The sequence below is a fragment of the Paenibacillus sp. P4_A9 genome, assembly GCF_056402415.1.
The window spans coordinates 1-57,671 of the sequence record NZ_JBFUHL010000012.1 but is presented as its reverse complement, the minus strand read 5'-3'; the positions used below and the strand labels follow the sequence as shown (position 1 = coordinate 57,671).

Annotated in this window: 52 protein-coding genes and 1 pseudogene (1 of these 53 running past the window's edge); 15 read left to right on the top strand and 38 right to left on the bottom strand. The window is 45.5% G+C overall.

What is annotated here, in order from left to right; genetic code table 11:
* Positions 1–1,254, top strand: partial view of an LTA synthase family protein gene (locus AC1DVJ_RS11555; protein WP_477590812.1) — the 3' portion only. 840 nt of this gene lie to the left of the window's left edge; the window shows 1,254 of its 2,094 coding nt (coding positions 841–2,094); the start codon falls outside the window, past its left edge; it ends in the stop codon at positions 1,252–1,254.
* A 60-nt stretch (positions 1,255–1,314) separates the two neighbouring features.
* Complete coding sequence (locus AC1DVJ_RS11550) at positions 1,315–1,692, top strand: YmaF family protein (protein WP_477590810.1); 378 nt, start codon at positions 1,315–1,317, stop codon at positions 1,690–1,692.
* 1 nt (position 1,693) lies between these two features.
* Here the strand turns inward: AC1DVJ_RS11550 and AC1DVJ_RS11545 are convergent, their stop codons facing one another.
* Both AC1DVJ_RS11545 and AC1DVJ_RS11540 read right to left on the bottom strand, forming a co-directional pair.
* Positions 1,694–2,572, bottom strand: coding sequence for an aldose epimerase family protein (locus tag AC1DVJ_RS11545; RefSeq protein ID WP_477590920.1), 879 nt, complete (start codon positions 2,570–2,572; stop codon positions 1,694–1,696).
* A 111-nt stretch (positions 2,573–2,683) separates the two neighbouring features.
* Positions 2,684–3,607 carry a lysostaphin resistance A-like protein gene (locus AC1DVJ_RS11540; RefSeq protein ID WP_477590809.1) on the bottom strand — a complete coding sequence of 308 codons (924 nt, stop codon included), beginning with the start codon at positions 3,605–3,607 and terminating at the stop codon, positions 2,684–2,686.
* 147 nt (positions 3,608–3,754) lie between these two features.
* Here AC1DVJ_RS11540 and AC1DVJ_RS11535 point away from each other — a divergent pair, with 147 nt between their 5' ends.
* Complete coding sequence (locus AC1DVJ_RS11535) at positions 3,755–5,098, top strand: ATP-binding protein (RefSeq protein ID WP_477590807.1); 1,344 nt, start codon at positions 3,755–3,757, stop codon at positions 5,096–5,098.
* A gap of 32 nt (positions 5,099–5,130) precedes the next feature.
* Positions 5,131–5,841, top strand: a complete 711-nt coding sequence (locus AC1DVJ_RS11530) for a LuxR C-terminal-related transcriptional regulator (RefSeq protein WP_477590805.1) — start codon at positions 5,131–5,133, stop codon at positions 5,839–5,841.
* Here the strand turns inward: AC1DVJ_RS11530 and AC1DVJ_RS11525 are convergent.
* A complete protein-coding gene (locus AC1DVJ_RS11525) occupies positions 5,838–6,704 on the bottom strand; it encodes a YitT family protein (protein WP_477590919.1) in 867 nt (288 codons plus the stop codon). The genes AC1DVJ_RS11530 and AC1DVJ_RS11525 overlap by 4 nt on opposite strands.
* A gap of 207 nt (positions 6,705–6,911) precedes the next feature.
* On the opposite strand from AC1DVJ_RS11525, the gene AC1DVJ_RS11520 reads away from it, so the two are divergent.
* Positions 6,912–9,029 (top strand): LTA synthase family protein, encoded by a 2,118-nt coding sequence (locus tag AC1DVJ_RS11520; RefSeq protein ID WP_477590803.1) that lies wholly within the window; start codon positions 6,912–6,914, stop codon positions 9,027–9,029.
* Between the two features lie 136 nt (positions 9,030–9,165).
* Here AC1DVJ_RS11520 and AC1DVJ_RS11515 read toward each other — a convergent pair whose 3' ends face one another.
* Both AC1DVJ_RS11515 and AC1DVJ_RS11510 read right to left on the bottom strand, forming a co-directional pair.
* Positions 9,166–10,185: a Gfo/Idh/MocA family protein gene (locus AC1DVJ_RS11515; protein WP_477590801.1), complete on the bottom strand. Its 1,020-nt coding sequence runs from the start codon at positions 10,183–10,185 to the stop codon at positions 9,166–9,168.
* Between the two features lie 35 nt (positions 10,186–10,220).
* Positions 10,221–10,991 (bottom strand): sugar phosphate isomerase/epimerase family protein, encoded by a 771-nt coding sequence (locus AC1DVJ_RS11510; RefSeq protein ID WP_477590799.1) that lies wholly within the window; start codon positions 10,989–10,991, stop codon positions 10,221–10,223.
* 131 nt (positions 10,992–11,122) lie between these two features.
* Between AC1DVJ_RS11510 and AC1DVJ_RS11505 the strand changes: the two genes are divergently transcribed.
* Both AC1DVJ_RS11505 and AC1DVJ_RS11500 read left to right on the top strand, forming a co-directional pair.
* Complete coding sequence (locus AC1DVJ_RS11505) at positions 11,123–11,923, top strand: helix-turn-helix domain-containing protein (protein WP_477590797.1); 801 nt, start codon at positions 11,123–11,125, stop codon at positions 11,921–11,923.
* 204 nt (positions 11,924–12,127) lie between these two features.
* Positions 12,128–12,355, top strand: coding sequence for a hypothetical protein (locus AC1DVJ_RS11500; RefSeq protein ID WP_028554145.1), 228 nt, complete (start codon positions 12,128–12,130; stop codon positions 12,353–12,355).
* A 46-nt stretch (positions 12,356–12,401) separates the two neighbouring features.
* Here AC1DVJ_RS11500 and AC1DVJ_RS11495 read toward each other — a convergent pair whose 3' ends face one another.
* From AC1DVJ_RS11495 to AC1DVJ_RS11455, 9 genes and pseudogenes are all read right to left on the bottom strand, one after another.
* Positions 12,402–12,914 carry a DinB family protein gene (locus tag AC1DVJ_RS11495; RefSeq protein WP_477590796.1) on the bottom strand — a complete coding sequence of 171 codons (513 nt, stop codon included), beginning with the start codon at positions 12,912–12,914 and terminating at the stop codon, positions 12,402–12,404.
* Between the two features lie 343 nt (positions 12,915–13,257).
* A pseudogene (locus AC1DVJ_RS11490) lies at positions 13,258–14,527 on the bottom strand (alpha-galactosidase).
* A 151-nt stretch (positions 14,528–14,678) separates the two neighbouring features.
* Positions 14,679–14,966 carry a ferredoxin family protein gene (locus AC1DVJ_RS11485; protein ID WP_028554142.1) on the bottom strand — a complete coding sequence of 96 codons (288 nt, stop codon included), beginning with the start codon at positions 14,964–14,966 and terminating at the stop codon, positions 14,679–14,681.
* Entirely contained in the window at positions 14,963–16,273 is a 1,311-nt protein-coding gene (locus AC1DVJ_RS11480) for an FAD-dependent oxidoreductase (protein ID WP_477590794.1), read from the bottom strand. Before AC1DVJ_RS11480 ends, AC1DVJ_RS11485 begins: the two co-directional genes overlap by 4 nt.
* Entirely contained in the window at positions 16,270–17,412 is a 1,143-nt protein-coding gene (locus AC1DVJ_RS11475) for an electron transfer flavoprotein subunit alpha/FixB family protein (RefSeq protein WP_477590792.1), read from the bottom strand. Before AC1DVJ_RS11475 ends, AC1DVJ_RS11480 begins: the two co-directional genes overlap by 4 nt.
* A gap of 24 nt (positions 17,413–17,436) precedes the next feature.
* Positions 17,437–18,270 (bottom strand): electron transfer flavoprotein subunit beta/FixA family protein, encoded by an 834-nt coding sequence (locus tag AC1DVJ_RS11470; protein WP_477590790.1) that lies wholly within the window; start codon positions 18,268–18,270, stop codon positions 17,437–17,439.
* Positions 18,271–19,164: 894 nt separating this feature from the next.
* Positions 19,165–20,430: a DUF4091 domain-containing protein gene (locus tag AC1DVJ_RS11465; RefSeq protein WP_477590789.1), complete on the bottom strand. Its 1,266-nt coding sequence runs from the start codon at positions 20,428–20,430 to the stop codon at positions 19,165–19,167.
* 57 nt (positions 20,431–20,487) lie between these two features.
* The gene (locus AC1DVJ_RS11460; RefSeq protein ID WP_477590788.1) at positions 20,488–20,835 is read right to left on the bottom strand and encodes a hypothetical protein; all 348 of its coding nucleotides are present in this window, start codon (positions 20,833–20,835) and stop codon (positions 20,488–20,490) included.
* 36 nt (positions 20,836–20,871) lie between these two features.
* Positions 20,872–22,002, bottom strand: a complete 1,131-nt coding sequence (locus AC1DVJ_RS11455) for a Gfo/Idh/MocA family protein (RefSeq protein WP_477590786.1) — start codon at positions 22,000–22,002, stop codon at positions 20,872–20,874.
* Between the two features lie 146 nt (positions 22,003–22,148).
* On the opposite strand from AC1DVJ_RS11455, the gene AC1DVJ_RS11450 reads away from it, so the two are divergent.
* Positions 22,149–23,045 (top strand): AraC family transcriptional regulator, encoded by an 897-nt coding sequence (locus AC1DVJ_RS11450; RefSeq protein WP_477590784.1) that lies wholly within the window; start codon positions 22,149–22,151, stop codon positions 23,043–23,045.
* A 69-nt stretch (positions 23,046–23,114) separates the two neighbouring features.
* Here the strand turns inward: AC1DVJ_RS11450 and AC1DVJ_RS11445 are convergent, their stop codons facing one another.
* Both AC1DVJ_RS11445 and AC1DVJ_RS11440 read right to left on the bottom strand, forming a co-directional pair.
* The gene (locus AC1DVJ_RS11445) at positions 23,115–23,549 is read right to left on the bottom strand and encodes a GNAT family N-acetyltransferase (RefSeq protein WP_477590782.1); all 435 of its coding nucleotides are present in this window, start codon (positions 23,547–23,549) and stop codon (positions 23,115–23,117) included.
* A gap of 96 nt (positions 23,550–23,645) precedes the next feature.
* Positions 23,646–24,971: an MFS transporter gene (locus AC1DVJ_RS11440; protein WP_477590780.1), complete on the bottom strand. Its 1,326-nt coding sequence runs from the start codon at positions 24,969–24,971 to the stop codon at positions 23,646–23,648.
* 184 nt (positions 24,972–25,155) lie between these two features.
* On the opposite strand from AC1DVJ_RS11440, the gene AC1DVJ_RS11435 reads away from it, so the two are divergent.
* The 4 genes from AC1DVJ_RS11435 to AC1DVJ_RS11420 all read left to right on the top strand — a co-directional run bounded on the left by AC1DVJ_RS11435 (position 25,156) and on the right by AC1DVJ_RS11420 (position 28,542).
* On the top strand, positions 25,156–25,920 hold the full coding sequence (locus tag AC1DVJ_RS11435; protein ID WP_477590779.1) for a sulfite exporter TauE/SafE family protein: 765 nt from the start codon (positions 25,156–25,158) through the stop codon (positions 25,918–25,920).
* Between the two features lie 205 nt (positions 25,921–26,125).
* Complete coding sequence (gene panD, locus AC1DVJ_RS11430; RefSeq protein ID WP_477590777.1) at positions 26,126–26,527, top strand: aspartate 1-decarboxylase; 402 nt, start codon at positions 26,126–26,128, stop codon at positions 26,525–26,527.
* Complete coding sequence (locus AC1DVJ_RS11425) at positions 26,484–27,266, top strand: YheC/YheD family protein (protein ID WP_477590776.1); 783 nt, start codon at positions 26,484–26,486, stop codon at positions 27,264–27,266. Before panD ends, AC1DVJ_RS11425 begins: the two co-directional genes overlap by 44 nt.
* 34 nt (positions 27,267–27,300) lie before the next feature.
* On the top strand, positions 27,301–28,542 hold the full coding sequence (locus AC1DVJ_RS11420) for a threonine synthase (RefSeq protein WP_477590774.1): 1,242 nt from the start codon (positions 27,301–27,303) through the stop codon (positions 28,540–28,542).
* 347 nt (positions 28,543–28,889) lie between these two features.
* Here the strand turns inward: AC1DVJ_RS11420 and AC1DVJ_RS11415 are convergent, their stop codons facing one another.
* The 5 genes from AC1DVJ_RS11415 to AC1DVJ_RS11395 all read right to left on the bottom strand — a co-directional run bounded on the left by AC1DVJ_RS11415 (position 28,890) and on the right by AC1DVJ_RS11395 (position 36,453).
* Positions 28,890–29,531 (bottom strand): hypothetical protein, encoded by a 642-nt coding sequence (locus AC1DVJ_RS11415; RefSeq protein ID WP_477590772.1) that lies wholly within the window; start codon positions 29,529–29,531, stop codon positions 28,890–28,892.
* A 109-nt stretch (positions 29,532–29,640) separates the two neighbouring features.
* Positions 29,641–30,519 carry an EamA family transporter gene (locus tag AC1DVJ_RS11410; protein WP_477590770.1) on the bottom strand — a complete coding sequence of 293 codons (879 nt, stop codon included), beginning with the start codon at positions 30,517–30,519 and terminating at the stop codon, positions 29,641–29,643.
* A gap of 36 nt (positions 30,520–30,555) precedes the next feature.
* Entirely contained in the window at positions 30,556–32,769 is a 2,214-nt protein-coding gene (locus tag AC1DVJ_RS11405) for a GDYXXLXY domain-containing protein (RefSeq protein ID WP_477590768.1), read from the bottom strand.
* An 89-nt stretch (positions 32,770–32,858) separates the two neighbouring features.
* Entirely contained in the window at positions 32,859–34,679 is a 1,821-nt protein-coding gene (locus tag AC1DVJ_RS11400; RefSeq protein WP_477590767.1) for an ABC transporter ATP-binding protein, read from the bottom strand.
* Positions 34,663–36,453 (bottom strand): ABC transporter ATP-binding protein, encoded by a 1,791-nt coding sequence (locus AC1DVJ_RS11395; protein WP_477590765.1) that lies wholly within the window; start codon positions 36,451–36,453, stop codon positions 34,663–34,665. Before AC1DVJ_RS11395 ends, AC1DVJ_RS11400 begins: the two co-directional genes overlap by 17 nt.
* Positions 36,454–36,602: 149 nt before the next feature.
* On the opposite strand from AC1DVJ_RS11395, the gene AC1DVJ_RS11390 reads away from it, so the two are divergent.
* Together AC1DVJ_RS11390 and AC1DVJ_RS11385 are read left to right on the top strand one after the other, a co-directional pair.
* Complete coding sequence (locus AC1DVJ_RS11390) at positions 36,603–36,809, top strand: YrzA family protein (protein WP_477590763.1); 207 nt, start codon at positions 36,603–36,605, stop codon at positions 36,807–36,809.
* A 1-nt stretch (position 36,810) separates the two neighbouring features.
* Complete coding sequence (locus AC1DVJ_RS11385) at positions 36,811–37,728, top strand: helix-turn-helix domain-containing protein (protein WP_477590762.1); 918 nt, start codon at positions 36,811–36,813, stop codon at positions 37,726–37,728.
* 17 nt (positions 37,729–37,745) lie between these two features.
* Here AC1DVJ_RS11385 and AC1DVJ_RS11380 read toward each other — a convergent pair whose 3' ends face one another.
* Both AC1DVJ_RS11380 and AC1DVJ_RS11375 read right to left on the bottom strand, forming a co-directional pair.
* A complete protein-coding gene (locus tag AC1DVJ_RS11380; protein WP_477590761.1) occupies positions 37,746–38,705 on the bottom strand; it encodes an acetylxylan esterase in 960 nt (319 codons plus the stop codon).
* A gap of 24 nt (positions 38,706–38,729) precedes the next feature.
* Positions 38,730–40,376, bottom strand: coding sequence for a hypothetical protein (locus AC1DVJ_RS11375; protein ID WP_477590760.1), 1,647 nt, complete (start codon positions 40,374–40,376; stop codon positions 38,730–38,732).
* Positions 40,377–40,550: 174 nt separating this feature from the next.
* Here AC1DVJ_RS11375 and AC1DVJ_RS11370 point away from each other — a divergent pair, with 174 nt between their 5' ends.
* Positions 40,551–40,724, top strand: a complete 174-nt coding sequence (locus tag AC1DVJ_RS11370; protein ID WP_477590759.1) for a hypothetical protein — start codon at positions 40,551–40,553, stop codon at positions 40,722–40,724.
* A gap of 395 nt (positions 40,725–41,119) precedes the next feature.
* Here the strand turns inward: AC1DVJ_RS11370 and ald are convergent, their stop codons facing one another.
* The 15 genes from ald to AC1DVJ_RS11295 form a co-directional block, all read right to left on the bottom strand.
* Positions 41,120–42,235 (bottom strand): alanine dehydrogenase, encoded by a 1,116-nt coding sequence (gene ald, locus AC1DVJ_RS11365; RefSeq protein ID WP_477590758.1) that lies wholly within the window; start codon positions 42,233–42,235, stop codon positions 41,120–41,122.
* A gap of 122 nt (positions 42,236–42,357) precedes the next feature.
* Positions 42,358–44,004: a PucR family transcriptional regulator gene (locus AC1DVJ_RS11360; protein WP_477590756.1), complete on the bottom strand. Its 1,647-nt coding sequence runs from the start codon at positions 44,002–44,004 to the stop codon at positions 42,358–42,360.
* Between the two features lie 185 nt (positions 44,005–44,189).
* Positions 44,190–45,347 (bottom strand): DUF2264 domain-containing protein, encoded by a 1,158-nt coding sequence (locus AC1DVJ_RS11355; protein ID WP_477590754.1) that lies wholly within the window; start codon positions 45,345–45,347, stop codon positions 44,190–44,192.
* Positions 45,340–46,461 carry a glycoside hydrolase family 88 protein gene (locus AC1DVJ_RS11350; protein ID WP_477590753.1) on the bottom strand — a complete coding sequence of 374 codons (1,122 nt, stop codon included), beginning with the start codon at positions 46,459–46,461 and terminating at the stop codon, positions 45,340–45,342. Before AC1DVJ_RS11350 ends, AC1DVJ_RS11355 begins: the two co-directional genes overlap by 8 nt.
* A gap of 555 nt (positions 46,462–47,016) precedes the next feature.
* Positions 47,017–47,799 (bottom strand): SDR family NAD(P)-dependent oxidoreductase, encoded by a 783-nt coding sequence (locus tag AC1DVJ_RS11345; protein ID WP_477590751.1) that lies wholly within the window; start codon positions 47,797–47,799, stop codon positions 47,017–47,019.
* A gap of 170 nt (positions 47,800–47,969) precedes the next feature.
* Positions 47,970–49,055 carry a Gfo/Idh/MocA family protein gene (locus tag AC1DVJ_RS11340; protein WP_477590749.1) on the bottom strand — a complete coding sequence of 362 codons (1,086 nt, stop codon included), beginning with the start codon at positions 49,053–49,055 and terminating at the stop codon, positions 47,970–47,972.
* Positions 49,056–49,233: 178 nt separating this feature from the next.
* Entirely contained in the window at positions 49,234–49,899 is a 666-nt protein-coding gene (locus AC1DVJ_RS11335; protein WP_477590748.1) for a hypothetical protein, read from the bottom strand.
* A 97-nt stretch (positions 49,900–49,996) separates the two neighbouring features.
* Positions 49,997–50,962, bottom strand: coding sequence for a class II fructose-bisphosphatase (gene glpX / locus AC1DVJ_RS11330; protein ID WP_477590746.1), 966 nt, complete (start codon positions 50,960–50,962; stop codon positions 49,997–49,999).
* Positions 50,963–51,008: 46 nt separating this feature from the next.
* Positions 51,009–51,812, bottom strand: coding sequence for a pyruvate, water dikinase regulatory protein (locus AC1DVJ_RS11325; RefSeq protein ID WP_477590745.1), 804 nt, complete (start codon positions 51,810–51,812; stop codon positions 51,009–51,011).
* A gap of 16 nt (positions 51,813–51,828) precedes the next feature.
* The gene (locus AC1DVJ_RS11320) at positions 51,829–52,434 is read right to left on the bottom strand and encodes a helix-turn-helix transcriptional regulator (RefSeq protein WP_477590917.1); all 606 of its coding nucleotides are present in this window, start codon (positions 52,432–52,434) and stop codon (positions 51,829–51,831) included.
* A 187-nt stretch (positions 52,435–52,621) separates the two neighbouring features.
* A complete protein-coding gene (locus AC1DVJ_RS11315) occupies positions 52,622–53,530 on the bottom strand; it encodes a DMT family transporter (RefSeq protein WP_477590744.1) in 909 nt (302 codons plus the stop codon).
* 204 nt (positions 53,531–53,734) lie between these two features.
* Complete coding sequence (locus AC1DVJ_RS11310) at positions 53,735–54,238, bottom strand: hypothetical protein (RefSeq protein ID WP_477590743.1); 504 nt, start codon at positions 54,236–54,238, stop codon at positions 53,735–53,737.
* Positions 54,239–54,442: 204 nt separating this feature from the next.
* Positions 54,443–55,993 (bottom strand): ABC transporter substrate-binding protein, encoded by a 1,551-nt coding sequence (locus AC1DVJ_RS11305; protein WP_477590741.1) that lies wholly within the window; start codon positions 55,991–55,993, stop codon positions 54,443–54,445.
* An 87-nt stretch (positions 55,994–56,080) separates the two neighbouring features.
* Positions 56,081–56,989: a carbohydrate ABC transporter permease gene (locus AC1DVJ_RS11300; RefSeq protein WP_477590739.1), complete on the bottom strand. Its 909-nt coding sequence runs from the start codon at positions 56,987–56,989 to the stop codon at positions 56,081–56,083.
* Between the two features lie 14 nt (positions 56,990–57,003).
* Positions 57,004–57,671, bottom strand: a 668-nt coding sequence (locus AC1DVJ_RS11295; RefSeq protein WP_477590738.1) for an ABC transporter permease subunit, incomplete at its 5' end; no start/stop codon positions are given.

Below are 57,671 nucleotides of genomic sequence, written 5' to 3'. Positions count from 1 at the left end.
AGCGGAAAGATGTTATCTCCCCAATTCGGAGGAAGCACGGCCAATGTTGAGTTTGAAGTACTGTCGGGGAACTCGATGCGTTTTTTTGGGAAATCACCTGATAAAATCATTCCCTATATTGAATATATGAATCACGGTGTAGACTCCTTAGCGAGCATTACGACTAGACAAGGATACACAGCAACTGCGATTAATCCGTTTTTTAGCTATTTCTTTGATAGTAGAAAGGTATATAAGCATTTCGGTTTTTCGAGATTTATTGCGAGTGAGTATTTCCCAAATGATTTCTCAGGACCAAACTATGCTGATCATGCTGTTGTGAACAAAATTATTGAGGAAACCGAAAAAAGTACAGGACCTGATTTTGTATTTGCCAATACGATGGAAAATCATCATCCTTACCCTCCTGATAAGTTTAGCAAGAATACGATTAAAGTAACTGGTGATATTTCGACTGAATCAAAAAGCATTCTCGAAACGTATGCACAAGGTATCACAGCAACGGATCAGGCTCTTCAATCTCTTGTTGATTACTATTCAAAAAAGTCCGAGCCGACGATCATCTTATTTTTCGGAGACCACTTCCCCTTTTTTGAGGAAGATTATAAAGTCTATCGCGATGCTAAGTATGTGTTACCTGATGATCCTGATTTGTATACGAAGACACATTATACGCCTTTTGTAATCTGGAATAACTTCATTCCTGCCGATCAAGAGAAGCTGAATCTGACCTCCAGTCCATCTTTCTTAGGTCCGATGTTATTGCATTTGGCTAGTGTAAAAGGTAGTTACTACACGGATTATTTATATGAATTGTCAAAGAAAATACCAGTAATCCCGCCTCAAGATATGTGGTCGAAATTTAACATTCAGGAAAGCGATCTCGCTGATTATAAGAAGATGCAGTATGATAATCTCTTTGGAGGCCGTTATGGCTATCAAGCCAAAGGCTACAAAGATACGATCGTTCAGCCATCGTACACACTGGGTTACGGTGATCCTGTGATTTCGAAGGTCACGGTGACTGACGATAAAATTTTGGTAACAGGATCTCCTTTCTTCTCCTCCTGTAATGTCTATATTGATGGGACGGAAGTCAAATCTAATTTCGATGGAAAAGATACACTTTATGTGGATATAGCATCTAATCCAGCACTAGAAACAAGTACACCCCATCAAGTTGAAGTACGTGTGTATGATGATAAAAAGATGAAAATCGGTCAATCCAACCTTTATCCGTTGCCATCGTCATGACAAAAGCCCCCAATGAATAGGATGAAGCATATCCTACTCTTAGGGGGCTTTTGTGTGGTGATGACCATTCCACCAGCTCATGTTCATTTCTTCACGACAGTAACTTCGGAAGAATTAGGGCACCATCAGCTTTTACGTCTGTACACATTCAGTGTGAATGGGACATCTTATGATCAGCATGTCCACCAATACCAAGGCATTTCTGGGATTAAGTATGGTCATTATCATGCTTTTTATGGCGTTACTGGACCACCTATTGCATTAGCTAATGGTGCACACATTCATTTTCTTCAAGGTGTTGTGGATCTTAACTTATACAACACGGGAAGAAGAGGTGCTCTGGCTAAATCTGCTGAGATTGAAGGCATTATTCTACAACTGCATCAGCATAGTTATCAAGGTTATTCATCGGTTGGCTTTGGTTATGAACCTTGGTAACTTAAATTTTTTCAATATGAATGGCCCAATTGAATGTAAAGGTCGCGCCCGGCTCTAAACCTTGAGCACCTGAGATTTCAGCTGGAAATGATTCATTGAATACGTTCATGATACTTGTATAAGGTTCAAGCGAAACTGCTTGCGTCCATGGCGCTGTGAAAAGCACATGGATCGGAAACTGATCTCCCATGTCATAAATAAGCTTTGCACCCCGAGCTTCGTATGCTAGCTCGCATACTTGCGGTCCTGGCGCGATGCTCAGCATCTGTGAGCCGCCAGGGTAGCCAGGCAGCGATGAAACAGTCGCGCCCTTCTGTAAGGCCGCTGTGAGCGCTGTCGGCACAGGTTCACCTGCCGCATACCCACCCGCGGTAAGCGGCCATTCTGCCGCCGCGGGAATGGTTACCCGCACGCGGTCAGCTTCGCCCTCCGCGAACGCGAAGTACGGGTGAAAGCCAAGAGACAGCGGCATGGCATCGCCGCCTCGATTGGCTATTTCACCGCTGAGCGACAGCGTACCGTCCTTCAGACGGTACGTGAAGCGGAAGCATGCGGCGTGTGGGAAATACGCCAGCATGTCCGGGGTCTCCGCGATGTCAAACTCCGCGGAGACATAAGCCCCGCCAGCTGCGTCCGCGCCGCTGGCAACGACCTTCCACGGCCGCTCGCGCAGCTGGCCGTGGGCGTGATCAGGCTCCCGATTAGCCGGGAGCCGGTATTCGCGGCCACCGAAGGTGAATGCCGCATTTTGGACTCGCCCCGGCGGGAACAGAATGGGCACGCCGTAGCGTGAAGAATTGACGCGAAGCTCCGACAAGTCGTCAGGCTTCGCGATGTAGCTGTGGTTCCGCACATCGAAGCGGAACAGGTGCAGTCCCACGGCCGGAATAATTTCGGCAACGGCTTCTGCTTGGTGGTCGACGAGTCTTAGCGTCGACTCCCCTTCCCATTCACTATGTATTAGTTCATACTGGCTCACTGATGAATCCTCCTAGTTTTTGCTTTGATTAATAAAAACATAACCTGTTTGGTTAAAACGATAACGGGTTTGATAATAGTTATAAATCATTATGATGCCGAGCACAAGAATAATGCTCGTAATTAGACTTCCCTCTGCTCCAAAGGCTCCTCCAGAAATAACGATTGCGCCATTTGTTTCTGTCGTTATAAGTGATGACATTGGGATACCTGAAACATCAAAACCAAATAGACACCCTTGCATGAAATTCCATGATAAGTGCAATCCAACAGGCATCCATAGACTACCCGTGTACTCACGGCACAAGCCCATCAAAAGTCCTGCCAAAAGAATATTGATAAAGGGAAACGGCGTATGCCACATTCCCGGATTAAAGCTATGCATCAAAGTGAAAACAATCGTCGACACCCCAACGGCTATTTTAGGCCCAAATCGATTTCTTACCAAGCCTTGTAAATACCCTCGTGTAAAAAGTTCTTCGTTGAGCGCTACGCCAATAAAGAGAAGAAAACTTCCTCCAATCGCATACCCCTTCGACAGACTCCATTCCACATTAACAATGTCGATGCCTCCGAATAACCATATCCCAGCGCTGCTGATGGTTATTAGTACGACTCCCCAGGCGAAGCCTTCTCCGAAACGACGGCCAAATTGAACGGTATTCAGCCCTAAAGCCCATCCTTTTTTTCTCTCGAATATAAAGAAACCCAAATAAACACCACTGATGAAGCCTGCAATTTGTGCCCATAACGACGCTTTAATAAACAAGGAATCACTCGTAACAGCCTCCATGCTTACAATGAGTTCAGGTTTTAACTTGACTACAATGACAGCTGCAGCAATAGATAAAATTACTGTAATGACGATGATGAAAATGAGGGTTAACAATACTTTGCCCACGATCTGGAGGATTGGGAAGGTTCTTTTCTTCTTCACTTCGATATCTCTTCACTCCTTTCATAAACAAAATATTCGAGAAGAATTGACCAAATCCTGCCATTTTTAAAAAAGGAAACTCTTGTGCAAACGATTACGCCATGCCACAATAAGACTAACATTACGACTCGATTGACGGAGGAGCACATGCTTTTTGTCCTATTTGCACTTTGGTTCATCGCATCAGGTCTTCTTATAGTAGACCCCAGTTCGCGGACGATGCGCTGGATGAGCGCAGTCGCTTTTACTGGTGGTAGTGGCGCTTTAGCGGCCGTTATATCCGCAGATGTTATCCCATATTTCCAACAAACAGTGCCAAATCCTTCGCTGAGTTCCATACTTTATCGTGTAATGAGCATCTGCTCATTACTTTCCTATTATGGCTTACCCTACTCTTTTGCGATGCTATCACTGGCTTATCATTCAGCTTGGCAAAAGCCTCTCTTGCGAACTTGGTTACCTCTTGGACTACTAATACCGCCAATCGCTTGTCTAATTTTATTACCAGGGTACACCGAAGAAATGCCAATTGATTTCCGCGTCGTCGCAACATGGGCGTTCCCGTACATCCTTATTGGATCCGTGCTGATTGTACTCAAAAAAGAACATCTCCCTGCCATGAAGCGAACTCATTTGTTCACATGTCTTGCACTGCTCCCGCCAATTCTTTGTGTTGGCATTCTCAATTATGTTATGCCTAGCTTTGGCTTCTATCGATTGTGGATCTATCACGTGTGGATTTTGGCTTTTGTGGTGCCTTTTTTTGTATTTACGTTTTTCAAATACGGATTTCTCGGCATCCGGCTGCTCATTGAGCGGCGCAAGCTGGATTCCACGCTCCGCGCGATTACATCCGGTACGGCCATTCTCAACCATGCGATTAAAAATGATGTCGGCAAAATGCGTTTATTTTTGGAGAAAATGAATCAACACGCCATAGACACTGGGCAAACTGAGCTCACCCAGGACATTCATGTCGTAATGAACGCATCTAGACACATTCAAGATATGATTAGTCGCGTACATGAACAAACACAAGAGCTTCCTCTGCGTGTTTCACAGGTGGACGTCCGTCAGCTGATTCTTGATGTCATGGAGCCCCTCGAGGCTTCCCTAGGCACGATTCAAGTGCAGCTAGAGCTACCCGATAGCCTTGAGCTTCCGCTTGATCAAATCCAAGTCGCAGAAACATTAACGAACATCCTAATGAATGCCATCGAAGCAATGAGCAGCGGCGGAGTACTATCAATTAAAGCTTTTTCAAGCAAAAAAAAGTTCATTCTTGAAATCAAAGATACAGGGATGGGGATGGACAAATCCGTCCTCAAGCAGGCTGTTGAACCTTTCTATACGACCAAGAGCGGCAAGCGGAATAACTTTGGTCTCGGTCTCGCCTATTGCTACAGTGTCATGAAAAAACACGGAGGAAGCTTGGAAATTAGCAGTGAACCTGGTAAAGGTACAAGTGTTTATTTAACATTTCCGGGATAGAGAAAGAGAAACAGAAAAGGGGAAGTTACGGTATGGAAACGATTCGCATACTCATCGTGGAAGATGATCTTGATTGGCTGCGCGGTCTCACCAATTATTTAAATCGTCAGGGGGATATGACTGTCGTGGAGAGCCGATCTACAGCAGAAGATGCACAGTCTTTATTTATACAGTCAGCACCTTCTGCCGATGTCGTACTCATGGATATTATGCTGCAAAATGAACCTGCTGGCATCGGACTAGCGGAGCAAGCCTTTCTGTCATGGGGCGCTAAAGTTATCATGCTCACCTCGATGGAGGAAAAGGATTTTATTTTCCGTTCCTTCCAAGCAGGCGCAATCGACTATCAAATTAAGTCGCGTTTCGAGGAGCTCCCAGGTATTATTCGAGCGGCACATGCACGCCAATCCACGATTAATGCCGCAGTTGCTGAACAGATGCGTGAGGAATTCCGCAGACTCAAACGGCTGGAGCAGCAATTCAAGATCAAAGAGGTGCGGGATCTGATCACGCCAACAGAGCTTCAAGTCCTTGATATGATAGATCAAGGACATACCCAGACGGAAATTGCGAATAGATTCTTCATTTCGTTACGAACCGTGAAAATTCATGTGGGTCATATTTTGAAAAAGCTAGGAAGTCCGAGCAGCAAGGAAGCCGCTCAGCAGCTAAGAAATTTAGGTTTTTTTGAGCGAGGTCATTCTAATAAGGAAAAGGGAAATGAGAACGAGAAATCCGACTAGTGGATATCTCGTTTCTTAAATCTTCCACCTTTGACATCATGGATATTGCCTACAGCAAGAAATGCTTTGGGATCCAGTCCATCCACGATGGATTTCAGCTTGGCTTCTTCCAAACGTGTAATCACACAGAAGATGACCTTCTTGTTATCCCCAGAGAAACCTCCCTCTCCTTCTAAATAAGTAACGCCGCGCCCCAATCGATCCAGGATCGCTTCTCCAATTTCTCTAAAGTTGTCGCTTATTATCCACACGGACTTCGACTCATCGAAACCTTCGATCGTGACATCAATCATTTTATAAGCAATAAAATAGGCAATTAACGAGTACATCGCGCGGTCCCACGTGTAGACAAACCCTGCACTTCCAAGAATAAATAAGTTGAAGAACATGACGATCTCGCCGACGGAAAAAGGTATTTTCTTCGAAACGAGAATTGCGATGATTTCGGTTCCGTCCAAAGAGCCTCCGAAGCGAATCACCATCCCCACACCAATGCCAAGAATAATCCCGCCAAATACCGCGGCTAACAGCGGATCGTTCGTCAGCTCTTTCACAGGATGCAGCAAGGCCGTGCCTGTCGACATCACCAAAATAGCGAAGAGCGTAGATAATGCGAAGGTTTTACCAATCAATTTATACCCGATGAATAGGAAAGGAATATTTAATAATGTCAAGAACACCCCGATTGGCCCTTGCGTCAAGTAAGATAAAATAATTGAAACCCCCGTAATGCCCCCATCAATAATTCGATTTGGTATTAAGAAAATTTCTAACCCTACTGACATCAACACTGCTCCTATGAATAAGAACAATCCGCGTCGAAAAAACGCACTTTTTGTCATTTTCCGATGTTGAAGGTGCATAGCAGCTTCTCTCTTTAGTTGCATTTGTTCTTTTGCCATAATCGAGTCCCCTCCTATCTTGTCTTCTCTTTATAAGTATTCTTGATATAACCACCTTTTTCCTGCCTTCTATCATTATTTCATAGAGATACCATCGAATAATGTCGAAATGCATGGTATAATATCATTTGTTCCAATGCCTTTTAATTTATTCGTACAGGAGAATCTATGAAACCATACATTGAACGTTTTTTAATGGTCATTCGACCAAGACTGCCACTTTTACTTCTTGCAGTCATCCCTGTTCTGATCATGGAAATTTTGAGCCGCGGGAACTATATTGAAATGATGACATGGAGCTTCAAGCATGTTCTCGAGCTTCTTTTCAATGAATGGATCGTTGTAAGCCTGCTGTTGGTATTCATTGCAATCATTGGGCGTACTCGAATCGCTTATTGGGTGATTTCCGGGTTTCTCATTATCTTAGCCCTCATTAGCGGCGTAAAGCTCAAAATCTTAGGCGTGCCTTTAACGCCTTGGGACTTAGTTGTAGCGGGCGAAGCCTCCGATATGGTGAAATATTTATCCAACATTTTGACACTCAATGTGTTATCAGTGATTCTCCTATTCCTTGTCGGCAGTTACTTCATCCTTTACCGTACAACCATGTTTATTAAAAAAGTAGCTTTAAAAGAACGAGGAATTCTAGCTGGTATTGGTTTAGTGATGTTTTTGGCCGTTTACACGGACCTTCCTTTACCAGTTCAAAAGTGGTTCGGGATTGAAGCTGCTGTTTGGAATCAAGTTCAGAACACCAAAACCAATGGGTATGCGCTAGCAACCGTATTGAATACAAAAGCAATGTTCTCTGATAGCCACGAAGGATATGATGATAAAGCGGTTGATGCCATCGTAAATGCTTCTCCTACGCCGCCTATCAAAGCCGGTGATTCAACAACACCGCAGATTAAACCAAATGTCATTGTCGTTTTAAGCGAAGCTTTCTGGGATCCGACCATTATCCCGGGTGCGAAGTTCAGCAAAGATCCGATCCCATTCTTCCACAAGCTACAGAAGGAAGGAACGAGCGGAACGATGCTTTCACCACAATATGGCGGTGGAACAGCCAATGTTGAATTCGAGGTCCTTACTGGGAACACAATGCGTTTCTTACCGCAAGGATCCATTGCTTATAATCAATATATTTCAAATGAAGTCGATTCATTAGCAAGTATTTATGCTCGTCAGGGTTATACGTCAACAGCCATTAGTCCTTTTTATAATTGGTATTTCAACAGTAATAAAATCTATCAAGACTTCGGGTTTTCCAAATATATTCCGATTGAATATTTCAAACCGACGTATTCGGGCCCCTATATCGCAGATAGCGAAGTTGCTGCTAACATTATTCATGCGACTGAGCAAAGTGCAGGCTCTGATTTCGTCTTTGCGAATACGATGGAAAATCACTTCCATTTCTACCCTGGTAAGTTCCCGAAAAACACCTTTGATGTAACGGGCAACTTCTCCCCATCTTCGATTGGGATGCTTGAGACACTTGCACAAGGTATTAATGGCTCGGATAATATGTTGAAGGAATTAGTGGAATACTACGAGAAAAAAGGCGAGCCAACGATTATTGCCTTCTGGGGAGATCACCTTCCAGCGCTAGGTGATGATTATGCAACTTATATTGATACGAAGTATATTAGCGGCAAAGACGACCCTGATTTCTTGAAAAAAATGTACAGCGTTCCGCTGGTCGTGTGGAACAATTTCGACACAGTGCGCAAAGACAATTTGAATATTAGCCCTTCCTTCTTGGGACCCTATCTGATCGAATTATCGAAACAGCAAGGCAATTATTATACAAACTTCTTAACTGATCTAGCTAAAAAGTATCCTGTTATCCCTCCAAAAGATCATTTTGCTGAAATGAACATTAAGGAAGAGGATTTGAAGGATTACGAAACATTGCAATATGATATTCTTTTCGGAGATCGACATGCTTACAAGAATTATCTAACACCGATCATTGATCCTAAATACATGCTCGGCTTCGGGCCTATTAGCTTAGATAAAGTAGAAGCAGATTCGCAAGATATTTCAGGACGTGACAAAGTAACATTAACGGTAACAGGTAGTAATCTACCACCACTTGGCTATGTAAGCTTGAACGGGAAAGCGATTCCTACTACGTGGAAAGATGAGCATACGGTTACGGCCTTGGTTGAAGGTCCATTACTCAAAACAGGCCTTTGGGACATCCAAGTAAACGTGAAGGACTCCAAAGAAACGATTGTAGGCAAGTCCAATTCCATATCCATTGATATTGGCGGACGTTAAACAGTATACTGAAGCCCTTTATTCTCGTTCCGAGGATAGGGGGCTTTTCCATTTCACAGCTATGTCGCGGAAAATCGCACAATAAAAAAGCTCACCCCACGTGGGATGAGCTTTTCCTGTATTTAACCTACATAGATTACAAATTAATGATCTTTCCTGTAGCTTCGGATTCGAACGCTGCAAGGATAACTATCAATGCACGGTAGCCCTCTTCGCCTGAAATGCGAGGCGCTTGATTATTAAGAATGCATGTTACGAACTCGTCGATAACACCGCTAGATGTTTGTTTCTCATTCGTTGCTACTCGACCGACTTTATAACGCTCAACTGTGCCGTCACGAAGCTCAACGATTACTTGATCGTTAGGATCTGTGTCGATTTTGATAACGCCATTCTCACACCACAGAACTGTGGAATTATCTTGGCCCTTGTAGTACGTCCAGCTAGCTACTAGGGAACCCGTTGCGCCGCTTTTCATACGCAGCAAGCAAGTAGCATTATCGTCAACGTCTGTACCATCTTTGTGGAGCGTACCAACGAAAGCAGCTACCTGAGCAACCTCGTCATCTAGCAACCAACGGATCAGGTCGGACTTGTGAACGCCAAGATCGCCCATTGCGCCCATAATGGCTTCTTCCTTACGGAAGAACCAACTCTCACGACCATCAACGCTCCAGCCTTCAGGACCTGGATGACCAAAGGATGTACGGAATGTAAGAACCTTCCCGAGCTTACCTGTTTCCAAAACTTCTTTTGCTTTCACGTGCGGAGGCATCAGGCGTTGGTTGTGACCAACCATCAAGAATACGCCATTTTTCTTCGCAGCATCAATCATCGCCTCGGATTCAGCAGCTGTTGTAGCCATTGGCTTCTCAACAAGCACATGCGCGCCTGCGTTTGCCGCAGCGATTGAAATTTCAGCGTGAAGGTAATTCGGTGTGCATACGCTAACCGCGTCAACTTTCTCTGCTTTCAACATGTCAACGTAGTTACTATAAGCTTTACCGCCATGAAGCTGTGCATAGTGCTCTGCTCTTTCAATGATCGGATCTACGAATGCAACTAGCTCCACATTTGAATTTGATGCGTATTCTGGAATATGTCTATGTTTGGATATAGAACCACAGCCAATAACGGCTACTTTAATTTTACTCATATGATAAATGCTCCTTCGACTATAAAAATAATGAATTAGTTATGAACGTTCAGGTAATGCTCTTTCACCCAGTTAAAGCTGTTCTCGATGCTAGTTAAAGGTGCCTTCTGGCAGTTGTCTTGTTCAACAATAAGCCATTCTACACCTGCTTGCTCTGCAGCAACGATCACTTTATCAAGAGGAACATCGCCAAGGCCTAGCTCCAAAGTAACTAGTTTACCTTCAGAATCCTTCGTGAAATCTTTGAAATGAACTAAAGGAAGACGTCCTGCATATTTAGCGATGTAAGCAAGTGGGTCTTGACCAGCGAATTGAACCCAACAAACGTCCATTTCGACTTTAATCGCATCATTATTCGCATACATCGCGTCGAAAACAAACTCATCTTCTACTTTGTAATGGAATTCAAAGTCATGGTTGTGATAGAGGAATTGCAAGCCTTGTTTTTGCGTCTCAACAGCTAGTGCCTGACACTCAGCAATTAGCGCTTTCCATTGATCAACGGACTCACGCTCTTCAGCGTTAACATAAGGGCAAATCGCATATGTAGCACCAATCGTTTTCAAGTAATCGATCTCACCTTGAAAATCATCACGGAATTTTTGCAAGCTTACATGGCTTCCGAAAGCTTTCAATCCAAGCTCATCAAGCAGCCCTTTCAACTTGTCAGCAGGCATGTCATAATAGCCAGCAAACTCAACGCCTTCATATCCTAACTTCGCAACGTGGCGAAGTGTACCTTCCATATCACGTGCCATATCATCTCTCAATGTGTACAATTGAAGACCAATTCCTAAACGTCCCATTTGTTCTCCTCTTTTCTCTTAGTAAAATCGATAATGTTAACCATGGCTTAAGTATAATTGAGATTGGCCTATTATGACCATTCACGATATAATTAAAACATCTCTTATTTGGCTACGAAAGGCGATAATTCATGAAAGCTGAACTATTAACTTGTGGTTATTCTTTTCACATGGATCCGTTTTACAACAGTGCGAAATCCGGACTTCAATCTTATCTTTTTCGATTGCAAACAGAAGGAACCTGCGAAGCGCTTGTCGACGGACGCATGACAACCATAGAAGCCGGTCACTTACTCCTATTTAAGCCGGGTGATCCTTATGAACTGCGTATTGAGAATGCGCTCACGCATACGGACAGCAAAATCGCCAGTGGTGATTACTATTTATTTTGTAAAGGAGACTGGATTGATGCCTGGTGGAAGCGCAATACCAAACCAACCTGTATGCGGATTGACCTCGACCCTCGATTGATCTCGCTATGGCGTCAATTAAGTCTGGAGAAGCGCAGAATGGAGGACGAGAATGCCGAGCTCAGCGGTTATTTACTCCAAGCCCTATGCCTGTATCTCGAACGTGCGGCTACAGAAACCGTCTCCTTGCAAGGTCGTCCTTTCACAGGCACACGGATGAAACGATTTATTGAAGCACATGCTACAGCTGTATTCAAAATCGAAGATGTCGCAGACCACGTAGGACTTAGTATCTCCCGTGCTGTTCATTTATTCAAAGAATATTTTGGTAAAACCATGATCCAATACGCTACAGAAGTACGCTTATCTAGCGCGGTGGAGCGCATGCATGATAGCTCAATGTCCTTGGAACAAATAGCGCTGAGCTGCGGTTTTGGCTCTTATCCGTATTTTCATCGTGCATTTAAACAACGCTTCGGGACTTCTCCCAAAGCCTATCGACAAAACATGCAGCATTCCTAGCCTATGTGTTTAGATTAAATTCACACAATATTCAATATTCCCAGCAATAGTATGAAACAATTTCACCCGCTAAATCGTATTATCTATATACGAAAATACATAGCAATCTCTTATTTGTCTTAGAATTGTAAAACAATTTTAAGGTTCTATTAATAATAATCCGATATGCTAGTACTATATCCAATTCTTAGGATGGTGGAAATCATGAAAATGTTTATAACGATTCATAACAAACCAGTACCCGTATACTCCGATGAGAAAAATAAAAAGAAATTCAATCTACTGAAGTCTGCCCTTGAGGCCAAAGTAACCAAAGGAAGAGCTACCCTCAAGAAATGCCTGGACTCCATCATTAGCATCGAGATTGTCGGGTGCGAAGCGATCCTTCATTCATTGAATGAACGAGATTCGCTGGCACTTTCACTTTATTAGAAAAAAAGCCTGAAATCCGTCATCAGTGGATTTCAGGCTTTTTTTATCATAAGTACTTTTGCTCCGCTATGTTAAGGTGATGCTGTGCATGCCCAGCGATCACATACGCAATGGCGCGGGCTGAAATAGCGAACGTATTCGCAGTTCCTGAACGTGTCCAGGCTGTGTCTGAGATCGTCGGCAAGAGCGCCAAAGTAGCCTGTCGTACCGCTTGGAAATCCTTAACCAAATCCGTTACTGACACTTCGTCGAAAGTCGTATTGGCAATGAAAATATCCTGATCAAAACCAGGTAAATCCGTCGTATCTCCGCGGGCTATACGAAGCAGCCTATAGCTCATGATGCGTTCCGTATCCGTAATATGAGCCAAAACTTCCTTCAGACTCCACTTTCCAGGTGCATAGCGGGTTAATAGTTGATCCTCACTAAGACTTGAGAATAAGGCTACGAGGGCTTTTTCCTGAGTGTTTAAAATGGAAACATAATCTCCATCGGGTACCAGCCCGATATACCCCGTGTAGAATGATGAATATTCGTCGTGACTTGGACGTTGCAGCATGTTGATTCGTCTCCCTTCCCCACTTACGAAAATGATTTGAATCTCACTATCATATCGCAATTGGCTCCAAAAATGAATATGCTTATGGGATTCCCTTTGCGAATTTTCAAGCTTCGCCTACCATCGCGTATATCGCTTAAATCGATTTTCTGTGGTATGTACAAGTATTCTGTTTGCAAATAACAAAGAAGCTTAATCGTCCTACGCTTTTTTTCCATGAGTCGGTTGTTGTAGATACCACAGAATATATGTTTCGTCGGAACACGATGCCAATAAATAGGTGCAATTTCAACTTCAAAACCCCCACTCTTCTACAAAGGAAAGTGGGGGTTTTGAAGTTGGATTACTGCTGTTTGGCCTCAAGCAGCCAGATTTTGCTCTGGAAGTCGCCATGGAGTCCAGCGACAGGAAGACCGGCGTATAACAAATGATCGCCGGGGAAAAGCCCTTCCGACCCTTCGATTTGATAATCGAAGTCAGGGTTAAGACCCTTGAGACGCAAAGTCTTCAGCGGCGCATAAGGCTCAGCAAGCACACGGACGAAAACGACCATTGCTTGTGTCTTGTCCTCGGAGACAATCATCCACGCGGTGTCGTTCCCCTCGAACGGGCTCAACAAGCGATACATATAGCCAAATTGGACAAGAGGTCGAATTTGTTTGTAATCAGCAACTTGGCGTTTGACGAGTTCCTTTTCTTCATCCGTGAACTTCGTCAGATCCAACTCGTAGCCGAAATTACCAGACATAGCCACATGGCCGCGGGTTTCCAAGGACGTTATGCGATGCACTTGATGATTGGGCACTGCTGATACATGTGAGCCCATGGAGCTAACTGGGTACACGATGCTAGTCCCATATTGGATTTTCAAACGGCAAACAGCATCCGTGTTATCGCTCGTCCAAGTTTGCGGCATGTAATGCAGAATACCTGGGTCGAAACGGCCGCCGCCGCCAGAGCAGCGTTCAAACAAGATATGCGGATATTCGCTTGTAATAGCTTCCATTACGCGATACAGGCCAAGCATGTAACGATGTGCCGTCATCCGCATGAGAATAATCAACGCTCATACTTAACGCACGCAGCAGCTTGAGATCAGCTCTACCTTCGTTAACGAAACGGACGGAACGCGTAATTGCCGCATGATTGACGAAAATCGTATAGGACAGAATCGCACGCAAACCAGCTACTATGTCAACTAGCTCAATTTCTAGTGTTTCTGCTTCATGATCATCTTCTACATACGTTGATGGTAAGCCCTCTAGTACAGGCTTTCCTTGCACAATACGATAGCTGTCATAGACAAGCTCAGTTATTGTAGACCCATTTGGAAGCGCCACTTGATAGGCGGGCTCGCGGAAATCGCTTGTCCCATATGCCGGATATTCTTGAGGTAGTGTATCGAAAGAGATCATTCTATCTTCTTTAACAGGATTCGGACTAAATGAAGCACGTTCCGTATATTGAATAACGGTGCCGAGTTGACCAGATCTAATAGGGCGGCCCCAGTAAACATCAGCTGGGTACGAATTGTTAATAAGCTGAATCACATAGCTCATATGCTTATTGTGTATATGGAATATACCTTGTGCAGGTTCAAAAGTAATCGACATTATAAATCCCTCCTATCGTCTATTATCGTATCCTAAGGGAAACAAAACTATGGAGAATTACACCTACATATGGAGGAATGTCGTTTTTTCCACACAAAATAGAGCCCTGACTATGTGCAGTCAAGGCTCTATTTCCGTGCATTCCACTAGATTAGCCGTATTTATATGTCATGCCATGCCCGCCCTTAGGGTACACCCAGTCAATATTGTACGAAGGACATGCTATACGACACGTACCGCATTCAATACAATTTTCAAATGCAACCGTCGTTATTTTGAGCTTCTTTTCCCACTCATACACATCCGAAGGACAGAAATAATTGCAGTCTTTGGTTACACAATTCAAGCAAGTTTGTTTGTCCTTGATCACGAGGTGCGATTTATCATCGCATTTGTAACGAATGGTAAACAGTTTATCTGAAATATCACTTTGGCTCATCCGTTCATCGCCCTCCATCCCTTGTAGCCCAGCTTCATCAAGTTTACTGTACCGCCTGCGGCATTTTTGATAAGCTTCATGGCCATTTTTTGCTTCTCAGCTTTCGTAATTCCATCCACGAGGAACATGTTATAGGCGGCTTCATTGACGGCACGAGGCAACCTATCAAACAATAATTCTGGATCCTGTTCTTTCAAAAATTGGTGCATACCTTTGTACTTCTGCAAATCCTTGTGGACAAAAGAAGCTCGAATTTTGTTATCGTAGAGATGCATAGTAGGGGCTGAGAAATCCCCGCGTGCTTTCGCTTCGATAATCGCTTCCCCAGCAAGACGACCTGAGGTCATTGCCAGATTCGTCCCCTCGCGGTGGACAAAGTTGATTAATTGCGCGGCATCGCCGCAAACACACCAACCATCACCGGATAAGGTAGGAATCGAGTGAAACCCGCCCTCGGGAATCAGATGACCGGAGTATTCCTTGGTCTCCCCGCCTTGAATGAGTTTCCGAATCATCGGATGCTGTTTGACGGCATCGAGCACAGCGTAAGGCTTCACCTTTTTATCCCGCAAATGGTTCACCATAACACCGACCCCTAACGAGATCGTTTCTTTATTCGTGTACAGGAAGCCCATGCCCGCCATGCCGAGCGAGGTTTCGCCCATAAATTCAATGGTGACCCCTTCGTCACCCTCAAGACCAAAGCGGTCCTCAATTTTCTCCCGTGGCAGCGCAATTACTTCTTTTACCGCCAAAGACACCTCATCCGGCATCCATTCCTTATGAATCCCCATCGCTTTACCGAGCAAAGAGTTAACGCCATCGGCAATGACGACCACGTCCGCATACAAATCACCATCATCCCGGTCCGTTCTGACGCCTACAACCTTGTTACCTTCACGAATGACGTCCAGCGCCACGGTTTCGTATATCGGAATGGCACCCGCCGCTACGGCTTTTTCAGCGAACCACTGATCGAATTTGACCCTCAAACCTGTGAAGCAGTTATACGGTTCCTTATAGGCTTCATTCCGATGGCCGAAGGTGACCATGGACTCTTTGCCCATCATCCAGAGCCGCTGCTCAACAATGTAGCGCTCCATCGGAAAGTTCTTCTCTGTCCAAAACTCAGGAACAAGCTCTTCAATTTGCTTCCGATAGAGGACGCCTCCGAAAATGTTCTTGGCCCCTGGAAACTCACCTCTTTCGAGAAGTACAACAGATAAACCAGCTCGCGCCATGGTCAGGGCTGCTGCTGCTCCAGCTGGACCTCCGCCTACGACGATTGCGTCGAATTTTTCGTTCATTTCGCTTCACTCCTCTCTCGGTCTTCGATTGCCTCTGACTGCGTCTGTGTGGTGGATATCGAGGCATCAACCGATGGCGGGTGAATGCCGAAAAGCGTACGACGTTTCCTGAATTCCTCCGTGATGGCGGGGACAATTTTAAACAGATCGCCAACAAGGCCATAATGGGCAAATTGGAAAATTGGCGCCTTCTCATCCTTGTTGATCGCGACGACCACATCGGCATGGCTCATGCCGACCGTATGCTGCACCGCGCCGGAGATGCCGATGGCGAAGTATAGCTTTGGCCGCACCGTGGCGCCCGTCTGCCCCACCTGATGCTCATGGCTGATCCAGCCCGCATCAACGGCAGCGCGCGATGCGCCAACGACACCGCCGAGCGCATCCGCTAGCTCGGCGAGCAGCTTGAAGGCATCGGGCCCGCCTAGTCCGCGGCCTCCAGCTACAATAATCTCGCAGTCTTCGAGATTCAGCTTGCCAGTTTCGCGCAGGAAGTCGAGCACTTGCGCGTCAATCTCTTCCTCGCGCATCGTCGCTTGGATTCGCACGATCTCGCCTTCGCGCTCCACGTCTTTCGGCAGCGCCTGAAACACGCCGGCGCGCGCTGTCGCCATCTGCGGCCGGTACTGCTTGCAGAGGATGGTGGCCATCATCTTCTCGGAGAAAGCCGGCCGGCTGGCCAGCAGCAGCCGCGACGGCGGCGGCTCCACGTCGAGCTGCGTCGTGTCGGCCGTCAGCCCCGTTGGCAGGTGCGTTGCGATCGCACCTGCCAGGTCGCGGCCCGTCGCTGTCGCGCCGAACAGCACGATCTCGGGCTTCGCATCCTCGATCAGCTTCAAGCAGACCCGGCTGTACGGTCGGGTCCTGTAATCGCGAAGCTCGGGGGCTTCGCAGAGGTAAACCCGATCGGCGCCGTAGTGCACGGCTTCATCGGCGAGATGTGCGACATTCTCGCCGATGACGAGCGCCATGAGCGGCGCCTCAAGCTTCGCAGCAAGCTTCTTGCCTTCGCCAAGCAGCTGCCAAGACACCTTTTTCGCGATACCCTCGCGCTGCTCAACAACGATTAAAACACCTCGATATGCTGACCAATCCGGCATCGCCGGATCTACCTGTTCGGTTGATTGTTCCTTTGCCATCGTGTCATCCTCCGTTCCTATCTATCAAGCCCAATCTAACACGGTCTGCATGTCCTTCGTCAGCAGCTGATCGGCGAGCTGTGCAGCCCCAGACTCTACGCTATCAAACGTAATCATTTTCGTTTTCACTGCTTTAATTTCGGGCACCCATGTTTTGGCAACAATCGTTGGCGAGCCTTTGAGCCCAATCTTTGCCCGCTCCAAATCTGGAAAATCAGCTGTTGTCCATACAGTAGGCTTATATCTAGCCGCTCGAATCATGCCCGGCAGCGAAGCGCGTCTCACTTTATTCAGTTCCTTCAATGCGGTAATCAGAACTGGCATGCTTGTCTCAACGACCTCAATGCCATCCTCCAACAGCCTGTGAACGCGCACTTTACGATTTTCTTCATCGACTTTAACGACTTTGTTGACGTAGGTAAGTTGTTCCAAATCTAAGCGGCACGCTACCCCCGGACCAACTTGTCCCGTATCGCCATCTAATGTTTGTTTTCCGCAAAAAACGATATCCACAGGCCCCCACGTCTCCGCAATTTTGCGAATCGTTCGAGCGACAACGTACGACGTAGCCAGCGTGTCCGCACCTGCAAAACCACGATCGGTCACCAAAACAGCATCATCGGCGCCTAGTGAGATACATTCTTTCAGACCTTTTTCGGCTGGTGGCGGTCCCATAGTGACGACCGTAATGCGCGCACCTTGTTCATCCTTAATGCGCAGTGCCTCTTCCAAGCCATGCATATCATAGAAATTCACAATGCTGGGAACACCTTGACGAATGAGCGTATTATTCTTGGGATCAATGCGAATTTCTCTAGAATCCGGAACTTGTTTAATACAAACGACAATATGCAGCATCTCTGCACCCTCCTATTTCTGCGGGGAACTGGCTTGCATCTTTTGACCACTGGCTGAGAAAGCCTGTCATCATTGTGAATTTTGTCACGTAAATGTCGATGAGGAATCGCTTTCAACGCTTCAGATGACATTACGAACAAGCACAAAAAGATAAGAATCTAACACAGTATATGCTCGAACGTGAGGAACTTGACTAAACAATGAAAAAATTCTGATAGATACTCTCACTGTGAACGGTGTTACTAAGCTCTGTATCCCACCCATTACGAATGCGTTTAGAGGGTAATTGTTGCTGTTGGACGTCTGAGCCTACCATTTTGGTAGGCTCACATCGTAATATATCTGCCCCCCGTTCGACTGACTATTTCGCAAAAAGTCATTTTCTGTGATATCTACAAGAAATTTGAAGGGTAATTCAAGAGATTCGCCAATGAACTTTCCAACTCATCGATCCCCTGCAGATTTACCCAGAATTGAACACGATAAAGTAATACAGTTTTATTCCACGAAATTATTGTAGATACAACAGAAGGATAGCTCTGTCCTCCATTCGACTGACTATCTCGCAAGAAATCATTTTCTGTGGTATCTACAAGAAATTTGAAGGGTAATTCAAGAGATTCGCCAATGAACTTTCCAACTCATCGATCCCCTGCAGATTTACCCGAAATGAACACTTTAAAGCAATTCAGTTTTTCCGCGAAATTATTGTAGATACAACAGAATATATGTTTAACCAGATGAGTTGGGTTGGGTTGCGTTGAGGTGCGGTGGGTTGCGTTGAGGTGCGTTGCGTTGGGTCGGATTGCGTTGCGTTCAGTCATACCTACGTACCAAAAAAGCTGTCTTCCCCATTTCATGTGGAAGCAGCTCTTTTTCGGGTTTTTACCCTTTTTAACTATAGGTTGCAATCGCCTGATTAATTCGCTCTCGCACCTCGAGCATCCATTCCGTGCTATGTGGATAGACAGAGAATGTAAGCGGTTCTGATAAGCCATCTTCGATTAATGCAACTGTACGCTCTTTGCCAATCAACGTCTCGAGGAGTTCTAAGGCACGCAAATCCTGCAGCGCTTCGTAGAATACTTCCAAACGAATCGACTCAATAGGTCCCGTTTCACCTGGGTAAACGAGGAAGCTGTCTCCGGAAGGAAAGGCATGCAAAGCATCCGTCACTTTAAACGGATCCAACGGTTTGATGGAGTATTGGGAATAATAGAAGTTATATCCCCAATGCAGAAAGCCCTGAATACCGAATTTATACAACTGCAAGCCAATGATTCGGTTGCGGGCGGAAGGCATGTTATAGAAGCGATTTGATACTTGTTTGTATTGAACACAACAGTAATATGTCCATAAATCAGGTATACCCGCTTCTAAGAAAGGGGCGATATGATCGTTCGATGGGATCGGCTTCTGAACGATACCCTGTTCATAGAACGAGATTTCGGTCAAAGCATCGATAATCGGATATTCCGGTGGAAGGAGTCTCTGAACGAGCTCACTCGCTTTCTTGTACGTTTCCAAATGGGCCTGCACTGGCTCATCCGACACGTGGAAATAACTGCAGGAAGCGATTCCAAGTCTTTGGAGGACGCGACCCAGGTCAGGAAGGAGTTGACCCAGAAAATGCGCATAAGCTTCTCCAGAGGCATCCGCATCCCAGCCGAAGATACGTTGTTCTTCGCCATTTAGGGTAGCGACAATTTTAGGTGTATGTTTGGCGCCCCACTGGGTAAATAAATGCGAGATTTCGAAATACTCGACTCCCTTGCTCTGGCAGAGCTTCACCCAACGCTCTAGCTTTGTATAGTCAAAGGAATACTTCGTGTTGCCATCAATTCTTCCGTCATCAACATTGACTCCAATCAATTGCACGGTTGGCCGTTCTCCACCAATAGCGGTATCTAATGGCGGTGTAAAGATCGGTGTCAGTATCATGTTGATACCATGCTTGACGGCTGTATCGATAAAATCTCCAATGAGCCTCCAGTGCTCCTCGCTAAATACAGCTACCTTGTAATGTGTAGCTAAGCAGTCCGCGTGAAACCATTCCGTATGGATCAATTTCTGCCTCGGAAGCGTTGCTGCGATAACGGTGAGCTTCAGCTCTTCCTCACCCAGCTTCTCACCCTCGGAAGATAAGAACCTTACATTCACTGTATACGTGCCAGCAGGAAAATCAGTATCTAGTTCAACATTGATCCAAACGGAACGTCATTGGCCTGGTAGAGCTGTTACATTTAGATCATCAAGCGGATACAGCGGATCGGGATACAACCCCGGTTCCACGCGTAGCACATTGTCATCATGGTCTAGATGACAGGGCATTTCCGAAGGCACGAGGCCAACTGCTCGGATTGTAAAAGGAAGTCCCAGGGTCGTATAGACTCCAACACCTATGTTTTTTAAAAGCTCATTCGATGTATAAGCAACCTGGAAAGCGAAGTTCTCGCCTCTTAGAGCTGTCGCTTGCTTATAGGTAGCTTCACGTGGAGCTTCATCGGCAAAAACCTTGGATAATGAGCTCAAGCTCATGGTTTGAAAATGCACCTTTTTCTCCATACGATCCCACTCCCTTCTGCATGTTCGCATGAAGTCTTACCAATTTAAAGCTTGGAAAGTCCCCGTACGTGCAGATTCTTGTGCTTTCATACACATTAGAGCACTCATCAAACCATCGTCAAGCGTCGAAATGGAACTCGCTTTCCCCTTCATGATCGCTGCAAAATTACGTGCCAGCTTCTCATCGCCTCCGAAATGATTGCTTCCTGCTTCAAGCTCATAGGTTTCAACACGACCCGTATGATGCATAAACACCTTGACTTGACCGCTATAGAAATCAAAATCGACCGTCCCCTTATATCCCATGAATCGTGCACCACGAGCAGCGGCACCTCTGCGGATAAAGAAGTTTTGTGAGTATGACATATGCATACCGCTTTCATATCGGAACAATGCGCTTCCTGAATCTTCATTTCCTGTATCTTCCGCATAACAGCAATATTGCCATGTAGGATCTAACTCTTCTGCTGTCGTAACGGTACTCTCTAAGCAGGTGCGATTATCTTCACAATCCACACACTTTAGTCCCTTAGATTTATTACCTTTAAAAATTTGCTTGGAGGTCATCGCACATACACTGACTGGCACTTGACCCAGTATTGCTTGGATATAGTCAAAATCATGGGTCGCTTTTTGCAAGAAGAGTCCACCGGTCTCTTCCTCATTGCGGTACCAGCTTTGGAAATAGACACGACCATAAGGCACATTATTAATGGCCTGCACGTGTTCAACTGTGCCTATTTTGCCAGATTGAACGATCTCCTTAACCAGCTCCACGATAGAGGTTGTACGCAATGGGAATGAGACCACAACAGGTGATGTCGATGCTTCGTAACTTTCTTTTAATCTCAGCAGATCTTCATAGTTTGTAGCTACTGGCTTTTCTATATAGAGGGGAAGATTATGGTTTAACACCTTCAACCCCATTGTCGCATGTAGATTACAACGTGTGCCAATCATGGCTCCATCTAGTTGTTCGGATTCCAGCATTTGTTCTGCCGTATCGAAATACTTAACATGATGCCAACCTTGTGCATCTAGCTTTGCTTTAATCGTGTCTTTACGTACATCTACAATTGCCGCAATTTGACAGTCCGCATCTGCCCTCAATACTTCCTTAATGACACCTTCAATTCTATTTCCATATCCAATTACACCTATCTTCATGTCCCATGCCCCCTCAAACTTTACGATACCTTGATTATAAGAGATGACCTCCGCCTTTTCTTTGTCTTGAAAGCCGATTTTTTTGTTATTTCCGCTGTGATATGATAGAGATACACACTTTGTATTGAATATCAGGAGTGACACCCATGGCGCGTATCGAAACGAACCCCACCGAGTATCAGCGGACCCATTTGAAAATGAGTCTAGTTATCCATAAAGTGATTACGATGCATTACTTCGARTTTGGTAAAGATTATTCATTCAATGGTGAGAAGCATGACTTCTGGGAATTTCTCTACGTCGATCGCGGCGAGGTGGAAGTTCATGCCGATGAGAATATTTACTTGCTTAAGCAAGGGTCTATCATTTTCCATAAACCTAATGAATTTCATAGCTTCTATGCAACCAAAGGAAAAGCGCCCAATTTAATCGTCATGACGTTCGATTGTCATTCGAAATCAATGCAATTTTTTGAGCAAAAGGTATTTTATTTGGAGGATGAGGAACGCAATTTACTTGCCCAGATCGTGCGCGAAGGCCAGCAAGCCTTTCAATTTCCATTCGGCCACCCCCTCGTTCGCAGGCTGGATGCACCCGTTGGTAGTGAGCAAATGATGCAGAGTTATTTGGAGATTCTCTTGTTACGTTTACTTCGAAAAACAGCTCCAACAGAAGCTGACACTTCCCTCTCTACGGTAGCCAAGGAGAAGTCTGTCCACGATTTGACAAGCAAAGTCATAAGCTATATGGCGGAACATATCGATACCCATCTCACGCTGAACGAGATCAGCCAAGTATTCTGTGTCGGCAAAACACAGCTCAAGGATCTTTTCAAAAAACATACGAGCTATACACTTATGGAGTACTTCGCCAAATTGAAAATCGATCAGGCGAAAATCATGATTCGCGAAGAAACCTATAATTTCACTGAGATTTCCAGGCAATTAGGATTTAGTTCTGTCCACTATTTTTCCAAAGCTTTTAAGAAAGCAACTTTAATGAGTCCCTCCGAGTATGCTAGAACTGTTAAATCGCGCATGTAAGCAATCATCATCTTCCCTAATGCGAAAAAAATCCCGAAAGCTGCATAGCTGCAGTCCTTCGGGATTTTTTTATTCTTCTTCGTCTTCCTCGACCTCATACGTACACTGGAATCGCTCTACACCCGGATATTTCTCCCCAAGACTGAGAATCACGAATCCGACATTCCGGTAAAATTGCACAGCATCTTCATCGGTTTCCACTGTGATCCGAGTTGGTTGCATGTCCTCGATGATTTCAAGCAGCATGCCTCTTCCGAAGCCCTCCCCTCTGCTCTCAGGTTCAACTGCGAGATGGCGAAGTATCATTTCCTGCTTCTCATTCAGCTCAAAGCCGATAATTCCAACAGGTAAGCCTTCCGACTCATAGGCAAATAACCATGTATTTTCATTATTTTCATAATAGCTGAGGGCTTTTTGTAGAGAATCTGGATCTGGAAACACGCTGTAGCCAAGTAATTGTTGAATTTCACCTTCATGAATACGGGACTTCACATTCAGTAGCACGAACACTCACTTCTTTCTTATTCATATATCTCTAATATTCTACTAAAGGGAGCAGGCTGTCAACTTACATCAATTATGCTTCTGACTCGTCGACAATTATCCCGACAAGGGCTCTTTTCTCACCGATTGAATCGCTAAAGGCACGGCGAAAGCCACAACACTTGCAATTAGCCCATAAACGAACATCCCATGGATGCCAGTATAGAAAGCGTCTGATTTCGTTAAAATCGATCCCATCACCGTCACGCTTACCGCTGTGCCGATATTCCGGGCGAACAACTGCAGCGAGGTCGAAATCCCCTTCTGATGGGCTTCGACTAACTGCTGCGCGCCAATGGTTGACACCGTAAACAGAAGTCCAAACGATAGACCCAACAAACCAAGCGCACTAAATACGTACCAAAATGAGGTTCCTTCACGGATAAAGAATAGTAAAACCGCAGTGACGACAAGTAAAATGTTCCCCGTTACCAACAGCGGTTTGTAGCCGAAGCGGATTACCCATTTCCCGCTAGGGACAGCAACAGCCATCCACCCGATGGATGTGCTAAGCAGTGCAATACCGCTGACGAATAGCGAGTAGCCTTGATTTTGCAAGTACAATGGGATAAAGCTGGCCGTCCCGAAAAGTGCAGCGCAGCTCAGAAACGAGCCGCCAATCATTAAGGCGACTGGCCGATTACGCATCAGATCCAAAGGGACGATTGGGGCTGCATGGCCTTTTTCATAAAGGAAGAACACGACAAGCAGTACAACACCAATAGCACCATAGATGTACGTATAGGAGTGGACCACCGTTGTAAGTAGTAAGGAAGAAATCCCTGCGGCAAATAGGAGCGCCCCCCAATAGTCGATCACGGCTTTCTTCGGTTGGTAAACTTCTTTGTATGGGAGCAAGGCTAGCAATGCAATGAGACAAATCGGAACATTCACGAAGAAAATCCAGCGCCAGCTCATGTAGGTTACAAAAAATGTACCTAATGTAGGTGCTAAAATGGCGGATAATCCCCACATGCCTGTAAAAAAGGCTTGTACTTTCCCACGCTGCTCCACTGGGTAGATATCTCCGGCAATAATCGATGGAAATGGCATCATCACCCCTGCACCAATCCCTTGAATGGCTCGGAATATGATAAGCTGCACCATGCTATCTGATAATCCGCAGAGGACGGAGCCCCCAAGAAACAGTAAAATACCTGTGGCATATATTCTTTTACGCCCAAATAAATCCGATAAACGCCCTGCTAAAGGTGCAAGAACGGTAGAAAGTACCATATACGAAGTAAATGCCCAGGCAAATAGGCTGTTCCCGCCAATGTCATTCACAATGATCGGCATCGTTGTATTGGCAATTGTCGTATCCATAGACGCCACTAACATGGCCAGTACGATACTGACCATAACGGTAGTTCGATTACGCATAGTTAATCCTCCTAAGCTGACTTTGACACATCTAACCATTATAACTGAATCCAGATTCCATGAATAGCAAGCCATTTACTCGGGATAAGGGATGACCAGGAAAATTTCTCTTTACAAATGCCTAATACAGGAATAAAATTAATCCAATGTGTTTAGTGGGTAATTGAAAAGAGGACATGACAACATGACTTTAAGTATTATTCTAATGGGTGTAATTGTTGGATTTCTAGTCGGATTGACTGGGGTTGGCGGTGCGTCCTTACTGACTCCGATTTTAATCTTAATTGGCATTCATCCTTCCATTGCTGTAGGTACTGATCTTCTTTATAACTCGATTACGAAGCTTTTCGGTACGATCCAGCATTGGCGGCAGAAAACAATTGACTTTAAGCTGGTAAAAATGCTTGCTCTAGGCAGTATTCCTGGAGTTGTGCTCGCCGTCGCGTTCCTGAAATTATTTGACTCTTTCTTCGACAATCAAGAATTGATCATCAAACACGCTCTCGGCTATGTTTTAATTCTGGTGGCCTTCGCGACATTGTTCAAGGTATTCTTCGGGCATCGGCTGAAAGAAAATCGTTGGCAGCTGAAATCTTTAGAAGAGAAACGCTGGTTGACGATAACGATTGGTGCAGTTCTAGGCTTCATTGTTGGCCTTACGTCCATTGGCTCCGGCTCCTTATATGCCATTGCCATGCTCTACTTTTTCCGAATGATTCCTGTTCAGCTCGTAGGAACGGATATCGCACATGCCTTTCTACTCTCTTCGACGGCAGGTATTCTACATGCCAGTTTGGGGAATGTAAATTACTCACTCGTCATGAATCTTCTCATCGGTTCAATCCCTGGCGTACTCATCGGCAGCATGCTCGCAACGAAAGCCCCTACGAATGTACTTCGTACGATTATTGCCAGCATTGTGTTAATTAGCGGCCTTAAATTAATTTAAAGGTTGAAACAGAGCCCAAGGCTCTGTTTTTTTGTATATAGGGACTAGCTTGTCGGATTTTGCGATTACCCAGGAAATAACGAGGTAATTCCCCAATTGCGTTGCCCATTTTTCTATCAAAATAGGCCCATGCCTACACCGTGATACTTGTCTCTCTCATACGCTGTGAAGAACAACATGTGATTATAAAGGAGCGCTACTGCACATGCAGCGACTAATGTGTAAAGGGAAGATTCATCGCGCGACTGTAACGGAAGCCGATTTGGATTATGTAGGCAGCATTACCATTGATGGATTACTGATGCGCAAAGCGAATATTTATCCCTATGAAATGGTTCAAGTCACTAGTCTGCGTAATGCCACACGTTGGAAAACGTATGCCATTCCCGCGCCAGAAGGCTGCGGCAAAATCGGATTAAACGGTCCGCCAGCCCATCTCTTCTCTCCAGGCGACCTCGTGATTATCCTTAGCATGGGGCTTATGAACGAAGAGGAAATTCGGACACTCAAGCCGCAGGTAGTCTTCGTTGATGAACATAACAAGCTCCTTCAGGTGGAGGAACATGATTTGGTTATTCAAAGGCAAGAAGAGAAAGCGTATGAGTAATCTATCGACGAGTAAATGGACCAAATATAAACTGCTGCGTAACTCAAAGAAGCTTCAAGCTTTTTTACCTGAAACGGACTGGTTGAGCGTGAGCAGCTTCTGGCGTATGTTGACCAAATATGGTCAAATCATCCTTAAACCGACAGGCAGTTATGGYGGGAACGGGGTCATCCGGGTCAAAACTATGGGAAACTCCACCTACGAATTTCAAGATGGAGCCAAAAAACGGACATATTCCGTACCGGAGGAAGTCAACGCTTTTATCAAAAAGAAAGCCAGTAAAAATTACATCGTCCAACAGCGTATCAACCTTGCCACCAAGAATGGCCGTCCATTCGATCTTAGAGTGATGGTTCAACGTCACCCGAAAGCGGATTGGCAGGTAACAGGTATGCTGGCGAAAGTTGCCGGCAAAGGCTTTATCGTTACGAATATTCGCAGGAGCGGAGGTCAAGTTGTCACCGTAGAGAACGCTCTCGGCCACTCTGCGCTTCAAAACCTGCCGACTTCTACACTCCTCGCAGAACTGCATTCGGTTGCACTACGAACAGCTGCAAAATTGGGTCCTTCCTACCGTTGGGTGAAAACCATGGGCATTGATATGGCTTTTGATAAGCAGGGACATGTTTGGATTATCGAAGTGAATTTCTCCCCCATGCTGGAACTTTTCTTGAAACTTCCTAATAAAGCTGCGTTCCACAAAATCAAATCATTTCATGCGAGCAGGAAAAGCCAATGACCACCCCTGCCGGAGACGCTGAGGAGGCCCAGACATGAAACAATGGGAGCTGTATTGCTCACGATGTTCTGCAAGACTGCCCTTCCGTTATCAAAACATGAAATGCGAATGCGGCGGCACGTTATTAGTTGACTATGATCTTGAGCACGTTGCACGGTCTTTCACGAAAGAATCCCTACGGCTCCGTGCCCCCTCGATGTGGCGTTATAAAGAGATGTTACCTGTTCGTAATTCTGAAAATGTCGTCTCCTTAGGAGAGGGCTGGACGCCTCTATTGCGTATGCCAAGCTGGGAGAGCAAGCTCTCCCTTCATCGGATTTGGATCAAAAGAGAGGAACAGAACCCCACGGGAAGCTTTAAATCACGCGGATTTTCTGTTGCGGTTTCCTTATTGAAGGAAGCTGGGGCTAAAAAAGCCGCTGTTCCTTCCAATGGGAATGCGGCAAGTGCTTTAGCCGCGTATGCAGGAAGAGCCGGGATTCAAGCTTTCGTCTTTATCCCCATGGACTGCCCCTCACTCATCGTAGATGAGTGCCCTTTGTACGGGGCAACGACGGTTCTTGTCGATGGTTTTATTCATGATGCTGCCGCGATTATCGAGTCTGGTCGAGCGGAGCAAGGTTGGGTGAATGTCGGTACGTTGAAGGAACCGGGCCGGGTAGAAGGTAAGAAAACGATGGGATTTGAGCTCGCCGAGCAGTTGGGATGGACATTCCCTGATGTGATTATCTATCCCACGGGTGGAGGTTCCGGCATCATTGGCATGTGGAAAGCATTTTTGGAGCTGAAGTCCTTAGGATTCATCGATTGCGACATGCCTAGGTTCGTTTGTGTCCAAGAGGAAGGCTGTCAGCCTATTGTGGATGGTGTACAGAAATCGGTGGCGGTGACGCTAACGACTGAAAGTGAGGTGGCTCTGGCTTCAGTGGGCAAAATTATACCAACTCCGACTGGGATGCGTGTCCCTAATCCCCCGGATTTGGGACTCCTACTGTCGATTGTTGAACAAAGCGGAGGAACCGCCATCGCGGTTTCCAAAGAGCAAATTGCAAATGCCGCGCAAAGCTTAGGCTCGGATGGTATTTCCTCTTCCCCAGAGGGCGCGGCGACATGGGCTGCAATGCTTGTCCTTTGTGATAAGGGCTGGCTTCGCCAAAGCGACTCAGTCGTGTTATTCAACACTTCGCATGCGATGAAATATGCAAAGCTCGGGGCGAGTGCTGCGATTCCCATCATAAAGACCTATGATGATTTTATGGTCTATCGGAACTTGTAGCTTCACTCGTAGGGCTGATTTTTCTCTCGAGTTAGTCGAATTTATCGACTAACTCGGCATACATTGACCCTCCGACAACCATTAATCCGAAATAATCGGACTAATCTCACGTTCCTCGCTACTATTCGTAATTAGTCCGATATAACCCAACTAAATCATCAATAACAAACACCGTCCAAGGAAAATTGATAAATAGTTCGGTAAAACCTGACTATTTGTTCTTTTTTAGATAGAATTCTCGGTTTAAGTCAGTGATATCGGACTAATGAGTGTGCATACATTTTTCATACTGAAATGAAAAAAACAGCCAAGAGGAAATCCCTCCTGGCTGTCTTACATTTCGATCATTATTGGCCTAAATTGTTTTCCTCATACAAACGATACATCGCTTGAATCAGCGGTTCTGCCGGGTCGCGGTTCAATAAATATAATGTCATTAAATATTGCAAAGGTAGTGCACAGGTATTGTTGCCATCTTCGACAGCAACAAATCCAGCCTCAAGAACTGGGCCGTGCTCCTCATGAAGCTCTAGATCTACATAGATCTTCTGATCAGGGAACTCCTCGCGAACGGTAGCCGCACAATAGGGAACAATATGCTTGTCCAACAGTTCTTTGGCTTCATCTTCGGATTGAGGTGGATTCGGAAGTAGGTGACTTGCGTCGCTTCTCAACAAATCAACGAAGAAAGAGGACAACCACAGGCCTGCATTCGGGTTCGTTTGGAAATTCCTCATAATTTCATTCAAGAAAAATCCGCATGCTGTGGACTTCTCATCTTTTTTGAGTGTAAAAGCAAACATCGGACCGTATGTTGGGTTATTACCAATTTGACCATCGGCTTCATACTCAGGAAATTGTTCTTTCACAATTTCTAGGATATGTTGGAACCAAGTAATAATGACTTGGGCCTGATCACGTTCTGGATCATGTTCTGGATCATGTTCGTTCTCTACGAGTACTTCTGTTTCGATATCTTTGTCTGTCATTGTCGTTAAAGCCTCCTGAATCATTCTTAATGGCACGAATATACCTATTGTAACGCATTTACGCCAGATCAGAAAGTATATGTTGTAATTTACATGTTGAAACGCATTTTTACGAAGCAACTAGCTTCATTATCAGTATGCCTACCATGGCAATAGCTAAGCCGGATTGTTCCATCTTTGAGAATTTGTCTTTTAAAATAAATCGCGTATACAGCAGTACAATCAGCACATTAAGGGCGACAACAGCCGAAACCAATCCTGTTATCCCATTCGCAAAACCGTGAATGATCAGAATCATCCCCATGACATTGGTAATGCCTACAATCATTCCGAATAGGAACGTCTTACGTTCTGTCCAGGCATTACCCGAAGCATTTCCCACTTTTTCCTGCGATGAATGCTTTTTCTTATCTCTCCACCACCAAATAGCGAAGCAAATGGTACCCGTAGCAAACATATAGAACAACGTAGGAAATAGCGAGGCATGCACAAGGGTTGTCCATTTACTGGACAAGTCGTTGGCTGCAAATAAGAGAAGTGCAACGACGCCCCAACCCGCACCTTGTAAGTTTTTCAATGTAATATCATTAGAATACCTGACAAACAGTATACCGATGACAATGACAACAAAGGCAAACAGCTGAAGCAAGTTCAGCCGTTCACCCCACATAACATATGCAAATAGTACGACCACGACAGAGGGCAAGCCTGTCAAAATCGCGACTAACGAAGCCTTGCCCACTGCGAAGCCTTTAAACATGCTGGCATTGGCTCCGAAGGAGAACAACCCCATTTGAATCCCGATCAGCGCCGATACTTCCCACTCCGACTGCCAAATTAGGGCACACACGAGACTAACAACAGCACCCATAGCAAAGGTGCCACAGAGCAGGACATTTCGATTTAGAGATTGTTGACTAGACCAATGATACAAAATACCTCGCAGCCCAAAGCATAGTGCCGCGAGGACGGAAAATAGGAGCCACATGATGTTTGTTACCTCATTCTTTCTATAGATGCTGACTTATTTCTCTGTTAACCGTACTAAGATCGCATCGCCGCTTGCGGATACTTTTACTTCAGCAAACTTGGCATTTTGCTCATAATCTCTCCCTGTACCTTCTGGGATAAAGAAATTTTCGATGCCATACTTGATCCCTTCATAGCCAACTCTTTCACCGTTCAAGCGGACTTCATCGGCAGCAAGTTGCTCACCTGATTGATATTCCCGGCGGAACTCATAAACACCCGAGGTTCCACTGGGTGCAAGAACGACGGTTATTTTTCCTTCGGAATTCAGATCTTCCACATGTTGATAGATCTCAGGCTCCGAAATCACGTAACGCAGGCGCACATAGTCACCTTGAATCAATGAACGCGGGTCGAGCGGCTGCAGCTCCAGCTTTATCAGCTTACCATGGCTAAGTAGATACTCGCTCTTACCGATTTGCAAAGACATTGCCGCGACTTGCAGTAAAACTAATAAAGCGATGATCCAACGATTCACGCCATACCCAGGCCGCGGAAGTAAAGTCGTTTCTGGCTCAAGTCCCTGCCTTTTTTCAACCCACACTGTGATCCCTAGAATTAGAATTCCGATAATGGCGAAGCTAATGGATTTATGCAGAAGCTTCCAAGCCAAATCGTAATATTTGTACACGAGGAAGGCGATCCAAAAGCCCATCGACCAAGCGAATATCCATCGATCCTGTTGCTGTCTACTCACTATTATCGCCGCTAGTACGAGCAGGAAGAATAGTACATTCGTTACATAATACCATCCAGACTCTGTCAGGAAGGTTAACGAGAATAGTGCTAACAAAAAGGACGGGAGGCTGCTGTACAGGACTGGTTCTCGGAATGCAGACTGACGAATCAGCTGACCGCCAGCGAAAAGCACGAAGAGCAAGCCGGCAAGTATACTAAGCACAGCGACACCGCTGTTCATCCAGTCAAACAAGATAAAGGCCAAGATGATGACAGATGCTAAGAAGAATAGGACCCGCGTAACCAAACCCTGCAGATATACAAAAGCGACCAGTGTTAGCGCTAGAAAGATTAGCAGCATCGAAGATTGCTCTGTGCCGACAGCCGCGCCAGTTCCCAGCATAAGTCCGCTAATCAAAATCGTAAAACGCGCCAATACATTGAATTTCTTCGCGGCTAACATCCCAATGACGGAAAGAAAGCCATATCCGATCAAGATATTGGCAGGATCATCAAACCCTAGAACGACAGTCACGAGACCGATCAGTGTAGCACTGCCTAGCAGAGAACCGATGATAATCACGGAAATCGTAAGCACGCGAACGATCCACTTGGTGAAGTCCCCATCGCCTTTCTCAGCCGCAGCAGTATCAATATCTGTCCCGCTTTCTGTTCTCTCAGAGACTGGACGCCACGCACGAACGTAATTCATAAACATTACATTTGCGCCGATAAAGACGATCACGAACAACAAGCTCACGATAAAAAACCATTCATTATGATATTCAATGATGATTTCAATGTATTTGCACGTAATCGCGGCCGAAATCCATAGCCCTGAGAACAACAGATACACTTTATTCTGTGTCTTGTGCGCATACATCACCGCAAGTGCAAGCACAGCAGCAAGAGGTACATTCATCCAAATGCCATAGTGTTCAAACATATGGGACACTGACATGATAATGAGTATACACAGTGCCGCTTGAAAGGTCACCCATTTTAGAAACGGTGATTGTATGCGTCCCTTCTCAAACAACATGAACAAGGTGCTGTTCACGATCGCTAAACCTAACCAAATAGCGATTGTAGCGCCTTCCGATTCGGAATAACTCCCCCATTTGGGAAAGAAATACAATCCATACGCGAGATGGCCAAGAATATAACTTAAGACATAATAGGGCTGCCATCTGGTTAAGATCGCATACAGAATAGCTGGCAGGAACCACACGAGAAACAAGCTATAGCTGTCTGCGTGTGAATTGTAGGTTTGACCGATCAGCCCTACCCCAACACCGAAGGAAATACAACTGGCAAACAAGCTTAATTTACTTAGAAACGTTCTTCCATCATGGCGAGAAAGCCAAACGGATAACCCATAGAATCCCAAAATGAGCACAAAGACCGGAATAAATTTCTCAAATCGGCTARGCTTCTCCCAGTTTGAAGCGAAGAAGTAACCGATAGCAGTTAAAAGAGCACTAGCCCCCAATACATACCCTAGTTGGATCATGATTTTGTTGGATTTCATGCTGTTTCCCCTCCTCTCGACTTACTTACTTCTAATTGTATATGAGATTGTTGATTTGAGAAGTACTATCTATTCCTAGTACCTGCTCATTAGCCTATGGATGAAATCCGACCTCTGTCTTCATTTCCTTGGGCCTGACTTCCTTGTGAATGGTGATATAATTCCTCATAGATGCCCTGAAGTGCAAGCAGCTCAGCATGTGTTCCTTCTTCAACAATTTCCMCTTGACTCATCACGATAATACGGTCAGCATGCATAATTGTTGAAATGCGATGCGCAATTACGATCGACGTTCTTCCTTCTGCGACTATGCTCAGCGCTGTTTGAATAAGCTGCTCCGTTTGTGAATCCAAGTTGGCTGTAGCTTCATCTAATATGAGCACCTTGGGCTGGAATACGATGATGCGAGCAAAAGAAATCAATTGCCGCTCACCTGCTGACAGCCCGCTTCCTCTCTCTGAAATCCGCGTGTCATACCCATCCTTCATGCGTGAAATAAGTGTGTCGGCCCCGACCAATCGGCAGGCATCGATGACGGTCTCACGTGAAATCGCGGGGTCAAACATGCTTACATTTTCAAAAATACTGCCCGCATATAAGTAAGGCTCCTGTTGCACTAAGCCAATCGTCCGATGGAGTTCAGCCTGCGAGATGTCCCGAATATCGATACCATCAATCCGTATGCTGCCTCTCTGCACATCATAGAAACGGCAGAGCAAGCTGATCAGTGAGCTTTTGCCTGCACCTGTTGTGCCTACAACCCCGATCATTTCGCCAGGAGCAATATGTAAGTTAAGATCTTCGATGACAGCAGTGTCCTTCTGATACCCAAAATGAACATGATCAAATTGGATGTCACCTTTAACGTCAACTAGCTGGATCAGCTCTGAAGCTTTTTTATCTTTTACTTCAGGCTGTGCCGAGAAAATAGTCCAAATCCGACTCATGGAAACTTGCGTGGATTGCAAAGTATTCCATTGTTGCGTGATGTTATTAATCGGTTGAAAAAACTGCCTAATATACGTGATGAAGGCGTAGAGCACGCCAAATTCAATCGCATGATCGAAGACGGCTATCCCGCCAATCCAAGTAATAAAGGCAATTGATAAATTCCCCAAAATATCAAATGAGCGGTTGAATAATACATTCGTTCGTATCTCTCTCAGGTTTGCTCGGAAATAGCCTGTGTTCTTATCTGTAAAGCGACTCATCTGCTCTTTCTCTTGATGAAATGCTTGAATGAGATGCATGCCTGATAAATTCTCAGCAGTGAATGCTACCATTTGCGATAACTTTGAACGAGACAGTTGATAGGTTTTGCGCATATATTGGCGGAAGCCCACCGCGATGAGGACGATGATGGGAATGACAATCATACTGTACATCGTCAGCATCGGATCCAAATGATACATGAGTACAATGATGAAAATCAACGTCATGCTATCACGCACTAAGCTCAGAAGCACTTGGGTGAAAAACTGGTTCAAGGTTTCCGTATCGCTGGACACATGGGTGATGAGACTGCCGCTTGGCGTCTTATCGTAATAAGACATCGATTGTTTGAAAATATGTTGAAATAAATCCTTGCGGATTTTGGCTACGATGCTCTGACCTGCGAATTGCAGCAGATTATTTTGCAAGTAGCTGAAAATTAAGCTCGAGATGGATAATATCCCGTATAGCAAGCAGATCATGATAAGCGCGCTGAAATCATTTTTGCCGATCATCAGATTATCATCAATTGCAATTTTGACCAAATACGGCTGAAACAAATCTGCCGCGATGCCTAACAGAGCACACACGACAACGGCTGAAAATGTAAGTCTGTGCGGTTTGGCGTACACAGCTAACGAACGAAAAGGCGATTGCGATTTTTCATGCGCTATTGGAGGTTTATTCCGCTTGAACATCGTCGTTGTCTCCTTCCTGTATCGCATATAATTCTGCATACAAGCCATCTTGCTCAATCAGTTGATCGTGTGTGCCGCGTTGAACGATTCTTCCTTCATGCAGCACGATGATTTCATCGGTGTGCTTGAGTGCTGAGATGCGATGCGCAATCCAGATGGTCGTCTTATTCAATCGTTCTTGCCGAATCGCATCAATAATGTGCTTCTCCGTCACCGAATCTACCGCACTGACACTGTCATCTAGAATCATTAAGGGAGAATCCTTAATAATTCCTCTGGCTAAGCTCGTTCGTTGACGCTGCCCCCCTGACAAGGTAACCCCGCGTTCACCGAGCTTCGTCTCAAACTTTTCTGGAAATGAAATGATGCTGGACAGAATTTGCGCCTTATTGGCAGCATGCTCCACTTGTTCTATAGAGGATTCCCTTCGGAAGAACGCAATATTATCGCGAATGGACGTACTGAATAAAAAGCCCTCCTGCGGCACGTAAGCGATCTGATTTCGCAAGCTTTCAAGCGTCACATCACGGATATCGCTGTCTCCGATCCATACGGTCCCTTCCGGCGGATCATAGATACGCAGCATGATTTTCATCAAAGTAGACTTCCCGCTGCCTGTTTTGCCAATAATACCGATCGATTTCCCTGGTTCAATCGTCAGTGAAATATCATGGAGCACTTCATCTTCATCATCCGGATAAGAGAAGGACAAATGTTCAATGCGAATTTCTTCTTGATCGAGATGCGTAGGTTGGGCAAGCTCATTTTGCTTAATTTCGGCCTCCTTCGACAGCAGCTCATTCACCCGTTCTAAGGAAGCACGTGAGCGCTGCAGCGCATTAATTACACGACCAATTTGCTGCAAGGGATTGACCATCATTCGAATATACAGCGTCAATTCAACGAAATGCCCAATCGTAATTCGACCATGAATCGTCAAATAGCCCCCGAAGGCAATCGCAATAATCAGCGATACCGCACCCAGAAACGGAATTAATGCTTCAAATAACGAGGAAAGTCGAACTAACCTTAACTGATTGTCACGAATGCGATCGACCGTTTCACTAAATCGACTAATCATAATCGGTTCTACAGCGAATTTCTTAGCAACCCGAATGCMTCCGAATTGCTCCTCAGCTGACTCTGTCATGGTTCCTAATGCTTCTTGAACCTCTAAAGACCGCGACTTGATCACAGGCTGAAACTTTACGGAAAGCACAGGAATGAGTAATAAGGGCAGTATGCAAATCAGAATGACATACAGCGGAATGGAGCTGAACAGCATCGAAACAATAGCAGCTCCGATTAAAATGACAGAGTTCGTAATTTGGTTGATGCCCAATGAGATTGATTCTCGAATAACCGTGACATCATTCATCACATAGCTCAGCAGCTTACCTACGCCATTCTTCGAATAAAAGGTTGCTCCCAATTGGGTAAAATGATCAAATAAGCGATTTCTCGTTTCGAATTCGAAGCGTCGCCCGCTCCGCATGATCATGTATTGCCCTATCGCGCACAATACACCAAAAGTAACACCTATGACGAGCAGCTGTACACTATATTGAGCAATTAAACTTTTACTGAGTCCGCCCTTCTGGAGCTGGTCCGTAAACATCCCTAGCAGCTTGGGATAATACGAGTAGACAATATTCCCTACTGTAATTGATATTGCTGCGATGACATACACCAGCCATTTCTTTAATAAGAAATCAACCAATAACCGTGTAGGTTTCAAAACGACATCACTTCCCATTAATATTTTGACTGACATGAAAGGCTTTACATTTGTATGCTAAACGTCCGATCCCCTGTCATTTCCCAGTATACGCCTATTCAGTTATACTTCCTATATCAGATATTGACGTTATAATAAGAGAAGCCGTCATAAATTTACATATCGCTGAAGGAGGCGCAGGATCAATGGACTTTATTTTAGATCGCATTGAAAATAAAATTGAGTTTTTTCAGGCCTATGATTTAAAAACACTTGAAAAGAAAATTAATGAACAAATCGACAATAACAAGGCGCTGATGCTCGATGTTTATGCCATCCAGCATAATATCGTATTCGACCCAAATGCCGGCAAAATGCTGTATAGCGCTGTTGTTCACTTCAAAGTGAAATAGGATGACGATCAAGCGCACCATTACGGAATCGGCAGGCCGCTTATATTTCGTTCCTGAACTTCCTATTTATGTGAATCGCGTTCACGAATCCTTCGACATGCAGCAGCACACACATGATTTCATAGAGATCAGTTATGTCGCAGAAGGAAGCGGCTCCCACTATATTGACAATGTCAGTATGAATGTTACCAAAGGAGACCTTTTCTTCCTGCCGGTTGGCATTTCGCATGTGTTCCGCCCTTCCGGGACGAATCAGAAAAAACCGCTCATCGTTTATAACTGTATTTTTACTCAGGCATGGATGAACCAATTACTACGACATGCAGCGACGATGGGTGAGCAAGAAATTCCTCTATTCTTTCAAAAAGCAGCTGAACCGAATGAAGATGTGGAATTTCTCTCCTTTCATGAGCAGAACGGTGAGTTCCAGCCTCTATTTGAGCGACTATTTTTCGAACATAAAGCTCGGCGAGTCGGCTTTATTACCGTTATGCAAGCCTGTGTTGAACAGCTGCTCGTGTATATGCATCGTGCGAAGCTGGAGCAGCTTCCGCACGTTCCACAAGCAAGTATGAAAAGCATAGAGAACCTACTGGCTTATATTCGTATAAATTGCAGCAGTCCGCTAACGCTTGTTGAGGCAGCGACAAAGCTATCGATTAGTGAGCGTCAGCTCCAACGACAGTTGAAAAAGCTCACGGGCATGAGCTTTACAACCTATGTGCAGCACGCGCGACTGGAAGCTTGTTGTCAGTATTTACGTGAATCCTCCAATAAAATTAGTGACATTGCTGCACTTGTCGGGTATCAGGATATGAAATTCTTCAATCAGCTTTTCAAAAAAATGATCGGTGTCACACCGAGCCAATATCGCCAGCAGCAGGCTGCGCGCAAAAAACCACTCGCATCAATGGAATGAGAGTGGTTTTTTATTTGTTAAAGATCCAACATAAATTGGAGAGTCAAATCACCGAAGCCTGGTAATCCTTCATGACCGAAATCAGGGAAGATTTCTAGCTTCTTATTAGATGTGATCTTATTGTATGCTGCAAATTGTGTAGACGGAGGACAAACGGTGTCCATGAGACCTACAGCCATCATCACATCACCTTGAATACGATTCGCTAAGTTTTGAATATCGATGTAGCCCAATTTCGTGAAGTATTCTTCCTCACGTTTGTGCTGCGGGTCATGACGGCGGAAGAAGTCCTTCAACTCTTGATAAGCATCCTTCGCCAAATCCATCTCCCACACGCGCTTATAGTCACTGAGGAAAGGGTACATAGGTGCTAATTTCTTAATGCGTGGCTCCAATGCTGCACAAGCAATCGTCAAAGCTCCGCCTTGCGATCCCCCCATCGCACCTACACGTGCAGGGTCAACCTCAGGCATACTCATCGCAATCCCTGCAAGCTGTGCGGTATCCAAGAAAATATCACGGAATAAGAGCTGATCCGGATGATCGTCCAAACCACGAACAATGTGTCCTCTTAATGTCGTCCCTTTAGATCCGCCAACATCCTCAGAGAATCCGCCTTGACCGCGGCAATCCATGGAGAAGAAGGAATATCCTAGCGCTGCATAGGCAAGCTTATCGTTCCAATCCCCCGAATTGCCTGAATATCCATGAAACTGAACGATAGCTGGATGCGGCTCAGTTACATGCTTCGGACGAATATATTTCGCGTAAATACGAGCTCCCTTAACGCCTGTGAAATACAGATCAAAGCAGTCTGCATACGGTACTTGAAATTCACTTGGGCGAAGCTCGATTGGGGGATCTACCGCCTTCATTTCAGCGATGGCACGCTCCCAGTACGCATCAAAGTCTTCGGGTCTTGGATTTCGCCCTTCGTACGTGAGAAGCTTTTCTAAAGGATAATCAATTGCTGGCATGTGTCCATCCTCATTTCTATGAATTTAAGCGACCGTATAGGAAGTGAAATCGATGGATTCACCATCGACAAGTCTAATGATTTCCTTTGTTGGATCGCTGCTTAACAACAATGTTTGGTTATTCAAAGAATGGTAAGTGATTGTGTGATTTGCTTCGTATGTAGGTTGCTTGCCCTTCATCATCGCTGCAAATTGATGGACATCGCTAATTCCGTGTGACTCAGCTGTTGCAAGATCAATACATTCGACGACGACTGCATTCGTTCTACCACGGCTCGTTACAAAGCAGCGATCCTCAAGAATCTCACGGGTGTACGGTTGTTGGATGAATACAGCCATAAGGACGTTTCCTATGCGTCCAAAAAGTCCGCCTGACGCCTCCACCCATTCTCCTAAAGGTAAGCATCCTTTGATGTATGAAGGCTTATCTTCAGGCATGGAATAAGATGCCATGATGACATTCCGATGAAAAAGTACTTCTGTGTATTCGCTTTGATGCCGTAAATCTCCTTCAGGCTGTTCCAGATCCGGATGGAAAAAATAGGCATGATTCACGCCTGACATGTGATCGAGCGGGAAGGCAACGTCCCAGCGGTGCTGCTCGTTATCAAACTCGCGAATTCGTTCCCACATGCCGCCCATTGCAAAGCTCTCTGTGTGATACACGTAACTGTGTAATACGTCATTCTCATGCTCAGCTTGACTGATTTGCTTAGGAATTTGTCGTTTAATTTCAACAGGTACTGATGACCGATGCAGAGCAGTTTGAATGGCTTCTGAAGGTGCTTCATAAGCAAGGAAACCTGCATATTCGGTTCTTGGCATGTGTGCTGGCAGCTTGAAATCCCCGAATTGTACGTAATCGTGCAGCACATTCGTATCCTTGGGCATATCATGCGGCCAAATCCGCGAGTGCGGACCTGTCCATGCACCACCAAGGTAAAAGGTTGCGCGCTGGTTCCAGAGGTAATCCAATAACCGAGCTAGCTCGGTTCGAATCTCTGCATCTTGCGTTAGTTGCCAAGCGCAGGTAAAAGCTTGCACCCAATGCCAGAACCAAGGAAGTCCGCCGTACTCCGACATTCCTTTGGTAGTGACGCGTGCAAGGGTCAATCGCAAACTTTCGTATCCATCGTTAAGTAGAGCGGCATCCTCATAGCGTTGTCCGAAAATCAGCTTTGCTGCCGTATATTTGGCTTCATGGTGACTATAAGATGTAATTGGCTTCCTATAAAAGTTGCTGTCATAAATATGCCGGAGTGAGTTATCAAAAGCCGCGCGTAGGGCATCACTCATCTGTTCTTGATATCGCTGAGCAAAATAAACCATCAAGCTGCCCATGAGTTCAACGGGTAAAGTGTTCTTCTTCGCCTCTTGTGGCGTAGGTCTTAAGTTTAGCGGCCAATGACCGTAAGTTCCGCTAGACGGATCTTGATCTTGGATCTCAAGTAAATGACGGAAAACGCGCTCAGCTTTATCCTTTGCTTCTTTGCGATCACCTTCGAAAGCAATTGCCGGATCCACAGACGCGGCGAATAGATAGGAAGCGTAATAGAAATTATCGCGAACGTCCCCTTCGAAAAGAAACCCATTGCTCAAGACAGATTGGTTATAAGCTGCTGCCGCAATGTTAGCGATGATTTCGTCTTGTCGTTGCTGTATTGTAGTCAAATTGTCATCTCCTAGTTTGAAGCTTATGTAGATATATTCAGGGTAGCGATGAAGCTAAAATTATTAAATTGAAGCGTTTCACTTTTTCAATTTTATATGTTAATAAATGTAGCGTCAATGCGAATTTACTGGGTGAGGGATTAATTTGGCCAGAGTGTTGTTGGGGGTGCTAGATTGGGTTGGTGGGGTGGTGGATTTGATGAGGTTGGTAGGGTGCTGAATCAGCAGATCTTAGCAACACGTAGTAAGAAGCATGAGTTAACTGGAAAATGTACAGCTATTTTTGAGAATTCGTCCCGAAATCTCGATATAGATGGAAATCATGTAGCTAATTATTCCAGTTTATGATCAATTCTTCGAATACACTGGAAATAACTGTATAATTTCCATCTATTCGGTATTTGAACGGAAATCCCCAAGAATTAACTACATAAAACCCATTTATTTGCGGCATAGGCTGGTCAAGCTGAAACTTCCCTCTCTCCAGCACCTTCATCATTCAACAATCTCCATCAACATCGCAATTCAACTCCCCCAAACACTCGCACTTTATTGTCATTACTCTATTGTTCATGAATTTCTCTCAGTTCTTCTTTCACATCTCTAATCTTCTCTACTCCCCTTCACTGACTGCCTCCTCAATCCTGCTCCGGAAAGGCGAGAGTAATGTGAAATTAGGAGGAGAGTTGTGAGATGTGTAGTAAAAAGAACCTCCGCAAGCATGCGGAGGTTCTCTATATTTTCTATTGGATCAGCGAATAAATATCCGTATGCACATAACCATGCGCCTCAGCAACGGCTTGATACGTCACATGACCTTGTGCCACATTAATCCCTTTGGCAATGGCTTTATTATCGAGCGCTGCACGCGCGTAGCCTTTGCTGGCGATTTGAAGACCATAGCTCGTTGTCACATTCGTCAACGCCAATGTGGATGTACGTGCCACCGCTCCCGGCATGTTAGCTACGGCATAATGGATGACGCCATGCTTCACATAGGTTGGTTGATCGTGTGTAGTAATACGGTCGATCGTCTCGATCGAACCACCTTGATCAATGGCAACGTCAATGATCACGCTGCCTGGGCTCATCGTTTTAACCATATCCTCTGTCACGAGGCGAGGTGCGCGAGCACCTGGAATGAGCACGGCGCCAACGACCAAATCCGCACGACGTACGACTTCTGCAATGTTATAGGGATTGGACATGATCGTTTTCACCCGCCCCTGAAACTGATCATCCAATTGACGAAGACGGTCAGCATTCAAATCAATGATCGTCACATCAGCACCGAGGCCGACGGCCATTTTTGCTGCATTGGCACCGACGATTCCGCCACCGATGACAGCGACTTTACCTGGTTCAACGCCAGGGACACCGCCTAGCAGAATGCCTTTGCCGCCATGCGCTTTCTCCAAAAAGTGCGCACCGATCTGCACGGACATGCGTCCAGCCACTTCACTCATCGGCGTTAATAGCGGTAAGCTTCCGTTGTCGAGTTGGATGGTTTCATAGGCGATGGCTGTTACTTTTTTGCTAACCAATGCATGCGTCAATTCCGCCTCTGGTGCAAGGTGCAGATACGTGTACAATATCAATCCTTCATGAAAGTAACCATACTCCTCTGGAAGCGGCTCTTTCACTTTGACTACCATGTCAGATGACCATACCTCCGCTGCGTTTGCAACAATCGTCGCACCTGCTGCCGTATAATCCTCATCCGTGAAACCGATGCTATGCCCAGCTAATGTTTCGATTCTTACTTCATGTCCTGCATTTTTGTATGATAGCACCGAGCTTGGTGTCATGCCAACGCGAAACTCATTATTTTTTATTTCCTTAGGAACGCCAATTATCATGCCCCATCAACCTCTCTTGAGGACCCCATAACGAAAGGATCGCTCTCTACTTGTCTCCAAGTATAAGAGAGAACCGGGTAAGTTCCATTAGACATTTTGTCAAAAATTGACCGCTTTTCTTTTCACAATTTCTTCTCCGGATGCAGTAGCTGATAAGCCCTAATCCCTACTTGCAGCGCCAATCTTTTCTCAGGAAGCATATAATCGGCGCCTAGCAGCTCTTCGATTTTGTCCAAACGATAATACAGAGATTGTCTCACGATAAAAAGCTGCTGTGCAGCGATTTGCTTCGATCCATCATGGTCGAGATATACTTTAAGCGTTCGCAGCAGCTCACTGCCTTTCAGGCCATCATGGTCAATAATCGGGCCGAGATATGTGCGAATGAATGACTCCAGAATCGCCTTGTCTGCGATATGAAACAGCAGCTCAAATACGCCCAGTTCATCATGAAACATGATATTCTTCAGCTGCAGCGTGACCGTTAACGACAACGCTTGAAGCGCTTGCTGATAGCTGCGATGCGCTTGTAAGAAGCGTTGGTTCTGCTGTCCTATTCCGATTTTCAACCGAATCCCCTCGTTATCCTTCATCTCCTTAAGCGACTCAAATACATGCTGCAGCCGTTCCTTTGCAGGCTTCAAGGGAGCTTTATCGAACGCTACGACAATGAGTCTGTTATGTTTCAAAGTAATCAAGGGATGAAACAGCTGCCCCTCAAAAATCGATCGTGCCGAAAGCGACAAGTGTAACCCGGCAGATTCGATGCCGTCATCTTCTGTGGCTAGCCCGTCTTGTTCAAATTCGATCAATATGACCCGATAATCCAGCGAATTCAGCCGCTTAAATTCTGAACCGATCAGCACCTTGATCTGCTCTTCATCATGAATGCGCATATGGAGCAGATCATCAACCCACAGGGTTTGCGAGTACAATTTCCGCTCTTCCATGTAGCGTTTCCGCAACAAATCCTGCGCAATGGAAAGGGAGGCCGAATCCAGAATTAAATACTCATATTCCTGCGGCTTTCGATCAAGTACGAGCAAAATGTGCGCCCAGGTTTTGCCCATTGCGCCAACTGGCTGAACAATGACCGTTTGACCTTCTACATCTTCATGATACGGTCCAGCACTTAAACTTTCATTCCCGTTTTCTGCATAATGGCTTGCGAGAAAGGCTAGCCAATGCGCTGAGTCGCGCTTTCCGACAGGCGGAATGAACTTCGGCTGTGCATCGACAGGCACATAAATCACTTGGCCTTTGGTGCTGCTTTGTAGGAGAGCTAACACATGCGTGACACCTTGGGAGGATAAGGTCAAACGATGAAATTCACGCGATATTTTTTCTAAATCCTGAAGAGCTTTATGGTGCTGATTAATAATATGAGCATGAATATCCTGTGTGATATCGATGAACCGTACAGCTTCCGGGAAAATAATGAGCGGAAAATCATGCGCCTCAGCCRCATCCATCCACGCTTGCGGAACTGAACTGAGATAGTGCCCCATCTCGATACAGAGGCAGGTTACATTTCTATGGATTAACTGGTTTAGATAGGTCATGAATGACCCTGTATCGTTTTTGAAGGCAGCGCCAGTGGTTAGAATCATCTCCCCACCCTGCAGCAGCTGTTCAAACTGAATCACTTCGATGATGTGAACCCAGCGGACTAGGCGTCCTAAGCCCTTTTGGCCAGCCGCGATATAGGCATGTTGAAAGGAAGGTCGTTCCAATACCTCTTCAACGGTTAATTGATAGTGTTGATGCATGCAAAGTCACTTCTCTCTTCTCGATCTACGCGCCACACAAAGTTATCCACAATCTATCACTTATAGTAGATGTGGACAATAGAAATGAATGGCGATTTAATAATCCTTCTAGTCCTAAGTGTACACGAAAATGAGAGGGTATCCAAAAAGAAAAAGCTGTCGCAATGTGCGACAGCCCTCAACTTCTAATATAACGCTCTATCAATGGCAACCGTCTGACCTGTCCAAACCTGCTGAGAGGTCCATGGTGCATCCGCACCCTGCCAGAACTCGTCATCCGCTGCCAAGCCAAGCGGTAGAAAGACCGCAGAGCATAGGTATAAGCTTCCCGTCGAAATATAGGGCTCGCCTAGCTCTGGTTGATGACCACAAAGTCCAATTACCAACCAACCGCCTTCATCGAAGGTGCCTGGTGCTTCACTCAACCTGCGGATAACAGCCGTCAAGGCACCGCGCACTTGAGCTGGTGAAACGCCAACGGGCAGTTCGCGTCGCAGCGCCGTCTGCGCCAGCGCTTGAAACGCGCCGAAGCGATAAGCTAACGAGCGGCCAATCACTGGAAAGGTGCCCTCAGGTGAAATCATCCGTTCCTGAACAGCCGCATAGCGTTGCGCCCGCTTCAGGATGTTCTCACGCATTTTACCCCAATCCTCATAATGCACTTGCACATGCTCGATAATATCCACCAGCATCGGCTGAATAACGAAGCTGTTGTAATAATCCGCATGATAGTCAACGCCATCACCGTACATGCCGTCTCCTAGATACCACTGCTCATGCTGCTTCAATGCAAAGTCAACACGCATGTGATCCCAGTCCTCGCCCATGACGCCAAGCGCGGTTTCAGTCATTGCTGCGAATAGCAGCCAGTTATTGAAGCCTGGCTTGTGTGTCCGTGAGGATTTCATCGCAGCAGCGAGATTCGCTTTAACATGCGCATCTAAGCTATGCCATAGTGTGTTAGGAGCTCGCAATATGGCATGCGCCAGAAAGGCGGTATCCACAATTGGCTGCATACCCTGAGCGAAGTTTAAGAAATCAGGCGATTCTGGATCCGTTGCCGCATCCATAGCTTCGCGAGCTAACTTGCCATACGCTAGACGGAGTTCTTCTTCCTCCGCATTCAGCGCAGGCGTTTCCAACCACGGCGCCAAACCAACAAGTGTACGAGCGAATGCTTCAAGGTGCGTGAATTGACGTTGCTCTTCTTTTTTACATTCCACGGGCATCGTGGCACGTAGTTTTCTAGCCGCAAGCCCCCTAAGAACAGGCTCTGCTATGTGCAGCATCGTCTGTATCCAATAGGAACGATCCGAGCTTCCTGCTGTGTGTGAGTTACTCATACCAGTACCCCTTAAAGCCTTTTTCCAAACGAAGCAGTGCTTCCAAATAGTAGTAGTCGCCCCAGATCACGTAGTCATCCGGTGCTGCGCCACCGCGCACGCTGTATGAACCGCGCTCAAGCAAACCTTGTGCATCCGGCTTACCAATAGTTGCGTAGGATTTAACTAATCCAGCCATTGAACGTTGAACGCTATTTTCCAAATACGCACGATCTGGATCATCCGCTGCCAAATGCTCCAATATTTCTAATGCACCCGCCGAAGCAATGGCAGAAGCTGAACTATCCCGCTTCGTTTCCGCATTTACTGGGGCATTGAAGTCCCAATACACAACGTCATCCTCAGGCAAACGCTCGAAGAAATATCGTGCTAATCGTTTGGCTGTCTCTAAGTAAAGCGGGTTTTTCGTATAGTGATACGAAAGCGCGAAGCCGTAAATTCCCCATGCTTGGCCCCTTGTCCACGTTGAACCATCTTGATAACCTTGATGCGTTCCACCACGCAGCGGTTCACCTGTTTCTTGGTCAAAATAGAAGGTGTGATAGGAAGAATCATCACCGCGTACCAAGTAGCGGCGCGACAAATCAGCATGGATAATAGCTACTTCTTTATATTTTACATCTCCAGTTTGTTCATATGCCCAGTACAGCAACGGTAAATTCAATAAGCAATCGATAATGATGCGCCCGCCATTTTTCTCGTCACCTTCAGGTCCCCACGCTTGAATATATTGGCCCTTTGGTCTCCAACGCTTCATCAGAACATCAGCAGCTTGCAAAGTAAGTTGCTTTGCGTTCTCATCCTTCTCAAGAATCCATTGCGCCTTCGAAGATAAGGAATAAAGAAAACCGATATCATGGTGATCTAAGACTACATGGTTCTCAAGTCTTTGTTTAAAGCTCGCAACCGTTTTCTGCGCGGCCTCTTGGAACACTTTATCCCCGCTATACTGATAGCTAAGCCACAAAATGCCTGACCAGAAGCCATCTGTCCAATCGGTATTCGGATTCAAATGATAAATATCGTTCTCACTGACATGAGGGAACTGATCCCCAAAACGCTCAATATTTACTTTTGTTTTCTGCAAAGCATCCTCAATTGCTTGTTTCCACATGTTAGAATCACTCCGTATCACTTGTTATAGGTTGCTCAATTCCTGTTTCAACTTCGCGAACAGTTAAACGTTTAACACTCACTTTCAGCTTAAATTGAAACGTTTAACCTGTCAAGCAAATTTAACAGATCATTCGTCTTTTGCGGACGGCATCATCCACTGATAAAACCTCTATCGAGGCCATTCAACGATGAGCGACCGCGTTAAGAGGTAGGTTTTATCGCCAAATAGAAAGACATTTTCGGGAACCGAAAACGTCTTTCTATTGTGGTAAAAAAAAATAGAACCATCCTCACATTTCTTACGTAGTACTATTCATGCATGACATTCTTTCATGGTTAGGGAGGTTTCTTGCTTATGACAATGACATTAGCTTTTCACCAAAACACTTCAATCCGGGACGCTATCTCTATGGTAGTCTGGTATCTTAGAAAGAAACGTAGACCGTAATTCCTTCCTTTCCCTAAGAAACATAGAAGAAGAACAAAGCCTATGGCTTTCCGTAATTGGAGAGACATAGGCTTTGTTGTTTGGGCCGGCTTGCCGGATTCGGATCTATAGTGCAGCGCCTTTACCGCCATCGATGTTCACAGAAGTTCCCGTGACGTAAGACGCGGCATCCGATGCCAAGAAGGTGATCACATTTGCCGCTTCCTCGGCATTACCGATACGACCGAGAGGAATATCATGTCGTGGATCGCTAGCAAATTCCTCCCAGGTCAGGTCTGGTGCGAGCCTTTTCCATGCCTTCTCAATTTGGTCACTGCGAATAGTTCCAATACACACCGTGTTCACACGAATCTGAGCCGCGCCCAGATCCTTGCTCATCGCATTGGTTAAGGCCAATCCAGCAGCTCTGCTGACGGAAGTTGGGAGCGATGAAGCTGGGGGTGTTTTGGCTGCGGATGTCGTAATATTCACGATCGAGCCGCCGCCTGCCTCACGCATATGCGGAATGGCAAATTGCGAGCAATGAATCGCCCCGAATAATTTCAACTCTAAATCCTGGCGCCACACCTCCGTGCTGACCTGCTCAAACGGTGCTGCAGCTGCCGTTCCTGCATTATTCACAAGAATATGTAAACCGCCAAAACGACGAACGGTCTCTTCAATGGCACGCTGACAATCGGCTTCCGACGTCACGTCTGCTTGGATCGTGAGTACTTCACCTTCAGTCAAATTGGCAATTTGGATAGCGGCTTCACGAAGCTGATCTTCATTACGTGCGAGTATAGCCACTTTCGCCCCTTCACGTGATAGCGATATGGCTGTTGCAAGCCCGATTCCTTTGCTGCCTCCTGTGATTAAGGCGACCTTATCTTGTAAGCCTAAATGCATTGCTCTCGCTTCCTTTCTTTCGATAAGTTTCCCTCAATAACTGAATAAGTTCTACACCAAGTTAAGCATACGTCAACTCGATGCCAATTTTCAAATCTCATGGATTACTCACTACGACAAAAAACCATCAGGGCCGATCATCCTMATGGTTTTCGTATCTAAATTGACTGCTATTGATTTAAATAAACAGCCTTGCCCGTACGTGCAGACTCATAAATGGCTTCAAGAATTTGTGAAACTACATACGCTTGCTCTGGTGTTACAACTGGCTCAATATCTTGGTCAATCGCATTGATCCAAGCACGCATTTCTTTATCTGCAGCACTTTCACTTGCCCCATCATAGAAAGCAACGCCGCCTGCTTTCAAATCAACCTCGGTTGTATATAGTCGGCTATGCTTCTCACCATTGATGCGAAGTCCGCCTTTCATGTCCGCTCCACCCTCCGTACCGCTTAACGAACACTTTGCTTCGTCTACTTCGAGGGTATTTAATGCCCAGCTGGATTCAAGGATAATCGTCGCGCCATTCTCCATCACGATCATCCCGAAAGCGGAATCCTCAACAGTAAACTTACTTGGATCCCATGGTCCCCAAGCGTTAGCAGCGTTTTCTTTCTGGGACAATTCATGATAGGACGTGCCTAATACAACCTTCGGCTTATAGTTATCCATCATCCAAAGTGTAAGATCTAACGCATGTGTTCCAATGTCGATTAACGGACCTCCACCTTGCTTCTCTTCATCTAGGAAAACACCCCATGTCGGTACAGCACGACGACGAATCGCATGCGCTTTAGCGAAATAAATGTGCCCTAGCTCACCTTCCGCACATACGTTTTTCAAATGCTGACTATCCGCGCGGAAACGGTTGTTATAGCCAATGGTCAACTTTTTACCCGTGCGTTTCGCTGTTTCAACCATGCGTCTCGCATCTTCGGCTGTCTTCGCCATCGGCTTCTCACACATAACATGCTTGCCTGCCTCAAGTGCAGCGATCGCAATTTCCGCATGTGAAATATTTGGTGTTAATACATGTACAATGTCAATTGTGGCATCCTGCAATACTTCTTTATAATCCTCGCACACGAGTGCGCCTTCAATCCCATATTTCGCTGCAGCTGTTTCTGCACTCTCTTGAATAATGTCACAAAATGCGACTAATTCAACATTAGTCAGCTTGCTCAAACTTGGCAAATGCTTACCATTCGCGATTCCACCGCAACCAATAATTCCAATTCGATACTTACGTGACATGTGAAGACCTCCAGTAGGTTTTTTCCTTGCATTCAACTATATGATATACAGACAACTTTCTTTAATGTAGCACAGTAAAACGCTTATTTTTAGTCTAACTTTCGGACAAGGATACTCAGAAAATACGACACGACAAAAAACCAGGAGAATTCCTCCCCTGGCACCGCCTCACCCAACCTTAACTACCCCCTGCCCGCTTCTGGGCATCCTCCATATAGCTCCGGTAGAGCTGTTCATTCGGTTGCTCCCGTGTTAAATCCTCGTAGTAGCGAGCGACCTTTTGAAAATAATAGGCATGCACCTCACTGGTTGGCACCAGTCGATGCGGCTCCCAACGATAGGTCTCCACGCGATACGCCTGACCTTGCTCCTGCGTCCAGAGCGCGATTTCACAAAGTCCATCCGGACCGTTTCGTGTCGGCATATCTTCAATTTCCAATTGTGAATAAGTCGTGCCAGGAGGTATTACACGTTGAAATCCTGTTTGCGTCCATTGAATAATATCCAGCTCTGCTGATGGTTCTTCGTCTCGTTGCCAGCCGATGATGACATCCCAGCCTTCTTTCCGTGACACAGGAGCTGCTGCAAAATCCTTCACAGCCTGCCCTCTGCCTGTAGACGCCGACCCAATCGGGAACCAATTGCCGGAATACTCCTTCAAGGAGAATAAATATTGACTATCTAAATATCTATATAGGGCTGTGATTTCTGGAAATCCATCCCCATCCACATCGGCGTAAAGTATCGCCGCGGGATTCCCCTCCTGCTGCAGCACGACAATCTCGGCCTCCTGAGGTATACAGCTGCGGACGACGGAAAGAAAATCAATTGAAGACAAGCTCATGGTTATCCCTCTTTTCGCATCTTCTCAACACAAGTATATGCGGAGGGGAACTTGGCACATGTATAGCTTCATGATGGCTGATAAGATGTTTAGCGGATTAGGCGCTGCCGCGTTGCTCATTATGCAGCTGGTGAACACATTGGATAAACCGTACGGTCTGGGTTTGCGCTCTCATCACGACGGAATGGGTTTGTACACGACCACCCCAACCATATTTGACACCGTTTAAGAAATCGCCGGATGTTACCCCTGTTGCTGCGAAGATGATATCAGAATCTCCTACAAGATCTGCCATTTTTAGAACTTTTGATGGATCGGAAATCCCCATTTTTAGACAACGAAGGCGTTCCTCCTCATTCTCCGGCAGCAGTCGTCCTTGCAACTCCCCGCCCATGCAACGCAAGGCAGCCGCTGCAAGCACACCCTCAGGAGCACCTCCTGAGCCAACATGTAGATCTACACCAGTCTCTGGGAAGGCTACCGCCATCGCACCGGCTACATCGCCGTCACTAAGCAAATAAATTTTGACACCTAGCTTGCGCAGGATCATGATGTGCTCCGCATGCCGATTACGATCAAGAATGGAGACTGTAAGCTCGGAGAGATCCTTATGCAGGATGCTTGCTGCTTTCTGAATGGTCACCTCTAGAGGGTCATCGAGACTCAGCTTGCCAGCCAAGCGTGGCCCTACGGCCAGCTTCGCCATATACATATCCGGTGCATGGAGGAGATTACCCTTCTCCGCAATAGCAACAACGGACAGTGCATTGTTACGCCCGCTTGCTACAATATCTGTTCCCTCTAACGGATCAACCGCCACATCATATTCAGGACCGATTCCACTGCCAACCTCTTCACCGATATAAAGCATGGGAGCTTCATCCATTTCCCCTTCACCAATGACGACTGTCCCGCGAAAAGGTACAGCGCTAAAATATTCACGCATCGCAGTAGTTGCAGCCCCATCCGCATCGATCTTATTCCCTTTTCCTGTCCAGCTGGCCGAGGCGATGGCTGCGGCCTCCGTTACCCGTACGATTTCCAACGACAAGTCTCTTTGCATACGCGCTCCATCCTCTCGAATTGGTTTGTTTATGTTGTTTGATGCGTTAAGATCTTTCCTCCAAGATTAAGCCTGCCGTTTCCTCAATCGCTTTCTCACTCACATCAATAACCGAACAACCCAACTCGCGATACAACCTCATGGCAAAAGCCATTTCTTCTTCCACACGCTCTTTCGTCGCATATTTGGCACCAAAAGGAAGTCCAACAGCTTTCAATCGTTCTGTACGAATCCCAATCAATTTATCCGCACTCATCGTGAGTCCGACCAATTTTTTCGGGTCCAGCTCATATAATATCGCAGGCGGTTTAACCTCTGGAACAAGAGGATAGTTCGATACCTTATATCCTTTGTGCGCCAAATAGATGCTAAGCGGTGTCTTCGAGGTTCGTGACGGTCCTATAAGTACGATATCCGCTTGTTTCATGGTGCTAGGATCCTTGCCATCATCACTATTGACGGTAAACTCAACAGCTTCAACCCGTTGATAATACTGTTCATCTAGCTGATAGAGCAGTCCCACTTTACGTTTAGGCGAGTCCTTAAACGTATCAATGAAGGCTTGCATCATGGGTCCCATAATATCGATCGCATTCACGTTCAGTCGGATGGCTTCCTGTCGCATCATTTCTCTAAGCTCTGGAAGCACGAGGGTGTAGGCGATAAAACCCTTCAGCCGTGAAGCTTCTTCTACGATCACACGCACTTCGTCTTCCGTTCGGATGGAGCCGACCCTCTTGACGACAACCTGACTTGCATTAAACTGTCTAATCGTTGCTTGAACAACCGTGTTTGCTGTCTCTCCTACCGAATCCGAACATACGAAAATGGTATGCAGCTTCTCTCCCATGTAAGTTCCCCCTGATTTACGTACCCAGCGCTACATCCAGCAGCAATTTGGTCATCGTTGTTTTCGTAATTCGGCCTACCACTTCTAGTCCTTCACGGCCTTCAACTGTTTTGACGACAGGTAAGCTGTCAACTTCATGATGAATCATTTTCCGTGCTGCCTCCAACACACTATCGTCGGGCTTCACTGTAATAATGTTAGGCTGTCTGGTCATCACTAGGGATACTGGCATAGCTGTTGCCGTTGCATGTCCTAACGTTACCTTGAGTAAATCCTTGCGCGAGACGATTCCAGCAAGCGCACCCTCCGGATTCACAATCATCAGACTTCCCACGTTTTCGAGAAAAAGTGTAACGACTGCGTCGCTGACGGTTATCGTTTCATGAAGTAAAACAGGAATGCTCATCACATCCTTTACCTTCATAGACTCGATCATCTTGAATGGTGCGTGTACGTCGAGTGCTGCTGTTCCGAGAAAATAACCTACTTTGGGCTTAGCATCGATGTGCCTTAACATCACTAAGACAGCTAAGTCCGATCGAATGGTCGGTCGACTAATCCCCAACAGCTCAGCGATACGTTCCCCAGCAATAGGGGCATATTTAGCGACGAGATCAATAATTTCTAACTGGCGGGCTGTAAGCTCGATGATGTTTCCCTCCTAAAGCGATGAAATACCGTTATATAGTGTGTTCTATTTGTTATATATTGTACATTATATAACATTTATTCGAAATATAAAGTTGTTTATTGCCTAAATAAGAAAATATTATCACCTATTTCATGAAATAGACAAAAAAACTCCATGCCTACCTAGATGGTAGGAGGAGTTTCTTCATTGCCATATTCGTCATGTACACACCTAACACGATACAGAAGGCACCCAACAAATGATAGAGCTGTAACGACTCTCCAGTGAAGGTGGTTGCGAAAATCGCGCTAAACAACGGAATAAAGTTGAGGAAACCAGCACAACGCTGCGGACCGGCAAGCTCAATCGCTTTATTCCAGCTCAGGAAAGCTACGATGGACGCGAAGATGCCTACATACAATAACCCGCTCATTAAGGCAGGACTCCACGCCACATGGGGTGCCTTAATCATCCACTCGATGGACGAACTCGGCATCAACACGACAAGCGCAACGGTTATTTGCACCAGCAAAAAGGGACTTGCGGGGAAGCGTCCCGCCATCTTTTTCATACCAACCGAATATAATGCCCAACATAAGATGGCGATCAGCATGAACCAATCCCCTTTATTGACAGATAACCGGAGAAGTGCGGACAAATCCCCCTGACTAATGATCCAACACACACCTAGGATGGACACACCAATTCCCGGCAGTGCCCACCAAGCGAGTCTTTCTTTCATAACAGCCCAAGTGATTAAGACTACGAAAATAGGTGTCGCCGAATTCATTAAAGAGGCATTGATCGAGCCCGTGTATTGGACAGCGACATAGGTTAGTGAGTTAAATCCCGCTACACCTGTCAGGGAGAGGAACAGCACCATTTTCCAATGAGCTAGAAATTCATGTTTAAGCTGCCAAGCTGCTTTTCCAAAAAAGGGTAGTAAACATAAAAAAGCAATACTCCAGCGCCCCACTGCCAATGTGATAGGAGGAATATGTAAAACGAGAGCCTTACCTGCTACAAAGTTCCCTCCCCATATGCAAGTTGCGAGAATTAATAATAAATACGGAGAACGTTTCAGCATCGATGAGCTCCTTTGGGATTTACGAATACACTTGTCCAATTCTTAGGCATCAACAAGTTTACCATCTCCCCACAGCTCTTAACAACCGTTCGCTCCAATCTGATTGCCGATAAACTTACGAACGATAGGGTAGTAGGATTACTTGATGGCAGTCCTGTTGCTTCCTATAGACAAGATACTGCTGCAGGAGAACGCCCCAACATGCTACAGATCCTCATCCAGAAATTGAACCTCACAAAAACAACCGAGGGGAATCATTTCGCGCAAATAGTGAAGCATATTTCCCTTCTCGTGCTCTTCCATCCGCTTAAGCGAATCGAAATCAAAATGAATCATGCTATTGATGACGTCATAATGCTTAAAACGCAAACGCCCGTATTGAAATTGCCGATTGATCGCGGCTAGAATACCGTATTGATTCAAGTTCGTACGCAAAGCGGTTTGCACAATTGCAAGCGGTACTTCCTGCTGTAAAGGAACATTATCCGCTCTAACCGCGTTATACGCCTTTACTTGATAAACCGCATAAGGATATAAGTAAGCGTTTGCATACTTCTCTACGTTCAACGCATCTTGCTTAGTTAGCTGCAAATCCTCCGTCCAAGCATAGATTGTCGCCTTATATTTCTCTGAAGTGTGAATTCGAATGTACCTTAACTGGGGAAAGCGAGTTTTCACAAGCTGTTCAGATAATAGCCGTGTTCCCATCAAGATCACCTCTTTCGATCATGCCGTTGTGATAGTAGTATATGCATGAAAACAAAAACAGCTATCCTTTTATTTTGAAAAGGCGCAGCTGTCTTTGTCATTACATTTATATTCGGGGACTTGTCCTAATATGATATGGCGGCAAAATAGGACCGCCCCTGAAGGTCAAATGACCTTGAGAGACGGCCCCACTCGCTGCTCTTCTTACAAGCCTTTCGCTTTCAAGAAAGCTTGCCATTGCTTTGTCGTTTCTGCATCAATCTTATCTTGGCCTGCAGCTTTCAGCTTGTCGATATATTTCTGTAATTGCTCAGCAGGATCTACAGCACCTGTTTCAAGGGCAACTTGGAACTCGTTATCTACGGCGGTCACATTGGCAACCTCCGATTTAATAGTGTCTCTATTCACATCAAAACCGTAGGATGCCGGTACCATCGCGCTTTGGTTCAATTTAATCGTTTTGTCCCAGACATCTGGCGTTTGTGCACCTTTCAAGTAGGCATTAAATTGATTTCCGAACACCCAATCCACATTCGGCGCATAGCCGGAATCCTTGATCGGCTCAATATATTTATCATCTTTTTTCGTATAGTGCTTGCCTTCCAATCCATTCGAAATCAAGTTATATAACACTTTGTCTGTGTTGACAAGGTTAATGAACATTAGTGCGCGTTCTGGATTTTTGGACGTTTTGGAAATAACCTGCATAGCACTCGCAACACCTGTGAAGTAGGAATCGGAGATTGGCACATACACAACAGCGTTACCGCCATTATTTGCCATTTCATCCACTTCGCCGCCTGGTTTCGTTGTAAACTCAAGGCTTACTGCCACTTTTCCTTTTTTCTTAAGATCCGTAATGTTTTTCAATAGAGGCGCATCCTCGTTGATATAGCCAGCTTTTGACCAGTTGTGCATTGTAGTGAAGAAGTCTTTCTTATTTTGCAGCTGTTGAATTTTCGTAATTGACGTGTACGCTTTGTCATCCTTTTTGTAGGCAACCGCAAGTCCATCTGCCGCAACCAGATTCGGATCTGTATAAAGACCCCATGAGTTCTGCGCCATACCGAAAGGAATGACATCCTTTTCATTGTCCTTAATCGATTTCAAGAATGGCTCAATATCTTTATACGTCTTAATCGAATTAACATCCAACTTATACTTATCGACGAATTGTTTTTGGATCACGAGGCTCTTTGTTTTGGCTGCGATTTGATAAACCGGGAAGCCATAGACCTTGCCATCGGTCGCTTTCATATCAGGCCAGAATTTGTCCGGGATATTCTTACGCGCGTCTGGCGCATATTTGCTAATCATCGCATCGGTTAATTCCAGGAGTGCCCCTTTATCGATATTGGGTTGATAGCTCAATAGCCAATATTTCGAGCCCCACGCCAAATCGAATGCTTCACCAGATGCCATGATTGTATTCAATTTCGGATCATACTCATCAAATGAAAGAGGCTTCAAGTCAATCGTTGCATTGATTTTACTTTTCACGTATTTGTTGATTTCCTCATTCACGAGAGCCTGATCTTTCCCAGGCGGATTACTTGGATAATAAAATGTCAATTTAACTTCTGGCAGTGTACTTGGTGCAGGTGTTGCAGGAGTCGTAGTTGTCGTTGTTGCCGGTGTTGTAGCCGCAGGAGATGACGTTTCACTTGCCTTATCGGTCGTACAACCTGCTAACATTGTAAGACTTAGAATCGTAATGGCCATACTGCTCAGGTACGTTTTYTTACCATTTTTCAACCTACACACCTCCGGATTAATAACCCCTATTGTCATTATAACAAGTACAGAAGCAACCCTCACCTCCTCTCATAGCTCATTAGGAAACTAACTCTTTAAAGATCCTACCGTAATGCCTTTAACAAAGTACTTTTGGAAAAAAGGAAACAAAATCATCATCGGACCACCTGCTACTAGCGCCATGGCCATCCGAACAGATAAGGTCGGAAAGTTGGCAAACTGTAGTTTACTTGCAGCCTCAGCCAGAGGGGAATTCGCTAGAAATTCGATTTGCGATAAAATGCGAACAAGCAGCAACTGAAGCGGTACATATTTGTTATCATCAATAAATAGCAGCGCATTAAACCAGTCATTCCAATAGGCAAAAGAGATAAATAATCCAAGTGTCGCTAGCGCTGGCGTGGAGAGTGGAACGATAATACGATAGAAAATGCGAAACTCGCTTGATCCGTCGATCTTCGCCGACTCGATGATTTCCATCGATATTTTGTCCAGATAACTTTTCATAATAATCACATTGAAGGGATTCATCAGTAGCGGAATAATGAGTGCAAGAATGGAATTTTTCAAATGTAGATACTGGGTCATCAAGATGTAAAAAGGAATTGTCCCCCCATTGAACAACAAGGTGAAGAAAATATAAAACGTAAGCGAACGATGATAGCGAAAGTCTCGACGTGACATCGGATATGCCGTCAATGTCGTCAACAACAGTGAAAGCACTGTCCCCGCAATCGTAATGCCAATCGTAACCCCATATGATTTCAGCCAAATGTTTGGTGACTTCAAGACAATTCGGTACGCTTCCAAGCTGAACTCTTTCGGAATAAAGCGGTAACCATAATGAACTAAACTGTTTTCCGAAGTCAGCGACACCGCTATAACGAGCACAAAGGGGATGATCATCAGCAGGCATATCAGTGTGAAAAACACATGAATAAACCAAATTGAGGCTGGCTTTGCTGGCTTAACTGGTTTAGTTAATGTAAGTTCCATGTTGACTCTCCCCTTTAAAATAACGCGTTATCTTTATCAATGCGGCGAACTGCTGCATTCGCTGATACGATCGTAATTAACCCCACGACAGATTGCAGAAAGCCTACCGCTGCCCCTGAATTAATGTCCCCAAGCTTCGCCAGAGCACGATACACATACGTATCAATAATATCTGTCGTCGCCAAATTGGCACCCACATTATTCGGTACAAAGTAATGCAATCCGAAATCACCTCRGAAAATATTGCCTAAGCCTAGAATAAATACAATAATAATTAACGGCTTCATAAGCGGCAATGTAATGCGTAAGATCATCTGTAGACGTGAAGCACCATCTAATTTCGCAGCTTCGTAATATTCCGTGTTGATCCCGACGATACCCGCATAATAAATCAATGTCGAGAAGCCAACACCTTTCCATACAGCAACCACGGGCAGAATAAACAGCCAAGGCGTTGTCTCTAAATACCATTTATGAGGTGACAGCCCGATGGTTTGAAGCAAGCTATTGAGATACCCACCCTTATGCTCCAAGAAAGCATACGTAATATAACCTACCAATACTAATGAGATGAAATAAGGAAGAAATAATGTCGTTTGATACACTTTCACCATGCGACCGCTTACCTCATATAACAAAATAGATAAGACCAGCGCTGCAAGCGTTCCGAGGAGGATATACG

Bases quoted from the DNA above. Each gene is read 5' to 3' on its own strand.
- AC1DVJ_RS11550 (WP_477590810.1), top strand. From the start codon at position 1,315: ATGACCATTCCACCAGCTCATGTTCATTTCTTCACGACAGTAACTTCG.
- AC1DVJ_RS11535 (WP_477590807.1), top strand. From the start codon at position 3,755: ATGCTTTTTGTCCTATTTGCACTTTGGTTCATCGCATCAGGTCTTCTT.
- AC1DVJ_RS11530 (WP_477590805.1), top strand. From the start codon at position 5,131: ATGGAAACGATTCGCATACTCATCGTGGAAGATGATCTTGATTGGCTG.
- AC1DVJ_RS11525 (WP_477590919.1), bottom strand. From the start codon at position 6,704: ATGCACCTTCAACATCGGAAAATGACAAAAAGTGCGTTTTTTCGACGC.
- AC1DVJ_RS11520 (WP_477590803.1), top strand. From the start codon at position 6,912: ATGAAACCATACATTGAACGTTTTTTAATGGTCATTCGACCAAGACTG.
- AC1DVJ_RS11515 (WP_477590801.1), bottom strand. From the start codon at position 10,185: ATGAGTAAAATTAAAGTAGCCGTTATTGGCTGTGGTTCTATATCCAAA.
- AC1DVJ_RS11510 (WP_477590799.1), bottom strand. From the start codon at position 10,991: ATGGGACGTTTAGGAATTGGTCTTCAATTGTACACATTGAGAGATGAT.
- AC1DVJ_RS11505 (WP_477590797.1), top strand. From the start codon at position 11,123: ATGAAAGCTGAACTATTAACTTGTGGTTATTCTTTTCACATGGATCCG.
- AC1DVJ_RS11500 (WP_028554145.1), top strand. From the start codon at position 12,128: ATGAAAATGTTTATAACGATTCATAACAAACCAGTACCCGTATACTCC.
- AC1DVJ_RS11495 (WP_477590796.1), bottom strand. From the start codon at position 12,914: ATGCTGCAACGTCCAAGTCACGACGAATATTCATCATTCTACACGGGG.
- AC1DVJ_RS11485 (WP_028554142.1), bottom strand. From the start codon at position 14,966: ATGAGCCAAAGTGATATTTCAGATAAACTGTTTACCATTCGTTACAAA.
- AC1DVJ_RS11480 (WP_477590794.1), bottom strand. From the start codon at position 16,273: ATGAACGAAAAATTCGACGCAATCGTCGTAGGCGGAGGTCCAGCTGGA.
- AC1DVJ_RS11475 (WP_477590792.1), bottom strand. From the start codon at position 17,412: ATGGCAAAGGAACAATCAACCGAACAGGTAGATCCGGCGATGCCGGAT.
- AC1DVJ_RS11470 (WP_477590790.1), bottom strand. From the start codon at position 18,270: ATGCTGCATATTGTCGTTTGTATTAAACAAGTTCCGGATTCTAGAGAA.
- AC1DVJ_RS11460 (WP_477590788.1), bottom strand. From the start codon at position 20,835: ATGGAGAAAAAGGTGCATTTTCAAACCATGAGCTTGAGCTCATTATCC.
- AC1DVJ_RS11455 (WP_477590786.1), bottom strand. From the start codon at position 22,002: ATGAAGATAGGTGTAATTGGATATGGAAATAGAATTGAAGGTGTCATT.
- AC1DVJ_RS11440 (WP_477590780.1), bottom strand. From the start codon at position 24,971: ATGCGTAATCGAACTACCGTTATGGTCAGTATCGTACTGGCCATGTTA.
- AC1DVJ_RS11435 (WP_477590779.1), top strand. From the start codon at position 25,156: ATGACTTTAAGTATTATTCTAATGGGTGTAATTGTTGGATTTCTAGTC.
- panD (WP_477590777.1), top strand. From the start codon at position 26,126: ATGCAGCGACTAATGTGTAAAGGGAAGATTCATCGCGCGACTGTAACG.
- AC1DVJ_RS11420 (WP_477590774.1), top strand. From the start codon at position 27,301: ATGAAACAATGGGAGCTGTATTGCTCACGATGTTCTGCAAGACTGCCC.
- AC1DVJ_RS11415 (WP_477590772.1), bottom strand. From the start codon at position 29,531: ATGACAGACAAAGATATCGAAACAGAAGTACTCGTAGAGAACGAACAT.
- AC1DVJ_RS11410 (WP_477590770.1), bottom strand. From the start codon at position 30,519: ATGTGGCTCCTATTTTCCGTCCTCGCGGCACTATGCTTTGGGCTGCGA.
- AC1DVJ_RS11390 (WP_477590763.1), top strand. From the start codon at position 36,603: ATGGACTTTATTTTAGATCGCATTGAAAATAAAATTGAGTTTTTTCAG.
- AC1DVJ_RS11385 (WP_477590762.1), top strand. From the start codon at position 36,811: ATGACGATCAAGCGCACCATTACGGAATCGGCAGGCCGCTTATATTTC.
- AC1DVJ_RS11380 (WP_477590761.1), bottom strand. From the start codon at position 38,705: ATGCCAGCAATTGATTATCCTTTAGAAAAGCTTCTCACGTACGAAGGG.
- ald (WP_477590758.1), bottom strand. From the start codon at position 42,235: ATGATAATTGGCGTTCCTAAGGAAATAAAAAATAATGAGTTTCGCGTT.
- AC1DVJ_RS11355 (WP_477590754.1), bottom strand. From the start codon at position 45,347: ATGAGTAACTCACACACAGCAGGAAGCTCGGATCGTTCCTATTGGATA.
- AC1DVJ_RS11350 (WP_477590753.1), bottom strand. From the start codon at position 46,461: ATGTGGAAACAAGCAATTGAGGATGCTTTGCAGAAAACAAAAGTAAAT.
- AC1DVJ_RS11345 (WP_477590751.1), bottom strand. From the start codon at position 47,799: ATGCATTTAGGCTTACAAGATAAGGTCGCCTTAATCACAGGAGGCAGC.
- AC1DVJ_RS11340 (WP_477590749.1), bottom strand. From the start codon at position 49,055: ATGTCACGTAAGTATCGAATTGGAATTATTGGTTGCGGTGGAATCGCG.
- AC1DVJ_RS11335 (WP_477590748.1), bottom strand. From the start codon at position 49,899: ATGAGCTTGTCTTCAATTGATTTTCTTTCCGTCGTCCGCAGCTGTATA.
- glpX (WP_477590746.1), bottom strand. From the start codon at position 50,962: ATGCAAAGAGACTTGTCGTTGGAAATCGTACGGGTAACGGAGGCCGCA.
- AC1DVJ_RS11325 (WP_477590745.1), bottom strand. From the start codon at position 51,812: ATGGGAGAGAAGCTGCATACCATTTTCGTATGTTCGGATTCGGTAGGA.
- AC1DVJ_RS11315 (WP_477590744.1), bottom strand. From the start codon at position 53,530: ATGCTGAAACGTTCTCCGTATTTATTATTAATTCTCGCAACTTGCATA.
- AC1DVJ_RS11310 (WP_477590743.1), bottom strand. From the start codon at position 54,238: ATGGGAACACGGCTATTATCTGAACAGCTTGTGAAAACTCGCTTTCCC.
- AC1DVJ_RS11300 (WP_477590739.1), bottom strand. From the start codon at position 56,989: ATGGAACTTACATTAACTAAACCAGTTAAGCCAGCAAAGCCAGCCTCA.